Annotated in this window: 54 protein-coding genes, 2 pseudogenes and 1 other annotated feature (1 of these 57 only partly in view); of the genes and pseudogenes, 34 read left to right on the top strand and 22 right to left on the bottom strand. The window is 61.7% G+C overall.

The window, feature by feature from the left end; genetic code table 11:
• Positions 1 to 184 (top strand): OmpA family protein (locus AC13CE_RS13625; RefSeq protein ID WP_482971165.1); only part of this gene is annotated, 184 nt, incomplete at its 5' end.
• Positions 185 to 251: 67 nt separating this feature from the next.
• Here AC13CE_RS13625 and AC13CE_RS13630 read toward each other — a convergent pair.
• Positions 252 to 1346: an isoaspartyl peptidase/L-asparaginase family protein gene (locus AC13CE_RS13630; protein ID WP_482972689.1), complete on the bottom strand. Its 1095-nt coding sequence runs from the start codon at positions 1344 to 1346 to the stop codon at positions 252 to 254.
• A gap of 112 nt (positions 1347 to 1458) precedes the next feature.
• On the opposite strand from AC13CE_RS13630, the gene AC13CE_RS13635 reads away from it, so the two are divergent.
• The 8 genes from AC13CE_RS13635 (at position 1459) to AC13CE_RS13670 (ending at position 9040) form a co-directional block, all read left to right on the top strand.
• Positions 1459 to 2709 carry a mechanosensitive ion channel gene (locus AC13CE_RS13635; RefSeq protein ID WP_482972690.1) on the top strand — a complete coding sequence of 417 codons (1251 nt, stop codon included), beginning with the start codon at positions 1459 to 1461 and terminating at the stop codon, positions 2707 to 2709.
• Positions 2710 to 2822: 113 nt separating this feature from the next.
• A complete protein-coding gene (locus AC13CE_RS13640; protein ID WP_482972691.1) occupies positions 2823 to 3785 on the top strand; it encodes an SDR family NAD(P)-dependent oxidoreductase in 963 nt (320 codons plus the stop codon).
• A 107-nt stretch (positions 3786 to 3892) separates the two neighbouring features.
• A complete protein-coding gene (locus tag AC13CE_RS13645; RefSeq protein ID WP_482972692.1) occupies positions 3893 to 4285 on the top strand; it encodes a hypothetical protein in 393 nt (130 codons plus the stop codon).
• 39 nt (positions 4286 to 4324) lie between these two features.
• On the top strand, positions 4325 to 5671 hold the full coding sequence (locus AC13CE_RS13650) for a DUF885 domain-containing protein (protein ID WP_482972693.1): 1347 nt from the start codon (positions 4325 to 4327) through the stop codon (positions 5669 to 5671).
• An 85-nt stretch (positions 5672 to 5756) separates the two neighbouring features.
• The gene (gene ispG, locus AC13CE_RS13655) at positions 5757 to 6899 is read left to right on the top strand and encodes a flavodoxin-dependent (E)-4-hydroxy-3-methylbut-2-enyl-diphosphate synthase (protein ID WP_482972694.1); all 1143 of its coding nucleotides are present in this window, start codon (positions 5757 to 5759) and stop codon (positions 6897 to 6899) included.
• A gap of 33 nt (positions 6900 to 6932) precedes the next feature.
• Positions 6933 to 7841, top strand: coding sequence for a histone deacetylase family protein (locus AC13CE_RS13660; protein ID WP_482972695.1), 909 nt, complete (start codon positions 6933 to 6935; stop codon positions 7839 to 7841).
• Positions 7842 to 7848: 7 nt separating this feature from the next.
• Positions 7849 to 8556, top strand: a complete 708-nt coding sequence (locus AC13CE_RS13665) for a murein L,D-transpeptidase catalytic domain-containing protein (RefSeq protein WP_482972696.1) — start codon at positions 7849 to 7851, stop codon at positions 8554 to 8556.
• A 139-nt stretch (positions 8557 to 8695) separates the two neighbouring features.
• Positions 8696 to 9040: a hypothetical protein gene (locus AC13CE_RS13670; protein ID WP_482972697.1), complete on the top strand. Its 345-nt coding sequence runs from the start codon at positions 8696 to 8698 to the stop codon at positions 9038 to 9040.
• Here AC13CE_RS13670 and AC13CE_RS13675 read toward each other — a convergent pair.
• Complete coding sequence (locus tag AC13CE_RS13675) at positions 9033 to 10439, bottom strand: L,D-transpeptidase family protein (RefSeq protein WP_482972698.1); 1407 nt, start codon at positions 10437 to 10439, stop codon at positions 9033 to 9035. The two genes, AC13CE_RS13670 and AC13CE_RS13675, sit on opposite strands and share 8 nt — an antisense overlap.
• 147 nt (positions 10440 to 10586) lie before the next feature.
• On the opposite strand from AC13CE_RS13675, the gene AC13CE_RS13680 reads away from it, so the two are divergent.
• From AC13CE_RS13680 to AC13CE_RS13690, 3 genes are all read left to right on the top strand, one after another.
• Positions 10587 to 11474, top strand: a complete 888-nt coding sequence (locus tag AC13CE_RS13680) for a DMT family transporter (protein WP_473821351.1) — start codon at positions 10587 to 10589, stop codon at positions 11472 to 11474.
• A 396-nt stretch (positions 11475 to 11870) separates the two neighbouring features.
• Positions 11871 to 14546, top strand: coding sequence for an aconitate hydratase AcnA (acnA, locus tag AC13CE_RS13685; protein ID WP_482972699.1), 2676 nt, complete (start codon positions 11871 to 11873; stop codon positions 14544 to 14546).
• A gap of 18 nt (positions 14547 to 14564) precedes the next feature.
• A complete protein-coding gene (locus AC13CE_RS13690) occupies positions 14565 to 15290 on the top strand; it encodes a prolyl hydroxylase family protein (RefSeq protein ID WP_482972700.1) in 726 nt (241 codons plus the stop codon).
• Here AC13CE_RS13690 and ruvB read toward each other — a convergent pair.
• The 3 genes from ruvB to ruvA form a co-directional block, all read right to left on the bottom strand.
• Positions 15287 to 16327, bottom strand: a complete 1041-nt coding sequence (gene ruvB, locus AC13CE_RS13695; protein WP_482972701.1) for a Holliday junction branch migration DNA helicase RuvB — start codon at positions 16325 to 16327, stop codon at positions 15287 to 15289. The genes AC13CE_RS13690 and ruvB overlap by 4 nt on opposite strands.
• The gene (locus AC13CE_RS13700) at positions 16324 to 16560 is read right to left on the bottom strand and encodes a hypothetical protein (protein ID WP_482972702.1); all 237 of its coding nucleotides are present in this window, start codon (positions 16558 to 16560) and stop codon (positions 16324 to 16326) included. Before AC13CE_RS13700 ends, ruvB begins: the two co-directional genes overlap by 4 nt.
• A 183-nt stretch (positions 16561 to 16743) precedes the next feature.
• Entirely contained in the window at positions 16744 to 17346 is a 603-nt protein-coding gene (gene ruvA, locus AC13CE_RS13705; protein WP_473821564.1) for a Holliday junction branch migration protein RuvA, read from the bottom strand.
• Between the two features lie 95 nt (positions 17347 to 17441).
• Between ruvA and aroC the strand changes: the two genes are divergently transcribed.
• The 4 genes from aroC (at position 17442) to katG (ending at position 23537) form a co-directional block, all read left to right on the top strand.
• Entirely contained in the window at positions 17442 to 18509 is a 1068-nt protein-coding gene (gene aroC / locus AC13CE_RS13710) for a chorismate synthase (protein WP_482972703.1), read from the top strand.
• 279 nt (positions 18510 to 18788) lie between these two features.
• Positions 18789 to 19355 carry an alkyl hydroperoxide reductase subunit C gene (gene ahpC / locus AC13CE_RS13715; RefSeq protein ID WP_473821562.1) on the top strand — a complete coding sequence of 189 codons (567 nt, stop codon included), beginning with the start codon at positions 18789 to 18791 and terminating at the stop codon, positions 19353 to 19355.
• Between the two features lie 170 nt (positions 19356 to 19525).
• Positions 19526 to 21115 carry an alkyl hydroperoxide reductase subunit F gene (ahpF, locus tag AC13CE_RS13720; RefSeq protein ID WP_473821561.1) on the top strand — a complete coding sequence of 530 codons (1590 nt, stop codon included), beginning with the start codon at positions 19526 to 19528 and terminating at the stop codon, positions 21113 to 21115.
• A gap of 205 nt (positions 21116 to 21320) precedes the next feature.
• Positions 21321 to 23537: a catalase/peroxidase HPI gene (gene katG / locus AC13CE_RS13725; RefSeq protein ID WP_482972704.1), complete on the top strand. Its 2217-nt coding sequence runs from the start codon at positions 21321 to 21323 to the stop codon at positions 23535 to 23537.
• 74 nt (positions 23538 to 23611) lie between these two features.
• On the opposite strand, the gene AC13CE_RS13730 is transcribed toward katG, so the two are convergent.
• From AC13CE_RS13730 to AC13CE_RS13740, 3 genes are read right to left on the bottom strand one after another with little or no spacing between them, the layout of a single operon-like run.
• Positions 23612 to 24166 carry a Smr/MutS family protein gene (locus AC13CE_RS13730; protein ID WP_482972705.1) on the bottom strand — a complete coding sequence of 185 codons (555 nt, stop codon included), beginning with the start codon at positions 24164 to 24166 and terminating at the stop codon, positions 23612 to 23614.
• The gene (gene mltA, locus AC13CE_RS13735) at positions 24163 to 25347 is read right to left on the bottom strand and encodes a murein transglycosylase A (RefSeq protein WP_482972706.1); all 1185 of its coding nucleotides are present in this window, start codon (positions 25345 to 25347) and stop codon (positions 24163 to 24165) included. The genes AC13CE_RS13730 and mltA overlap by 4 nt, the downstream gene beginning before the upstream one ends.
• Before the next feature lie 28 nt (positions 25348 to 25375).
• Positions 25376 to 26035 carry a Tim44/TimA family putative adaptor protein gene (locus AC13CE_RS13740; protein ID WP_473822150.1) on the bottom strand — a complete coding sequence of 220 codons (660 nt, stop codon included), beginning with the start codon at positions 26033 to 26035 and terminating at the stop codon, positions 25376 to 25378.
• 253 nt (positions 26036 to 26288) lie between these two features.
• Here AC13CE_RS13740 and secB point away from each other — a divergent pair, with 253 nt between their 5' ends.
• The 3 genes from secB to trpS are packed head-to-tail and all read left to right on the top strand — an operon-like array spanning position 26289 to position 29488.
• The gene (secB, locus tag AC13CE_RS13745) at positions 26289 to 26819 is read left to right on the top strand and encodes a protein-export chaperone SecB (protein ID WP_221541217.1); all 531 of its coding nucleotides are present in this window, start codon (positions 26289 to 26291) and stop codon (positions 26817 to 26819) included.
• Positions 26820 to 26841: 22 nt separating this feature from the next.
• Entirely contained in the window at positions 26842 to 28425 is a 1584-nt protein-coding gene (gene murJ / locus AC13CE_RS13750) for a murein biosynthesis integral membrane protein MurJ (RefSeq protein WP_473822148.1), read from the top strand.
• A gap of 7 nt (positions 28426 to 28432) precedes the next feature.
• Positions 28433 to 29488 carry a tryptophan--tRNA ligase gene (gene trpS, locus AC13CE_RS13755; RefSeq protein ID WP_482972707.1) on the top strand — a complete coding sequence of 352 codons (1056 nt, stop codon included), beginning with the start codon at positions 28433 to 28435 and terminating at the stop codon, positions 29486 to 29488.
• On the opposite strand, the gene AC13CE_RS13760 is transcribed toward trpS, so the two are convergent.
• From AC13CE_RS13760 to AC13CE_RS13775, 4 genes and pseudogenes are all read right to left on the bottom strand, one after another.
• Entirely contained in the window at positions 29485 to 29832 is a 348-nt protein-coding gene (locus tag AC13CE_RS13760; protein WP_202391916.1) for a heavy metal-binding domain-containing protein, read from the bottom strand. The genes trpS and AC13CE_RS13760 overlap by 4 nt on opposite strands.
• Before the next feature lie 54 nt (positions 29833 to 29886).
• The gene (locus tag AC13CE_RS13765) at positions 29887 to 30759 is read right to left on the bottom strand and encodes an SDR family oxidoreductase (protein WP_482972708.1); all 873 of its coding nucleotides are present in this window, start codon (positions 30757 to 30759) and stop codon (positions 29887 to 29889) included.
• A gap of 70 nt (positions 30760 to 30829) precedes the next feature.
• A pseudogene (locus tag AC13CE_RS13770) lies at positions 30830 to 30946 on the bottom strand (DUF2312 domain-containing protein); the annotation flags it as partial.
• 214 nt (positions 30947 to 31160) lie between these two features.
• Positions 31161 to 31412: a helix-turn-helix domain-containing protein gene (locus tag AC13CE_RS13775; protein ID WP_482972709.1), complete on the bottom strand. Its 252-nt coding sequence runs from the start codon at positions 31410 to 31412 to the stop codon at positions 31161 to 31163.
• A gap of 72 nt (positions 31413 to 31484) precedes the next feature.
• Between AC13CE_RS13775 and AC13CE_RS13780 the strand changes: the two genes are divergently transcribed.
• The 6 genes from AC13CE_RS13780 (at position 31485) to AC13CE_RS13805 (ending at position 35391) form a co-directional block, all read left to right on the top strand.
• Positions 31485 to 31952 carry a hypothetical protein gene (locus tag AC13CE_RS13780; RefSeq protein ID WP_482972710.1) on the top strand — a complete coding sequence of 156 codons (468 nt, stop codon included), beginning with the start codon at positions 31485 to 31487 and terminating at the stop codon, positions 31950 to 31952.
• A gap of 5 nt (positions 31953 to 31957) precedes the next feature.
• Positions 31958 to 32374, top strand: coding sequence for an antitoxin Xre/MbcA/ParS toxin-binding domain-containing protein (locus AC13CE_RS13785; RefSeq protein ID WP_482972711.1), 417 nt, complete (start codon positions 31958 to 31960; stop codon positions 32372 to 32374).
• Between the two features lie 118 nt (positions 32375 to 32492).
• Positions 32493 to 32705: a hypothetical protein gene (locus tag AC13CE_RS13790; protein WP_482972712.1), complete on the top strand. Its 213-nt coding sequence runs from the start codon at positions 32493 to 32495 to the stop codon at positions 32703 to 32705.
• A 47-nt stretch (positions 32706 to 32752) separates the two neighbouring features.
• A protein-coding gene (locus AC13CE_RS13795; protein WP_482972713.1) for an IS3 family transposase occupies positions 32753 to 33981 on the top strand; the annotation gives its coding sequence in 2 pieces (ribosomal slippage) (positions 32753 to 33041 and positions 33041 to 33981; 1230 coding nt in all).
• Positions 33034 to 33148 (top strand) — a sequence feature (AL1L pseudoknot). Its footprint overlaps the gene before it by 115 nt.
• A gap of 58 nt (positions 33982 to 34039) precedes the next feature.
• Complete coding sequence (locus AC13CE_RS13800) at positions 34040 to 34561, top strand: hypothetical protein (RefSeq protein ID WP_482972714.1); 522 nt, start codon at positions 34040 to 34042, stop codon at positions 34559 to 34561.
• Positions 34562 to 34650: 89 nt separating this feature from the next.
• Entirely contained in the window at positions 34651 to 35391 is a 741-nt protein-coding gene (locus tag AC13CE_RS13805; protein WP_482972715.1) for a hypothetical protein, read from the top strand.
• Here the strand turns inward: AC13CE_RS13805 and AC13CE_RS13810 are convergent.
• The 3 genes and pseudogenes from AC13CE_RS13810 to AC13CE_RS13820 all read right to left on the bottom strand — a co-directional run bounded on the left by AC13CE_RS13810 (position 35388) and on the right by AC13CE_RS13820 (position 36265).
• A complete protein-coding gene (locus AC13CE_RS13810; RefSeq protein WP_473822534.1) occupies positions 35388 to 35645 on the bottom strand; it encodes a DUF2312 domain-containing protein in 258 nt (85 codons plus the stop codon). The two genes, AC13CE_RS13805 and AC13CE_RS13810, sit on opposite strands and share 4 nt — an antisense overlap.
• Positions 35646 to 35746: 101 nt before the next feature.
• Positions 35747 to 35872 (bottom strand): annotated as a pseudogene (locus AC13CE_RS13815) (GapR family DNA-binding domain-containing protein); the annotation flags it as partial.
• Between the two features lie 81 nt (positions 35873 to 35953).
• Complete coding sequence (locus AC13CE_RS13820; protein WP_473822535.1) at positions 35954 to 36265, bottom strand: DUF1244 domain-containing protein; 312 nt, start codon at positions 36263 to 36265, stop codon at positions 35954 to 35956.
• A 49-nt stretch (positions 36266 to 36314) separates the two neighbouring features.
• Here AC13CE_RS13820 and pyk point away from each other — a divergent pair, with 49 nt between their 5' ends.
• Entirely contained in the window at positions 36315 to 37769 is a 1455-nt protein-coding gene (pyk, locus tag AC13CE_RS13825; protein WP_482972716.1) for a pyruvate kinase, read from the top strand.
• Between the two features lie 160 nt (positions 37770 to 37929).
• Positions 37930 to 38343, top strand: coding sequence for a DoxX family protein (locus AC13CE_RS13830; RefSeq protein ID WP_482972717.1), 414 nt, complete (start codon positions 37930 to 37932; stop codon positions 38341 to 38343).
• On the opposite strand, the gene gltX is transcribed toward AC13CE_RS13830, so the two are convergent.
• The 5 genes from gltX to rpoB form a co-directional block, all read right to left on the bottom strand.
• Entirely contained in the window at positions 38340 to 39689 is a 1350-nt protein-coding gene (gltX, locus tag AC13CE_RS13835; RefSeq protein WP_482972718.1) for a glutamate--tRNA ligase, read from the bottom strand. The genes AC13CE_RS13830 and gltX overlap by 4 nt on opposite strands.
• 28 nt (positions 39690 to 39717) lie before the next feature.
• Entirely contained in the window at positions 39718 to 40170 is a 453-nt protein-coding gene (locus AC13CE_RS13840) for a hypothetical protein (RefSeq protein ID WP_473822351.1), read from the bottom strand.
• Positions 40167 to 42554, bottom strand: coding sequence for a putative bifunctional diguanylate cyclase/phosphodiesterase (locus tag AC13CE_RS13845; protein ID WP_482972719.1), 2388 nt, complete (start codon positions 42552 to 42554; stop codon positions 40167 to 40169). The genes AC13CE_RS13840 and AC13CE_RS13845 overlap by 4 nt, the downstream gene beginning before the upstream one ends.
• Positions 42555 to 42736: 182 nt before the next feature.
• A complete protein-coding gene (gene rpoC / locus AC13CE_RS13850) occupies positions 42737 to 47065 on the bottom strand; it encodes a DNA-directed RNA polymerase subunit beta' (protein WP_482972720.1) in 4329 nt (1442 codons plus the stop codon).
• 60 nt (positions 47066 to 47125) lie between these two features.
• Positions 47126 to 51307, bottom strand: a complete 4182-nt coding sequence (gene rpoB / locus AC13CE_RS13855; RefSeq protein ID WP_221541228.1) for a DNA-directed RNA polymerase subunit beta — start codon at positions 51305 to 51307, stop codon at positions 47126 to 47128.
• 397 nt (positions 51308 to 51704) lie between these two features.
• Between rpoB and AC13CE_RS13860 the strand changes: the two genes are divergently transcribed.
• From AC13CE_RS13860 to rplL, 7 genes are all read left to right on the top strand, one after another.
• On the top strand, positions 51705 to 51836 hold the full coding sequence (locus tag AC13CE_RS13860; RefSeq protein WP_482972721.1) for a hypothetical protein: 132 nt from the start codon (positions 51705 to 51707) through the stop codon (positions 51834 to 51836).
• A 23-nt stretch (positions 51837 to 51859) separates the two neighbouring features.
• A complete protein-coding gene (locus AC13CE_RS13865; RefSeq protein ID WP_482972722.1) occupies positions 51860 to 52405 on the top strand; it encodes a DUF2975 domain-containing protein in 546 nt (181 codons plus the stop codon).
• 38 nt (positions 52406 to 52443) lie between these two features.
• The gene (locus tag AC13CE_RS13870) at positions 52444 to 52647 is read left to right on the top strand and encodes a helix-turn-helix domain-containing protein (protein ID WP_482972723.1); all 204 of its coding nucleotides are present in this window, start codon (positions 52444 to 52446) and stop codon (positions 52645 to 52647) included.
• A 106-nt stretch (positions 52648 to 52753) separates the two neighbouring features.
• Entirely contained in the window at positions 52754 to 52987 is a 234-nt protein-coding gene (locus AC13CE_RS13875; RefSeq protein ID WP_221541231.1) for a hypothetical protein, read from the top strand.
• Between the two features lie 166 nt (positions 52988 to 53153).
• Positions 53154 to 53423, top strand: coding sequence for a hypothetical protein (locus tag AC13CE_RS13880; RefSeq protein WP_482972724.1), 270 nt, complete (start codon positions 53154 to 53156; stop codon positions 53421 to 53423).
• 322 nt (positions 53424 to 53745) lie between these two features.
• The gene (gene rplJ / locus AC13CE_RS13885; protein WP_221541233.1) at positions 53746 to 54261 is read left to right on the top strand and encodes a 50S ribosomal protein L10; all 516 of its coding nucleotides are present in this window, start codon (positions 53746 to 53748) and stop codon (positions 54259 to 54261) included.
• 81 nt (positions 54262 to 54342) lie between these two features.
• Positions 54343 to 54720, top strand: coding sequence for a 50S ribosomal protein L7/L12 (gene rplL / locus AC13CE_RS13890; protein WP_221541234.1), 378 nt, complete (start codon positions 54343 to 54345; stop codon positions 54718 to 54720).
• A gap of 125 nt (positions 54721 to 54845) precedes the next feature.
• Here the strand turns inward: rplL and AC13CE_RS13895 are convergent, their stop codons facing one another.
• Both AC13CE_RS13895 and AC13CE_RS13900 read right to left on the bottom strand, forming a co-directional pair.
• The gene (locus tag AC13CE_RS13895) at positions 54846 to 55103 is read right to left on the bottom strand and encodes a hypothetical protein (RefSeq protein WP_482972725.1); all 258 of its coding nucleotides are present in this window, start codon (positions 55101 to 55103) and stop codon (positions 54846 to 54848) included.
• Positions 55104 to 56257: 1154 nt separating this feature from the next.
• Positions 56258 to 56508, bottom strand: the final stretch of a protein-coding gene (locus AC13CE_RS13900; RefSeq protein ID WP_482972726.1) for an acyloxyacyl hydrolase. Its footprint extends 277 nt past the window's final position; only the last 251 of its 528 coding nucleotides appear in the window; its start codon lies off the right edge, out of view; the stop codon is at positions 56258 to 56260.

A 56508-nucleotide genomic window follows, 5' to 3' on the forward strand; every position in this document is an offset into this window, starting at 1 on the left:
GGGCCTCGCCGAACGTCGTAACGCTTCGGTCCGCGACTACCTCACCGCTCGCGGTGTCCCCGGTGGCCGCATCAGCAGCGAAGCCTTCGGTGAAACGCAGCTCCGCGTTCCGACCGCCGACGGCGTCCGCGAACTCCAGAATCGCCGGGTGGAAGTCACCTACGGTCCGGGTTCGGGCATGTAATCCACTCGAAAGAGTAGAAACACCGAGAAGGGGCCGGAGCAATCCGGCCCCTTTTTTGCTGTGAGGTTTATTCGTCGCCGTAGATCGCGACTTCGTTCACGCCCCCGCTGGTCGCGCGGCCACGATACATGCCGGATGTGTTGAAGCTGAAGAGTGCGTGTCCTTCGGGCGTGACGAGAATGATCCCACCATCGCCGCCGAGGCCTTTAACCTCCGCCATCACTTCGTCTGCAACGGATTGCGCGGCCATTTCGGGGATCTGCACGTTGGCATCCAAAGCAATTGATTCCGGATCGCTGGTCTTGGCGACATAGCTCTGGGCTGCTTGGCGCACTGCTTCGCGGTTGTGTCTCAAGGTCGTGCAAATCTCATGCGCCACACCCACGCGAATGAAATATTCACCCCAGCCGGTTGCCGAGACTGCGCAGCTGCGATCGTCGGCATAGGTGCCCGCGCCGATCACCGGCGCATCCCCGATGCGGTTCCAGCGCTTGCCGGTCATCCCTCCGGTCGAGGTGCCCGCAGCGAGGTTGCCGTTCCGGTCCAGCGCCACCGCGCCAACCGTACCGAACTTGGCATCGACATCGAGCGCAGAAAGCTCGCGCGCCTTCATCCGTTCGAGCGCTTCGCGGCGGAAATCGGTGCCGAACCAATCGGCCGGAACCAGTTCGAGATCGTGTTCGGCGGCAAAAGTCTCCGCCCCCTTGCCCGCCAGCATCACATGCGGGCTGTCGGTCATCACCTTGCGGGCGAGCGAAATGGGATGGCGGATATTGGTGACGCCCGCCACCGCGCCTGCATCGCGATCGCGCCCGTCCATGATCGAGGCGTCGAGTTCGTGCCCACCTTCCCAGGTGAACACCGCGCCGCGCCCGGCATTGAACCGGGGATCGTCCTCCAGCAGCAGGATCACCGCCTCGACTGCATCCAGAGCCTCGCCGCCCTCCGCCAGCACTTTCGCCCCAGCATCGAGCGCCGCCTGCAAGGAGGCGCGATAGGCGGCGTCTTCTTCTGCGCTCATGTTCTCACGCGCGATGGTTCCGGCCCCGCCATGAATGGCAAGCGACCATCCCCCTTCAGCTTCCTGCGCCGAAACGGCGGGGGCGATGCAGGTAAGCGCAAGGGCGAAACCGGCGGCGATCTGGGTCAAAAATCCTCTCATTCCGCCGGGATAGCACGCCTACTTATCCACTCAATAGCCGAGACCATTTTGGAATTCGCGCCAATGGTGATAGCTCTCGCCGGTACGGAAACCCATAGGGGAGAGAGGTTTCATGCGTATCAGTAATTATCGCTTCGACGAACACGTCGCGATGCAGGTGATCGAGAAGATCGGTCTCGCACTCGTCGTCCTACTCATCACATGGGCTGCGGCAAAAGCCGCGAAATGGGCCTTCGCCAAGCTCGTCGACAATATTTCCTTCTTCCAGCGCGGAACCGGTACCGGCACGTCGCTGGGCGAATCGCTGGGCAAGATCGTCAGCCTGCTGATCTGGCTTTTCGGCCTGCTGGTGATCCTGACCGTACTCGGTCTCGGCTCTGTCGCGGGTCCGGTGGACAGCCTGCTGGAGAATGTCGTCGAATACATTCCGCGCATCGTGGCTGCCGGGCTGATATTCTTCATCGGCATGATGGTGGCGCGGATCGTCCGTGACATCGTGCAGACCGTTCTGCAAACCGTCGATTTCGACAAATGGGCGAATCGCGGCGGTGTCGACAGCGTTACGGGCAACACCGCAATCAGCCGGACCATCGCCACCATCGTCTATGCGATCATCGTCATCTTCGTCGCGATCATGGCGCTCGATGTTCTGGATATCGAAAGCATCTCGGGCCCTGCATCGGATATGCTGCGGATGATCTTTGCTGCGATCCCGAACATCATCGGGGCGGCAATCCTGCTCGGCATCGGCTATCTGATCAGCCGCTTTGTGGTTCAGATACTCAAGGAAGTGCTGCCGGGCCTCGGCGTCGACCGGGCACTGGCGGAAAGCGGAATGATGGCCGAAGGCGCCCGCGCCTCCAGCATCATCGCACGCGTGGTACAGGTGGCAATCATCCTGTTCTTCGCCATTGCGGCCACCCGCCTGCTGGGCTTTCCGGAACTGACCCGCATTCTGGACCAGGTGCTCGAGCTTGGCGGCAGGGTCATCTTCGGTGCGGTGGTGATCGCTTTCGGCTTCTTCATCGCCAACCTGCTCGCCCGCCTGATCGACGATGATGGACAGAACACGACCGCAGCGACGATCGTGCGCTGGGCAACGATCATCCTGTTCGTCTTCATGGGCCTGCAGTTCACCGGCATCGGTGGAATGATCCCGGCCAATGCACTGACGATCCTGATTGCAGGCGTGGCCGTGGCGGGTGCTCTGGCCTTCGGTCTCGGCGGTCGCGACTGGGCGGCGCGCAAGCTCGAAGAGATGGATAGCGACCTTGGGGGAGGTTCTGCTTCTTCGGCGCCGAAGCCCAAGCGGAGCAAGGCATCCGCTCCGAAAAGCGACGATCCGCTGCCCCCCGGCGCGTGATTGCAAGGTGACGTAACCCCAGGGAGAGAGGGGTTGACTGGGACGCGGGATTAAGTTCTCGCGCCCCATTTGTTTGTGCTACGTCCCCGCCGGTATCCGGGAGTATCTGATCTATGAGTGAGTTCGGCTTTTCGAGCACCGCGGACGAAGTTCTGGCGGACAGGGATCTGGGCGGGCGCACCGCTCTTGTAACCGGCGGCTATTCCGGCCTCGGGCGTGAAACCGCGCGCGCCATGGCCGCGAAAGGCGCGCACATTATCCTGTCGGGCCGCGATCCGACCAAGCTTGGCGCCGCCGCCGATTCCATTGCCGAGGAAACCGGGGCATCGATCGATACTCTGGTATGCGACCTCGCTTCGCTGAAAAGCATCCGCGAAGCGGCCGAACGCGCATTGACGCGCTTCGAAAATATCGACCTCCTGATCAACAATGCCGGGGTCATGGCCTGCGACGAGGCGAAGACCGCCGACGGGTTCGAAATGCAGTTCGGCACCAACCATCTGGGCCATTTCCTGCTGACGAACCTGCTGATGCCATTGATCGAGAAGGGGGACCGGCCGCGCATCGTCAATTTGTCGAGCCGCGGCCACCATATCGCCCCGGTAGATTTCGACGATCCGAATTTCGAAAACCGCTCCTATGACAAATGGATCAGCTACGGGCAGTCGAAGACGGCCAATGTGCTGTTTGCCGTGGGGCTTGAACAGCAGCTCTCCGACAGGGGCATTCACGCCTATGCGCTGCATCCGGGCGGCATCCACACCAATCTCGGCCGGCATATGAGCGAAGAGGACATGCAAAGCCTGATCGAGCGTATCCGCAAGGCGGCGGAGGAGCGGGGCGAAAAGCCGCAGCCGTTCAAGACCATCCCGCAAGGCGCGGCCACGACCTGCTGGGTCGCCACAGCCGAAGAACTCGAAGGCACCGGCGGCCTCTATTGCGAGGATTGCCATGTCGCGAGCGAGGATAACGAGGATACATCGGGCGGCGTGCGCAGCTATGCCGTGGACCGTGCAAACGCCGAACGCCTGTGGGCATTGAGCGAGGAAATGGTGGGTCAGGAATTCGCCTATTGAGCGCAGCGCTCGTCCAGTTGCCGCGGCGCTTCGTCGGTTCGCGTATTGATATCCTGCGCGGCCTGCCGCAGGCCAGATTTCATAATCGAACGGAGGGGAGAATACCCATGAAGACTTTCGCAGCCGCCATCGCGCTCGCCACTGCCGCCTCATGGCCCGCGGTCCCCTTGTTCGCGCAGGAGGCCGAAGCTCCGGCCACGCCGGACTGGATCGAGACGAGCAACGCCTACACCCAGAAGCTGATCGACTTCGAGGCGGGCTTCTATCCCGAAGGCGCCAGCCAGGCGGGATACGAACAATATGACGGCCTGACCTTCGACCTCTCCGCCGACAGCACCGAGCGCTATGTGGCCGGCGCACGCGAATTGCGCGCCGAGTTCGCCGCGGCGATGGCGACCGAGACGAACCCCTTTGTTAAACAGGACCTTGCGATCCTGATCGACAGTCTCGACCGGTCGATTCTGTCCTCCGAGCTGAACGAGCGCATGATGCTCGAATAGGCGGAACTGCCGCAGAGCATCTTCTATTCGATCGGTGCGGTGCTGTCGGACCAGACGGCGGAGCACCGCCGCGCATCTGCCGTCCAGTTGCTGCGCCGCTACACCGGGGTTGCCGACGGGTTCGAACCCTATACCGAGCTTGCCAAGGCGCGGTTCGAGGAAAGACGGGGCGACGGCAAGATCGGCCCCTACCGCGTCGAAGTGCAGGAATCGATGGGCAAGATCCCGACCTTTGCCGCCGGTATCCGCGAACTGTTCGAGAAATACGACATCGACGGCGCGGACGAAGCGCTGGATGCGATGGACGCGCAGTTCGCCGATTATGGCGAATGGACGCAGGAGGTCGTGCTGCCCGCGGCGCGCGACGAGGCACGGCTGCCCGAAGAACTCTATGCGCTCAACCTGCGCAATGTCGGCATCGACATGGACCCGCGCGAGGCCATGAGCCGGGCCCGCCGCGGCTTCTATGAAATCCGCGCGCAGATGGAAGCGCTCGCCCCGCAGATCGCGGAGAAGAACGGCTGGGAAGAAACCGACATGGCCTCGGTCATGGCGCGCCTCAAGCAGCAGACCATCCCGAACGACGAGATCGAGGAATTCTACCGCGGCGTAAATCGCGAACTGGAAGCGAAGATCCGCGCAAACGACATCGTCTCGCTGCCCGATACCGAGCTGCAGATGCGTGTCGCATCGCAGGCCGAAAGCGCTGCCCAGCCTGCCCCGCACATGCGCCCGCCCCGCCTGATCGGGAACACGGGCGAACAGGGCACCTTCGTCCTGACCGTGGGCAATCCCACCGCCAGCGCGGACGACGTCTATGACGATTTCAACCACCCCGCGGCCAGCTGGACGTTGAGCGCGCACGAGGCCCGCCCGGGCCACGAGATGCAGTTCGCCGCGCTGGTCGAACAGGGCGTGTCGCTCGCGCGGATGCTCTACGCCTTCAACAGCGTGAACGTTGAAGGCTGGGCGCTGTACGCCGAGGCGGAAATGCTCCCGCACGAACCGATCGAAGGGCAGTTCATCGCCCAGCAGTTCCGCCTGCTGCGTGCCGCGCGCGCCTTCCTCGATCCGGCGCTCAACCTCGGGCTGATGACCCGCGAAGAGGCCGAGCGCGTGCTGCGCGAGGACGCCCTGTTCTCACCCGGCATGACCAAACAGGAGCTGGACCGTTACCAGTTCCGCATGCCCGGACAGGCGGGTTCGTATTACTACGGCTATCGCAAGCTGATCGACCTGCGCGTAGAAACCGAACTGGCGCTGGGCGAGGACTTCAACGAGAAGGCCTTCAACGACTTCCTGCTGAGCCAGGGGATCATCCCGCTCGAACTGATCGCCAAGGCCGTGCGCGAGGAATTCATTCCTTCGCAGCGCAGCGGCGGCTGACGCCTGCGACTGCGGCTACACTTCATGCCGCAAGTCGCACTGCCTGTCATTGCCCCTTCATCATTGGGCCTCTATATCGCAGGACATGTCCTCGATACGTCCCTGGCGCACCATAGAGCGCCGTCAGTCCCGCCAGATCATGGTCGGCAATGTCCCCGTGGGGGGCGATGCGCCGATCAGCGTGCAGACCATGACGAACACCCCGACCGAGGACGTGGGAGCGACGATCGACCAGATCCGCCGGTGCGAGGATGTGGGTGCGGACATCATTCGCGTATCCTGCCCGACAGAGGAATCGACGGCGCGCTTCGACGAGATTACGCGCGCCGCCAACGTCCCGATCGTTGCGGACATCCATTTCCACTACAAGCGGGCTCTAGAAGCGGCGGACAAGGGCGCGGCCTGCCTGCGGATCAACCCGGGCAATATCGGCTCGTCCGAGCGGGTCGCCGAAGTCGTGCGTGCGGCGAAAGCCAATGGCTGCGCGATCCGTATCGGGGTGAACGCAGGCAGCCTCGAGAAGGACCTGCTGGAAAAATACGGCGAGCCCTGCCCCGAGGCGCTGATCGAAAGCGCGCTCGATCATATCAAGCTGCTGCAGGATCACGACTTCCACGAATACAAGGTGGCGGTGAAGGCCAGCGACGTGTTTCTGGCCGTCGCCGCCTATCACGGACTCGCGGACGCGGTCGATTGCCCGCTGCATCTCGGCATTACCGAGGCAGGCGGACTGATCGGCGGCACGGTCAAGAGTTCGATCGGCATCGGCAGCCTGCTGTGGGCCGGCATCGGCGACACGATCCGCGTCAGCCTTTCGGCGGAGCCCGAACAGGAAGTGAAGGTCGGCTTCGAAATGCTGAAGGCGCTGGGCCTGCGCACGCGCGGGGTCCGCGTGGTGTCCTGTCCCAGCTGCTCGCGTCAGGGCTTCGACGTGATCCGCACGGTCGAAGCGCTCGAAAAACGGCTCGAACACATCAAGACACCGATGAGCCTTTCGGTCCTCGGCTGCGTGGTCAACGGCCCCGGCGAAGCGCGCGAAACCGACATCGGGCTGACCGGTGGCGGTTCGGGCAAGCACATGGTCTATCTCTCCGGCGTGAAGAACCACCATATCGAGAGTGAGGACATGCTCGACCATATCGTGAAGCTGGTCGAGGAAAAGGCTGCCGCCATCGAGGCGGGAGAGGCAATCGCATTCGATCCGCATGCGCGGGAAGCCGCGGAATAAGCCCTGCTCCACGTCGTCCACCACGCCGATTACATGGCCCCCGCCCCGACGCGCGGGACCTTCCGGTTCGACAAGTATATGGCGGTGATGGTGGCCCTTCGCGAAAGCGGCTATCCGATCACCGAGCACGCCCCGCCGCCCATGCCGCGCCGCTGGCTGGAGGCAGTGCATTGTCCTGACTATGTCGAGGCGGTCTTCACCGCCAGCGTCCCGCGCGAGAAGGAACGGCGGATCGGTTTTCCGGTAACGCCACATATCGCGCAGCGCGTGGCGCACACGAATGGCGGGACCTGGCTCGCCGCCCAACTCGCCATGCGGCATGGCTATGCGGCCAATTCCGCCGCCGGGAGCCACCACGCCCTCTATGATACCGGGGCCGGATACTGCGTGTTCAACGATCTTGCCGTCTGCGCCAATCGCCTGATTGATGAAGGAGACGCGCAGCGCGTGCTGATCGTCGATTGCGACGTGCATCAGGGCGACGGCACGGCCAGCCTGACTGCGGGGCGTGACGACATCTTCACCCTCTCGCTCCACGCCGAAAAGAACTTTCCCGTGCGCAAGGCGCGCTCCAGCCTCGACGTGCCGCTTCCCGATGGCGTGGACGACGATGGCTATCTCGAAACGCTGGACCGGAACCTGCCCGGCGTCCTTGACGAGTTTTCTCCCGATCTCGTGCTCTTCCAGGCAGGAGTGGACGTGCATGGGAGAGACAAGCTTGGACGATTGGCCCTGACCGACGCGGGGATTGCGCGGCGGGACGCCTTAGTCATTGGCGCGATCCGGCAGCGGGGGCTGCCCGTGGCCAGCGCCCTGGGCGGAGGATATGGCGAAGATCCACGTGAAGTGGCGGACCGGCACGCGCTTTCCATGCTTACCTGTGCGCGAACCAATACGGAATTCGCTTGTTCAGCTTCCGATAGTATTCACCTTGCTATATAGTGACAGCATGAACCGCCGCGATCTTCTCAAGGGCACGCTTGCCGCGGGAGCCGCCACCAGCCTGGCGGGCCGCGCTTTTGCCCAGCCCAACCCCACCGCCAGCCGTGACAGCCAGCTTTTCGCCCTCGCCCGCGAGCAAATTGCACGCGTGGGTGACGGGATCTGGAAGAAAGATATCGTCGGCATCGCCGATTTCGCGCTGCACTCTTCGCAGCAGCGCTTCCATTTCGTCGATCTGGTGAACGAACGGGTCGAAAGCTACCACGTCAGCCACGGTACGGGCTCCGACAGCGAGCATGATGGCTGGCTCAAGCGCTATTCCAATATCGAAGGTAGCGAGGCGACCAGCCGGGGCGCCTATATGACGCGCAGCTGGTATACGGGCCGCTACGGCACATCGATCCGCCTCGATGGTCTCGATCCGACGAATTCCAATGCCCTGCCGCGTGCCATCGTGATGCATGAAGCGGAATACGCACGGCCGGAGCATGTCCAGCAATGGGGCCGACTTGGCCGGTCCAACGGCTGTTTTGCACTAGGCCCGGAGCAGTTCGACAATGTCCTGTTGAAGCTGAGCGGCGGCCGTCTGTTGTTTGCCGACAGCATCGGCCTGGCCGCAGACGGCAGCCGTCTGACGCCGCCGATCACGCAAACCGAACTTCTGCGCAACGAGTATGGCGGGACCTTCGAACGGACCAATCCGGGCGTTTTCTGACTGTCCGATGCAGCGGGGAAACAGGCTTCGTGAAATCGGCGACCTCTTATGGTCGGCAACGTTACATGGGCTTTTGGTCGGCGCCTTGTGTATCTCTGGCATTTCGGCTCTGGGAAATTTGGAGAGCGGATCTCCAGCAATGCCCGATTACCCAGTCGGATTGGTAGGCGCCTTCATCGTGTCCGCAGCAGTGGCCGGACTTGTAGTGCTTCTAGCCACCGCCCTGTTCGGAACGCCTGCCGCAGTCATGGTGGACCGATATCGCTTGGGTCGCTGGCAATCACTTGCAATCATACTGGCCTTCGCCGCCCTGCCGATCCTGCTGCTTTTCTGGTCGGCTAATGGTTTGGACGGCTTCAAATGGTCCGGTCTCGCAACCTGGCTATTTATTTGCGGAAGCTTTGCCTTGCCGAGCGCGATATCCCTTTGGCGCGGTCTTATGAGGAAGCGCCACGAGGACGCTTCCTCACCAAACATCAACTGATCTGCATGTCGTCGATTATCTCGACGGCTTCCTCGCTGGTTTCGCGGGCCCGGTCGGACACGCGCGGCGCGTCGAGCGCCTTCAGCACCGGTGCGTCGCGGTCGTAGATGTCCTTGAAGGTCTTCATCTCGCCGTTCACATCGGTCGCCATGGTAAAATAGGTGATATAGACCGGCCACTGCTTCTTCATCGGATAGCGGGTGTATTTGCCGCTCGTGGTAATTTCCGACACTTCCTGCTGGATCGCCGGAATATCCTCGCGGCTGGTGGCATTGCCCAGCATCGACATGGTCATCGCCAGTTCGCGTGCACCCTGCACACGGATGCAGCCGTGGCTCAGCGCGCGATTGTCCTGGTTGAACAGGTGGCGGCTGGGCGTGTCGTGCAGGAAGATCGCGTGCTCGTTAGGCATGTCGAGCTTCATCAGGCCGAGCGAGTTCTGCGGGCCGGGCTGCTGGACCACGGTGACCCAGCCATTGGCGCCCTTGGTCGCCTTGTACCCGGCACTGCGGGCCCAAGCCGGGTTGTTGAGGACCTTTGCCCCCAGACCTTCGCCCTTCACGATCGACTGGGGGACGGTCCATGTCGGATTGTAGATCACGGCCTCGACCATTTCGGCCAACTGCGGAGTCGCGGTGCGTCCCGGCTTGCCGACGACGGTGCGGTAGCTCTTGATGATCTTGCCGTTGACCGTCAGGCGCAGCATGTATTCCGGCACGTTGGTGACGAGATACTGCTTGCCCAGATCCTGCGGCAGCCAGCGCCAGCGGTCCATGTTCGCGCGGATCAGCTTGATGCGCGCAGGATCGGTCGTGGTGGCGAGTTCTTCGCGCAGCGCCGCATAATCGGGATGGACGGGATTGAGCGAAGCAAGCGTCCCGGTGATGTCGCCGCTGGCCAGCGCATCTTCGAGCAGCTTCCAGGTCGGCATGCGGTCGGCGTCCGGATCGACGACGAACCACTGGCGGCGTGAATCCATCGGCGTGCGCCCATCGCGCAGGTCTTCGACCATCCAGACGAAAATCTCGCTGGCCAGCCGGTTGAGTTGCTCGCCCTCGCCTGCGGCAATGGCTGCCTTCAACTCGGACGCGCGATAGTCCGACGGGTTGAGTCCTTCCGACTTCATGCCGGGAATGAAGGCCAATAGATCTTCGGCCTGGGCAATCGTCCATACTCCCTCGAGCGAGGGGATTTCCTGCACCACCTCGCCGCTCTGCATGCGGATATCGCCGAACGCTTCATCAACCGTCCGGCCCGTTCTCGGTTGGGCGGAAGGTGCCGTCTCTTGCGCCTCGGGCTGCGGCAGGATGCTTTCGGGCGCGGCGTCCTGCGCGCCTGCCGAAGTGGCAAGGATGGCCGCGGTGACCGCGGTGCCTGTGATAATCTTCAAACTTTTCATATTGGCCCACCAGAAATGCCGGGAACGGGAAAAGGTCCCGCTTAATCGGCGCTATCCACTATAAACTTTCCAACACAATCGGCGATCCCGGCTTACCCACTGCTGAACCGGGTGACGCATGCGCCGGAGCGCCCTATGGCAGGAAGAATGAGCGCCAGCGACCCTTCGATCAAGCCGATCCTGGCTGCCCTGGCAGGCATCGCGCTCTATTCCGCCATGGACGCGGTGATGAAGAGCGCCAGCATCGCGATCGGAGCCTATAGCGCCTATCTCCTGCGCTGCGCGATCGGGTTTGTCATCATCGCCCCCATCTGGTGGTGGCGGGGAGGCAAGCTGCCGGTCCGGGCAGTGTGGCGGGTTCATCTTGTCCGCGGAGTGGTGGTCGCCTTCATGGGCTGGACCTTCTTCGCCTCGCTCGTCCATCTCCCCCTGGCAGAAGCGATCGCAATCAGCTTCGTCGCGCCGCTGATCGCACTCTATCTTTCCGCCATCCTGCTCGGCGAACAGATCGAACGGCGCGCAGTGGTGGCCGCCCTGCTGGGCCTTGCCGGCGTTATCGTGATCGTCGGTGACCGCCTCGGACGCCAGACCATGACCGACGACGCGGCCAAAGGGCTGGCATTGATCGGCATTTCGGCGATTCTCTACGCCTGGAACCTAGTTCTCCAGCGGCAGCAGGCGCTGGTCGCCGGACCGGCAGAGGTCAGCACGTTCCAGAACGGCATCGTCACCTTGGTCCTGCTTGCAGGTGCGCCTTTCCTCCTCGAATGGCCCGAAACCCGCGCATGGCTGGAAATCGGCGCCGGCGCGCTACTGGCGGTAGGAGCCGCACTGTTCTTCGCCTGGGCCTATGCCCGCGCGCAGGCGCAGCAACTCGTTACGATAGAATATACCGGCTTCCTCTGGGCATCGCTCTTCGGCTGGCTCTATTTCGGGGAGGGCGTCAGCGGCACGACCATCATCGGCGCGCTGTTGATTGTCGCAGGGTGCTGGATTGCGACCCGCAGGCGGCGACCCGAGCAGACCGCGCTCTAGCGCTGGGCGCTGGCTATCGCGGGGCAGGCGCAGTTTCGCGGGCTGGAGCTTCTCAGCCCGCGAAGGTGAAGGCTGCGGTAAACATACCGGCCACACCGAGGGCAGCAGCGACAACAGCGAGACGAAGGGGTCGGTGCGACTTGTCCGTCGCGTCCAGCGGGCCACTCATGGTTCTTCTCCTCATCGGGCCGCGCGCTATCGCCATTATCGACCGTGCGCGCCATTTGCCCCAATTTTGCCTTAATAAGCGCTGAAGAGCCGCCCGGGTTCCCGCCGAAGCGTTCCGGAAGGCGGCGACCCTTGATTTTTTGCCCGCCACAGCGCACAGGCGCGGCACATTTGGCCGCCCTGCCCATTGGTGGTGTGACGGCTCCAGAAAGAAAGGATTTCTCCCGCATGACCCAGGTCGGCCAGGACACGCTCGGAACACGCTCCACCCTCACAGTCAACGGCAAGGAATATGCCTATTATTCCTTCGACAAGGCGGCCGAGAAAATCGGCGACGTTTCGAGACTTCCCTTCAGCCTGAAGGTCCTGCTGGAAAACATGCTGCGTTTCGAGGATGGCGGGTTCACCGTTTCCACCGACGATGCGCAAGCGATCGCCGACTGGCAGAAAAACCCCAAGACCGGCAAGGAAATCCAGTATCGCCCCGCGCGCGTGCTGCTGCAGGATTTCACCGGCGTGCCCTGCGTGGTCGACCTTGCCGCCATGCGCGATGCGATCAGCAAGCTCGGCGGGGATACCGCCAAGATCAACCCGCAGGTGCCGGTGAACCTGGTGATCGACCACTCGGTCATGGTCGACGAATTCGGCCACCCCAAGGCCTTCGAAAAGAACGTCGAGCTTGAATATGCCCGCAATGCCGAGCGCTACGACTTCCTCAAATGGGGTTCGAAGAGTTTCCGCAACTTCTCCGCTGTGCCTCCGGGCACCGGCATCTGCCACCAGGTGAACCTCGAATACATCGGCAAGGGTGTGTGGAGCAGCGAAGACGATAAAGGCCAGCTGATCGCCTATCCCGACACCTGCGTCGGCACCGACAGCCACACCACCATGATCAACGGCCTCGGCGTGCTGGGCTGGGGCGTCGGCGGGATCGAAGCCGAAGCCGCCATGCTTGGCCAACCGATCTCGATGCTGATCCCCGAAGTGGTCGGCTTCAAGCTGACCGGCGCTATGGCCGAAGGCGTCACCGCAACCGATCTCGTGCTGACCTGCGTGCAGATGCTGCGCGAAGTGGGCGTGGTGGGCCGCTTCGTCGAATTCTACGGCGAAGGCGTTGCCAATCTCACGCTTGCCGACCGTGCGACGATCGCCAACATGGCCCCCGAATACGGCGCGACCTGCGGCTTTTTCGGCATCGACGACAAGACGCTGGATTACATGCGCCTGACGGGCCGCGACGAGGAAACCATCGCGCTGGTCGAAGCCTATTCGAAAGAGCAGGGCATGTGGTTCACGCCGGAGAACCAACCGGTATTCACCAAGACGCTCGAACTCGACCTGTCGAAGGTCGTCCCCAGCCTCGCCGGACCCAAGCGCCCTCAGGACCGCGTCGCGCTGCCGCAGGTGGACGAGCTGTTCAACACCGATCTCAAATCGGTCTACAAAAAGGACGCGCCGGTCCGCGTCGCGGTCGAAGGCAAGGACCATGACGTCGGTGACGGCGACGTGGTGATTGCCGCAATCACCAGCTGCACAAACACCTCCAACCCGGACGTGCTGATCGCAGCGGGCCTCGTCGCCAAGAAGGCGCACGAGAAAGGCCTCAAGCCCAAGCCTTGGGTGAAGACCAGCCTTGCGCCCGGTTCGCAGGTCGTCACCGACTATCTCGTGAAATCGGGCCTGCAGGACGATCTCGATGCCATGGGCTTTGACCTCGTCGGCTATGGCTGCACCACCTGCATCGGCAATTCGGGCCCGCTTGCCCCGCCCATCAGCAAGGCGATCAACGGCAACGATATCGTCGCCGCCAGCGTACTTTCGGGCAACCGCAATTTCGAAGGCCGCGTATCGCCCGATGTGCGCGCCAACTTCCTCGCCTCGCCGCCGCTGGTGGTCGCCTATTCGATCCTCGGCACGGTGACGAAGGATATCACCGAAACGCCGCTGGGCCAGGACCAGGACGGCAAGGACGTGATGCTGGCCGATGTCTGGCCGACGAACGGCGAGATCGCACAGCACCGCGCTGCCAATATCGACCGCGAAATGTTCACCAGCCGCTATGCCGACGTCTACAAGGGCGACGAGCACTGGCAGGCAATCAAGGTCGAAGCCAGCGATACCTATCGCTGGAGCCCGACCAGCACCTATGTCGCCAGCCCGCCTTTCTTCGAAGGCATGAGCATGGAGCCCGCGCCGGTGACCGATATCACCGATGCGAAGCCGCTGGCCATCCTCGGCGATTCGACCACCACCGATCACATCAGCCCGGCCGGTTCGATCAAGGAAGACAGCCCGGCGGGTGAATATCTCAAGAGCCACCAGGTCTCGAAGGCGGACTTCAACTCCTACGGATCGCGCCGCGGCAACCACGAAGTGATGATGCGCGGCACCTTCGCCAATATCCGCATCAAGAACGAAATGGTCCCCGGCGTCGAAGGCGGCGAAACGCTCTACAAGGGCGAGCAGATGCCGATCTACGACGCAGCGATGAAGCACAAGGAAGACGGCACGCCGCTGGTCGTGATCGCGGGCAAGGAATACGGCACCGGCTCCAGCCGCGACTGGGCTGCCAAGGGCACGATCCTGCTCGGCGTGCGCGCAGTAATCGTCGAAAGCTTCGAGCGTATCCACCGCTCGAACCTGATCGGAATGGGCGTGCTGCCGCTGCAGTTCAAGGACGGCGAAACGCGCAAGAGCCTCGGCCTCGGCGCGAACGACACGTTCACGATTAAGGGCCTTGCGGACCTGACACCGGGCCAGGATGTAGAAGTCGAAGTCACGCATGAAGACGGCTCGAAGGCTACCTTCACTGCGCTCTGTCGCATCGATACGGCGAACGAGATGGAATATTACCGCAACGGCGGCATCCTCCACTACGTGCTGCGCAAGCTCGCGGCAGCGTAAGCTGGAAGGGCGGCGGCAATGCTGGACTGGCTGCGCCGCCGCCTCGCCTCTGGCAATTTCGACGAGAAGGCCGATCCCGCGCGCCTTTCCGCCATTGGCCGGGAGGTTGCGGAGCGGCTGCGCGCAACCGAAGGCGTAAGCGAGCGGGGCAGCAAGAAGGCCGAACTGTTCCTGATGCCGGGCTTCCTCGCTCCGGCGGAATGTGAGCGGTTGATCGAACTCATTGAAAGCAATCTGCTGCCCTCCCCACTGTTCTCCGACCCGACCGGAACCGGCGCGCGCACCAGCCAGACCCATTACTTCTCCGCCGAGGAGCCTGAAGTCGCGGCGTTGGGCGCGAAGCTCGACGACCTGCTCGGCCTCGAACGGCGGCAGGCCGAAACCGTGCAGGGCCAGCGTTACGATATCGGCCAGGAATATCGCCACCACCGGGACTTCTTCCGGGTCGAGCGCGAACACTGGCAGCTTGAACGCCGCCGCGGCGGGCAGCGAACATGGTCGGCCATGGTCTATCTCAACACAGTAGAGGCTGGCGGTGAGACCGATTTTCCCGAATTGGGCCTGAGCGTCGCGCCCGAGCCGGGCATGCTCATCGCCTGGAACAATGTCGACCGCCACGGTGACCCCAATCCGGCGACCCTGCACGCAGGGATGCCGGTCGAGGCCGGGCGAAAATATGTCGTGACCCAGTGGTACCGGATGGAAGACTGGTGCCGCAGTCCGGGCCCGGCCGAAAACGCCTAGGCGTCGTCTTCGAACAGACCGCCCTGCGGGGCCTGCGAAGCCTGCGGGGGACGCATTCCCAAATGGCTCCAGCCGCCATCGTTGAGCATCCGCCCACGCGCGGTGCGCGCAATCAGGCCGAGCTGGATGAGATAGGGCTCGATCACTTCCTCGACCGTGTCGCGCGGCTCGCTGAGGCCCGCCGCAAGCGTTTCCACGCCGACCGGCCCGCCTTTGTAGGTGGTGGCGATCATGGTGAGGTAGCGGCGGTCCATTGCGTCGAGGCCGAGGCTATCGACCTCCAGCCGGGTCAGCGCCTCGTCCGCAACCCTGGTGGTAACCAAAGGTTCGTCCAGCACGGATGCGAAATCGCGTACGCGGCGCATCAGGCGCCCTGCAACGCGCGGAGTGCCGCGCGACCGGCGGGCAATCTCGCGCGCGCCGCCCTCGTCGATCCCCATGCCGAGCAGCCCCGCCCCGCGGGTGACGACCTTGAGCAGTTCGTTCTCGGTGTAGAAGTTGAGGCGCACCGGAATGCCGAAACGGTCGCGCAAGGGCGTGGTCAGCAGCCCCTGCCGCGTGGTCGCACCGACCAGCGTGAAGGGTGGCAGGTCGATCCTGACGCTGCGCGCCGAGGGACCCTCGCCGATGATGATATCGAGCGCACGGTCTTCCATTGCCGGATAGAGCACTTCCTCGACCACCGGATTGAGCCGGTGGATCTCGTCGATGAAGAGTACATCGTTCGGCTCGAGATTGGTGAGAAGCGCGGCAAGGTCACCCGCCTTGGCGATCACCGGCCCGCTGGTAGCGCGAAAGCCCACGCCCAGTTCCTTCGAGACGATCTGCGCCAGCGTGGTCTTGCCGAGACCGGGAGGACCGAAGAACAAGACATGGTCCATCGCCTCGCCGCGGTTCTTCGCCGCCTCGATGAACACACGCAAATTCTCGCGCGCCGCCTTCTGCCCGACGAACTCGGCAAGGCTCTTGGGCCGCAGAGCCGCGTCCGGATCTTCCGGCTGCCGATCAGGCGAATGGAGGGGGACGGGTTCAATCATCTATCGCCTTGGTTACTCCTGGCTTCGATCACACACGAATTGGCGGACGACAATGCGCCTCCAGCACGTGAAGGAACAGGTCCAACCACCCACGCCCCGCCTCGCGCTTTGCATTCTTCGGCAGAGTCGATGACATTGGCAAACCGGATCACAAGTCCAGCAATGGCCAACACAACAAACAAGGCCAAGCCTCCCCAGAACTTGATGACCGGGTTCAACTTAACATCACCCATGATGCCGCGAACAAATATCATGCCGTGGCACTCAAAACGTGTTCATCGTATAGCCGCGCTGCTGAGGTCCGGCATGAGCGGTTATTACAGAGTGGTCCATTGCGACGTCCTCAGACGGATGGTCGATCGGCGAATTGGATGCTGAAACGAGTTCAGTATAACGGGAAGGATAGGTAGCCCGGCTCATCCTGCAGCCTTCTTCAGTGCGACCCGTATCAGCTCGCCTTCGCTCGCGCCCTCGCCCAACTCGCCCTGCGCCGCCGCCACTGCGCGCGCGGCTACGGCGGGCTTGAAGCCGAGGTTCTCGAGCGCGCTCACGGCGTCGGCACTGGCACCGCCCGCCGGAAGCGCCGCAGCCGCCATTCCCGGGCCCGATGCGGGCAGTGCTCCGGCCTTGTCCTTCAATTCGTTGACGATCCGCCCGGCCAGCTTCGGCCCCACTCCCTGCGCGCGCGCAACGGTGGCGGCATCGCCCCGGGCGCAGGCCTGCTGCAGCTCGCCGGTCGACAGCGCCGAAAGGATCGCCAGCGCGACCTTGCTGCCTACGCCCTGTACCTGCGTGAGCAGACGGAACCAGTCACGCTCCGCCGCCTCGGCGAAGCCGAGCAGCCGCATGTCGTTTTCCGAAACCTGCAGGTCGGTATAGACGGTGCAGGCTTCCCCCTGCTCGCCCAGAGCGGCGAGGGTCTTCGACGAACAATGGACGAGATAGCCAACACCCGAGACATCGATCACCGCCCAGTCGGCGCCGGTTTCGTCGAGCAGGCCCTTCAGCTTCGCTATCATGGGGTTTCCTTGGGCATGCTTTGTTCTTGCCCCTCAAGAAGGTTTTGGTCCAGCACGAATGGACACGCGCCCACAGTTGCGACAGACAGAAGCTCATGAGCTGGAACACATTCGGACGCGTGCTGCGCTTCACCACCTGGGGAGAAAGCCACGGAGCCGCGATAGGCGCGGTGGTCGATGGGTGCCCGCCGGGGATCGAGCTGGCGGAAACCGACATTCAACCCTTCCTCGATGCGCGCAAGCCGGGACAGAACAAGTTCACCACCCAGCGCAAGGAGCCGGACGAGGTTCGCATCCTGTCGGGCGTGTTCGAGGGGAAGACCACGGGCACTCCCATCAGCCTGCTGATCGAAAACACCGATCAGCGGTCCAAGGACTATTCCGAGATCGCCAATACCTATCGCCCCGGTCATGCCGACTATGCCTATGACGCGAAATATGGGCTTAGGGACTATCGCGGTGGCGGACGCAGCAGCGCGCGCGAGACGGCGATGCGGGTGGCGACGGGCGCGGTGGCGCGGAAGGTCATCCCTGGCGTAAGCATCCTCGCCTATGTCGCCGAAATTGGCGGCGACCGGATCGATCCAGCCAATTTCGACCGCGACGAAATCGCGCGCAATCCCTTCTGGTGTCCCGATGCAGCGGCGACGAAACGGTGGGAAGCACTGGTCGACGATGCGCGAAAGGCCGGATCATCGCTCGGCGCAGTGGTCGAATGCGTAGCGGAAGGCGTTCCCGCAGGCTGGGGCGCGCCGATCTATGCGAAACTCGATAGCGATCTGGCGGCGGGCATGATGAGTATCAACGCGGTCAAGGGCGTCGAGATCGGCGATGGCTTCGACGCCGCACGCCTGACCGGCGAGCAGAATGCCGATGGCATGTCACCCGGTGAGAATGGTCCGGAATTCGCCGCCAATCACGCAGGAGGTATCGCTGGCGGCATCTCGACCGGCCAGCCGGTGGTCTGCCGCGTGGCCTTCAAGCCGACCAGTTCGATCCTGACCCCGGTGGCCAGTATCGACCGGCAGGGCGAGGCGACCGAAGTCCGCACCAAGGGCCGCCACGACCCCTGCGTCGGCATCCGCGGCACGCCGGTAGTCGAGGCCATGATGGCACTGGTGCTGGCGGATCACAGACTGCTTCATCGGGCGCAATGTAGCTAGGGTCCGCGACAAGCAGAGCGCGCGCCCAAGTCTCATGCGGGAGGATTTGCCGCGCGATGGTGTGAGGTAGCTGGCAGTGTTTGGACTCTTCCTTCCTCCCAAATGCCCCTCTACCTTGCACCAGACGCAACGAAACCCTCTTTCTGTTGCGCTTTTCGAAAGTTCCATTGAGTTAATCGATTATTCCGATGCTAACAATCGCAACATATCGCTTTTGTGCATCGCGACATCGCCTATCTGACACCCATCAGTTTCAACCCGAACAACGGAGAAAAACCTATGGGTATCATCGGAAGCCAGATCAAACCGTTCAGCGCCACCGCCTTCAAGGCCGGTGAAGATTTCTATGAAGTCACCGACGAAGACGTGAAAGGCAAGTGGGCCGTATTCTTCTTCTACCCGGCCGACTTCACCTTCGTCTGCCCGACCGAACTCGAAGATCTGGGCGAGCAGTACAACATGCTCCAGAAGATGGACGTCGAGGTCTATGCTGTGTCGACCGACACGCATTTCAGCCACAAGGCATGGCACGACACCAGCGAGAAGATCGGCAAGCTGAGCTTCCCGTTCCTCGGCGACCAGAACCACGTCCTCGCGCGCAATTTCGACGTGCTGCGTGAAGGCGCAGGCCTTGCCGACCGTGCAACCTTCGTGGTCGATCCGGACGGCGTGATCCAGATCATGGAACAGACTTGTGAAGGCGTAGGCCGCAATGCCAACGAACTCGCCCGCAAGATCAAGGCTGCCCAGTATGTCCGCGCCAATCCCGGCCAGGTCTGCCCGGCCGCATGGGAAGAAGGCAGCGACACGCTGGCACCTTCGCTCGACCTCGTCGGCAAGATCTAAACCGACAGGAAATATTAAGGCGGGCGTTCCTAGTTTTCGCCCGCCTCAAGAGCCCGAGACAATAATCTCGGGTCGCTGGAAGACCCGGGGCAATCCTCCCCCCCAGCCCCGGGTCTTTTCCATCCCTTTGAATTTCGATCACGCCCGCAACCTACGCCCGGAGTCCGTCCATGCTCGATGCGAACCTTACCCAGCAGCTGAAGACCTATCTCGCCAATCTGCGCGAGCCGGTGGAACTGGTCGCCTCGCTTGGCGACGATGAGAAATCGCGCCAGACGCGCGAACTGCTCGAAGAGATCGCCGCGCTGCACGAAGACGTCAGCGCCAGCTTCGACGGCACCGATGACCGCAAGCCCAGCTTCGTCATCCGCCGCGCCAGCGATGCGGAGAAGTGGGTGCGGTTCGCGGGGCTCCCCATGGGGCACGAGTTCACCTCGCTGGTGCTTGCCCTGCTGTGGGCTGGCGGCCATCCGCCCAAGGTCGACGCCGACCTGCTCGAGCAGGTGCGCGGGCTGGAGGGCGATTTCAATTTCGAGATGTATTTCTCGCTGAGCTGCCACAACTGCCCCGACGTGGTGCAGGCACTGACGCTGATGGCGCTGGAAAACCCGCGCGTCACGGCGACGCTGATCGAAGGCGGCACCTATCAGGACGAAGTCGATGCACGTGACGTGATGGCCGTGCCCGCGACCTTCCTCAACGGTGAACCCTTTTACAATGGCAAGATGGAACTGGCCGAAATCCTCGCCAAGGTGGATACCGGCGCGGACGCAAAGGCGGCGGAGAAGCTCGCCGCCAAGGACCCGTTCGAAGTGCTGGTTGTCGGCGGAGGTCCTGCGGGTGCCGCCTCGGCGATCTATACCGCGCGCAAGGGTTTCCGTACCGGTATTGCGGCCGAACGCTTCGGCGGACAGCTGCATGACACGCTGGGCATCGAGAACCTGCCCGGTACCGCCTATACCGAGGGTCCCAAGCTGGCGGGTGATCTCGAACGCCATATCGGCGAATACGATATCGACCTGATGAACCTCTCCAGGGCGGTAAAGCTGGTCCCGGCTAAGGAAGAAGGCGGGCTGCACACGGTGGAGCTTGGCAATGGCGCATCGCTCAAGACGCGCAGCCTGATCCTTGCGACCGGCGCGCGCTGGCGCAACCTGGGCGTTCCGGGCGAAGCGGAGTATCGCAACAAGGGCGTGGCCTATTGCCCGCACTGCGACGGTCCGCTGTTCAAGGGCAAGCGCATCGCGGTGATCGGCGGCGGCAATTCGGGCGTAGAGGCAGCGATCGATCTTGCCAAGATCGTCGGCCATGTCACGCTGATCGAATATGACGAAAAGCTGCGCGCAGACGAGGTACTGCAGAAGAAGCTCCGCAGCATGGACAATGTCGAAATCGTCACCAGCGGCCAGACCACTGAGATTACTGGCAATGGCGGCAAGGTCGACGGGCTGATGCTGAAGGACCGCAAGAGCGGCGACACGCGCCGGATCGAGCTGGAAGGCGTGTTCGTGCAGATCGGCCTGGTGCCGAACACCGAATGGCTCAAGGATAGCGGTCTCGAACTTACCAACTTCGGCGAAATCGCGACCGACGAGGAAGGCCGCACAAACCTGCCCGGCATCTTCGGTGCAGGCGACGTAACCGACGTGCCCTACAAGCAGATCGTGGTCGCCATGGGCGAAGGTTCGAAGGCCGGGCTCTCTGCCTTCGATTACCTGATCCGGACCGAGCCTGCCGAAGAGATAGCCCAAGCCGCCTGACCGTTCATAAACGCAACACGAAAGCGTCGTCATTCCAGCAGGATGGCGGCGTTTTTCGTATGCGCGCCACAGCTCGCCGCACAATCGCTTCCGCCTATCTATTTGAACCGTTTAATCGATTGGACGAATAAGCCGACCGGGTTCAACGTGCTGCCCAACCTCGGACGGGAGACCGAGTCTTTAATTTCTAGAGGAGAGAGTTTTCATGGACGCCAAGACCGGAGACATCAGCGGCTGCCCCTTCCACGGTGACGGAGGTACCCGCTCGCTGCTCGGCCGCACCAACCGCGATTGGTGGCCCGACCAGCTCGATCTCGAAATCCTCACCGAAGGCGGCCGTGCCGCCGATCCGATGGGCGAAGATTTCGATTATTGCGAAGCCTTCAATGCGCTTGATTACACCGCGCTGAAGAAAGACCTTACCGACCTGATGACCGACAGCCAGCCCTGGTGGCCGGCAGACTATGGGCATTACGGCCCCTTCTTCATCCGCATGGCATGGCATGCGGCCGGCACCTATCGCACCGGCGACGGACGCGGCGGCGCTTCCAGCGGCCAGCAGCGCTTCGCCCCGCTCAACAGCTGGCCCGACAATGGCAATCTCGACAAGGCACGCCGCCTGCTGTGGCCGATCAAGCAGAAATACGGCAAGCAAATCAGCTGGGCCGACCTCTTCATCCTCACCGGCAATGTCGCAATCGAATCGATGGGCGGGCCGGTGTTCGGCTTCGGTGGCGGCCGCAAGGACGTGTTCGATCCGGAAACCGTCTATTGGGGCACCGAAGAGAAATGGGTTAATGAGGGCGTCGAAACCCGTATCCTTCCCGATGAAGGCAAGGCGCTCGAAAATCCGCTCGCCGCGATCCAGATGGGTCTCATCTACGTCAATCCCGAAGGGCCGGGCGGCAATCCGCACGATGCCGAGGGCATGGCGCGCGACATGCGCGAAACCTTCGCCCGCATGGCGATGAACGACGAAGAAACCGTCGCCCTGACCGCCGGTGGCCACGCTTTCGGCAAGTGCCACGGCGCGGCACCTTCGGATACGTTCGGTAGCGCTCCGGAAGGCGAGAACCTGCATCGCATGGGCTTCGGCTGGCTGACCGATCCTGAAGAGATCGAAAAGGGCCATATCACCACCAGCGGTATCGAAGGTTCGTGGACCCCGAATCCCACACAGTGGGGCAATGACTATTTCCGTCTGTTGTTCAAATACGACTACGAGCTGACCAAATCGCCTGCCGGTGCCTACCAGTGGACCCCTGTCAATCCGGAGGAAGCCGATCTGGCACCCGATGCGCGGGACCCGAACAAGAAGGTCCCGACCATCATGACCACGGCGGACATGGCGCTGAAGCGCGATCCCGAATATCGCAAGATTTCGGAACGCTTCCTCAACGACCAGGCCGCGCTCGACGATGCATTCGCCCGCGCATGGTTCAAGCTGACCCACCGCGACATGGGGCCCAAGGTCCGCTATCTCGGCCCCGAAGTTCCCGCCGAAGACCTGATCTGGCAGGATCCGATCCCGGCCGGAACGCAGGTATCCGACAGCGACCTGTCCTCGTTCAAATCTAAGGTACTGAGCAGTGGCCTTTCGATTGCCGAACTGGTCAAGGCGGCCTGGGCTTCGGCCTCGACCTACCGCAATTCGGATCACCGCGGCGGTGCCAACGGGGCGCATATCCGCTTCGACGAGATCCGCAACTGGACGGTCAACGATCCCGAAGAGCTCGGCAAGGTGCTGAACAAGCTCGACGAAATCCGCGGAAGCATTTCCATGGCCGATGCCATCGTCATCGCCGGTTCGGCAGCAGTCGAAAAGGCGGCGAAGGATGCCGGTTTCGATATCTCCGTCCCGGTCACCACCGGCCGCGGCGATGCGAAGCGGGAAGATTTCGATGCCGAAAGCTGGGAGCCGCTGGAGCCCTTTGCCGACGGTTTCCGCAATTACCTGAAGACCAAGGCTTCGGTGAAGACCGAGGATCTGCTGATCGACAGGGCTCACCTACTCGGCCTCTCGATCCCCGAGATGACCGTGCTGGTCGGCGGCTTGCGCGCGCTGGGCGCGGTGAGCAAGCATGCCAAGCACGGCAACAAGATCGGTGTGCTCACCGAAACGCCCGGCAAGCTCGACAACAGCTTCTTCCTCAACCTGCTCCACATGGGCACGGTATGGGAAGTGGTCGACGAAAGCGGCGACGAGGAATTCGTCGGTCGGTGCCGCATCCATGGCAGCGAAAAATGGCGCGCAACCCGCACCGATCTGGTCTTCGGTTCCAATTCCCGCCTGCGGGCCGTGGCCGAAGTCTATGCCGAAAACGGCAATGAAGAGAAGTTCGTGCGCGATTTCGTCAAGGCCTGGACCAAGGTCATGGATGCCGACCGCTTCGATCTCGAATACGCGAAATATCACCGGTAGGGCCGCCGAGGACCCTTCGGGAGCGAGGAGCCCCCGGCAGCACAATGCCGGGGGCTTTTTGTTGTCCCGTATGCTTACCGTTCTCGCCTGAGAACGATGTAGAGCGCGCCCTCTCCGCCGTGGCGGAGGTGGGCGCGCCTTACTGCTGCGATGGCGGAATGGTGGCTGGAGGCTGCCAGCCAGTCCAGCACCTTGGCGCGAATGGCGCCGCGTTTGATGCCGCGGTCGGCCGGATCGACGGGGCGCGGCTTGCCCGTGACGAGCAGGATGGTGCGTGCACCCATGGCGCGGGCCTGCGCGACGCCGCTCATCAGACGATCATAGGCCGCGTCGAGACCGTGGCCGTGCAGGTCGAGAGTGAAATCGGGCTGTATGGTGCCGGTTTTCAGCCGCTTGTCCCAATGCGAATCCAGATTGTTCTGCGGGCGCCGGACCTGCTGGACGACTGGCCTTGGAGCCGGAGTCGGCCTTGGAGGCTTGGCTACGGGCGCCTTCGCCTGCGGTTTGGGCGGCGAAACCACGGGCGCAGGCTGCTTGCGAATGACCTGCGGGTGCAAGGGCTTCACCGTCGCCGTCACCTTCTCCCAGGCGGCCGCTTCCTCTGCGCTCAGCCCCCGAGGCGCCGTCATGGCTTCAAGCGCGCAAGCGTCCCCTTGGGAAGCAGCAGGTAAGACCTGCCGCGGCTGCTCATGCCGCCGGCGATTTCACGGGCGTCCGCGCCATTGCCCCAGAAAGTGTCGAAGCGGTTCGCGCCCTTGATCGCTCCGCCGGTATCCTGCGCAATCCACAGGCCGTCGGCCACGTCATGCTCCATGTCCAGCCAGACCGGGGCGCCATAGGGCACGAATTTCGGATCAACCGCCACGCTATCGCCGCGCTTCACCGGGATTTCGAGCGAGCCGAGCGGACCTTCGGTGTCGAGTTCGCGGAAGAATATCCAGCTCTTGTTGAGCCGCATGATCTCCGCACCCTTTTCCGGATTGTCGCGGATATAGGCGATGATCCCCTGCATCGAGGTGGGATAGGGCGTGCCGTCGCCGATCAGGCCCTGTTCGCGCATCACGCGCCCGATGCCGACATATTCGCGGCCGTTCTGTCCCGCATAACCGATGCGCATCAAATTGCCGTCGGGCAAACGCAGCAAACCGCTGCCCTGGATTTGGAGAAAGAAGAATTCGACCGGATCGGCTGCCCAGGCGATCACCGGCACTTTGCCGCCGAGCACGCCCGTCTCGATCTCGGCGCGTTCGTAATAGGGTACGAAATCGCCGTTCTCGTCATAGCGGCCGAGCGGCGGGCGGCCGGTTCGCTCGCTTTCGGGCATGTCTTCCGGCCAGGCACGCACGAGATCGTCGGGCATGGCATAGACCGGTATTTGGTATCCCGGCGCCTGTACGCGGCTGCCGAGTATCTCCGGCTCGAAATAGCCAGTGGCAAAGGCTTCCCCGTCACCGACAATGACAGTTTCGAACTGGCTTCTGAAGAATTCCACCGGATCGCCCGACCAGTTTTCCGCCGCGCCGCAAGGGCCTTGCCAATCGACCCGCCGCGTCAAACCGCTGGCGTCATCGCGAAACAGGATCTTGCTGCACGAGGCGCGGAAGGCCGCGAGAGCGGGCGCAGCATCCCAACCGGCAAACGGCATGGTCTCGATGGCGGGGCCCGGAGAAAGAGTGGCCGCCAAAGCGGTATCTGCAGGTATCGCCGGGGGTGGCTCCACTGCGCCCGTGTCCATCGGGGGACGGGCGTCGGGAATGGCAGCGCATCCCGCAAGGCTGAAGGCTGCTACCAGCCCGGCGAGACGATGCATGGATACTCTCCGAATTATGGGACGGCGATCAGCCCTGGTCGGTCTCGTCGAGCACCCAGTTCGGATCGCTCGCATCGACATTGCGGCGGAAGGTCCAGATATCGCGGCTTTCCACCGCATCGTCCAGCGAACCGGCGATGACGTTGCCATCCTTGTCGCGCGTCAGCGAGGCAATGTCGGATACGAACAGGACCGAGATACGCGCCGTGCGCCGATCGAGATCCGCCGAATGGACCGTCGCATCCTCGATGCGGATGAGACGGTTTTCCAGCGTCTCGCCCGCTTCGGTGCGGGCATCGATGGCGGCTGCAAAACCGGCATAGACATCGTCGTCCGTCAGTTCGCGCAGGGTTTCCTTGTCGCCTTCCCAGAAGGCTTCGAGGATCATGCCGTAGGCTGCCTTCGCCCCGTCGAGGAAGGCGAGCAGGTCGAACCGCGGATCGGCACTGGCGATGGCGCGAATGGCGCTTTCATTGGCGGAAGAGGCATTGTCCACGCTCCGCAGCCGGACAGGCTCGCGCGTGCCCGCAGACTGATGACCGGTCACAGGCGGAACCTGGGAATCGGGTGCATCGAAGCGGTGCCGTGCCGGTTCTTCTTCATGCTCGGAACGCTGCCCGAGCACGGAATAGAGACGCAGCCCGAGAAAGGCGGCGATGGCGGCGAGGATGACGATCTCGTAGATCACAAATACTAGTCCAATTGCAGGTTCTGTTTTGCCTACGTGCCGGAGGGCCAGGCAGTTCCACACTTACCTGCCCTAGATAGGAATTACAAACGGGCAATGCTCCGCCGCACCATGCTTGCGCCGGGTTGCCGGAGGCTCCGTCAGCCGCATTGCCCCGCGCGCGAGGGGGTGCTAGGCGCGCGCCGAACCAGCCGGGCGGCCCGCACGGGCGCCGGCCAATCCGATTCGACATACGCAAAGAAGTGATTTTCCCATGGCCGATGAAAACGACGTACTGACCGATCTCAACATGGACCCTGCAGCCGGTGCCAACGGTGCGGACAACCGTCCGGCGGTGGGCCTGATCAATCAGTACATCAAAGACCTCTCGGTCGAGAATCCCAACGCACCGCAGAGCTTCCAGTGGAACGACCAGCCGCGTGTGGACGTGCAGGTGAACATCGGCGCAAACAAGGTGAGCGACGAGGTCCACGAGGTCGAGCTGAAGATGACGGCCCGCGCCGATGGCGAAAAGGGTAATCTCTACATCGTCGAACTGGCCTATTGCGGGCTCGTGGGCATTCGTAATGTGCCCGACGAGCACGCCCATGCCTTCCTCTTCGCCGAGGCTCCGCGCCTGCTCTTCCCTTTCGCCCGCGCAGTGATTTCCGATGCCGTGCGCGATGCCGGCTTCCCGCCGCTGCTGCTCGATCCGATGGATTTCGGTGCCCTCTACCAGCAGCAGTTGCAAGCCCGCGCGGCGCAGCAGGGCGAAGGCGCACCTGCGCCGGCCGGCGACAACTGACGCATCAGAGACCTAATAGGCCATGAGCCTGCTCAAACATGTCGGGACGATCGGCTCGCTGACGATGGTGAGCCGCGTCGCTGGCATGGCGCGCGAGATGATCTTCAGCCGCGTGCTCGGCGCCAATGCGGTGACCGATGCGTGGTTTCAGGCCTTCATCATTCCCAACGTCTTCCGCCGCCTCTTCGCGGAAGGCGCATTCTCGGCCGCCTTCGTGCCGATGTTCTCAAAGCGCCTGCATGGCACCACAGACCCCGAAACCGGGCTGGAGAGTGCGCGCAGCTTTTCGGACGACGTGCTGAGCGTATTCCTCCCCGTGCTTATCCTGCTGTGTGCGGTGATGATGGTTGCCATGCCGGGCGTGATCTGGATTTTGTCCGAAAAACCGATCGATCCGGAAAATTTTGATCTGGCCGTGGCCTTCGCGCGGGTCATGTTTCCCTATATCGTGCTGGTCAGCCTGGTTACACTGTTCACCGGAATGCTCAATTCGGTGAGCCGTTTCGCCCCGGGTGCAAGCTTTCCGATCATTCTCAACCTCGTACTGATTGCGGCGTTGCTGGGCGGCGAATATGCAGCCGATACTCTTGGCTGGAACGTGGAGCAGGTTGGTTATGCAGTGGCCTGGGCCGTGCCCGGCGCGGGCGTGCTGCAACTCGCTTGGCTCTATTACTGGACCCGGGTGGAAGGCTTCCGGCCCAAATTGCTCTGGCCGCGCATCACGCCCGAGGTAAAGCGGCTGAGCATAATCGCCCTGCCGGCGGCAATCGGCGGCGGCGCGTATCAGATCAATACGCTCGTCCAGCTCTATTTCCTCAACCAGCTGGCCGACGGTTCGGTGAGTTACATGAACTATGCCGACCGTCTGAACCAGCTGCCGCTGGGAATCATCGGGATCGCGCTGTCGACCGCCATCCTTCCGACGCTGTCGAAATTCGTGGGCAGCAAGAACAAGGAAGGCGCAGATCGCATCCAGTCCGATGCGATCGAGCTGTCCATGCTGCTCACCATACCGGCGGCAGTGGCGCTGGCGGTGTGCGCCGTACCGTTCGTGACCATGATCTTCCAGGGCGGCCGCTTCGATCTGGCCGATGCAGCCGCGACGGGCCAGGTGCTCGCCGCGCTGGTGCTGGGCCTGCCCGCCTATGTGCTGGTCAAGGTGCTGGTCCCCAATTTCTACGCCCGTTCGGACACCAAGACCCCGGTATATGCCGCCTTCATTTCGCTGTTTGTCTTCGTCGGGCTGAACTTCGCCATCCTGACCGATTACGGCGTGGTCGGCGTCGCCTTTGCCAGCGTGATCGGCGCGTGGATCAACGTCGCCTATCTCTATGTGATCCTCGTCAAGCGCGGCTATTATTCCATTCCGCTGGCACTTGTCGGCAGGATCGCCCGCCAGCTTGTTGCCGCCGCGGCCATGGGCGGTGCCTTGTGGTTCGCGCGCGATTTGCTAACCGGCTGGTTCTCTGCCGGACTGTTCGAGCGACTGGGCGCCCTGCTCGTCCTCGTCGGCTGTTCGGCAGTGGTCTATTTCGGCGTCGCCTTTGCGGTCGGCGCCATCGACAGGCAGCGGCTTGCCGCCCTTACCAAGAAGAAAGCTCCGTAAGATCATCATGCGTGTAGTCTCCGGCATCCAGCCCACGGGCAATCTCCACCTCGGCAATTACCTGGGCGCGATCCGCAACTGGGTGCGCATGCAGGACGAGATGGAGGATGCGAACCGCGCTCAAGCAGCCTCAGGCGGTAGCGCAGAGAAGAACCAATGCCTCTTCTTCCTGGCCGACCTTCATGCGATCTCCATGCCGCACGTTCCGGCCGACCTGCACAAGGGCACGCTCGAGATGGCGGCGGCGCTGGTCGCCTGCGGGATCGATCCGGCGAAGAGCGTGCTGTTCAACCAGGCACAGGTTCCGCAACATGCCGAGCTGCAATGGCTGCTCGGCGGCACGGCCCGGATGGGCTGGCTCAACCGCATGACTCAGTGGAAGGACAAGGCGGGCAAGAACCGCGAAGGCCAGTCGGTCGCCCTGTTCACCTATCCGGTGCTGCAGGCTGCCGACGTGCTGCTCTACCAGGCGACGCATGTGCCGGTGGGCGAAGACCAGAAGCAGCACCTGGAGCTGGCGCGCGACATTGCGCAGAAGTTCAACAATGACTTCGCATCAGAGGATGCGCCCGTCTTCACCCTGCCCGATCCGATCGTTCCGCCGCAGGCCGCACGGATCATGAGCCTGCGTGACGGCATGGCAAAGATGAGCAAGTCCGATCCGTCCGAGATGAGCCGGATCAATCTGGCGGACGACCCCGATACCGTCATGAAAAAGGTCAAGAAAGCCAAGACCGATCCCGAGGCGCTGCCCAGCGAGGAAGCAGGGCTGGCCGGACGTCCGGAAGCGCTGAACCTGGTGACGATCTATGCCGCGTTGACCGATCGCAGCGTGAGCGACGTGCTGGGTGAATATGGCGGAGAAGGCTTCGGCAAGTTCAAGCCCGCGCTGGGCGAGGTGCTGGTCGAAAGCCTCCGCCCGATCTCGGCGCGCTTCATCGAATTGCTCGAGGATCGCGAGGCGCTGGATGCCATACTCGCGCGCGGCGCTTCCCGCGCACGCGAGATTGCGGTGCCGACGCTCGACGCAACTTACAAGGCGCTGGGCCTCGTGCGGGGTTAAACCCTAACTGCAGTTCCGCTGGCGGAAACCATCAGCATCGAGCCGGTGTCACCGATCACCTCGTAGTCGAGATCGACGCCGACCACTGCATTGCCGCCGCGCGTCGCCGCTTCGGCCTGCAATTCCTCGATCGCCTGTTCGCGCGCGTCGCGCAATATGCGCTCGTAACTGCCCGAACGCCCGCCCACGATGTCGCGGATATTCGCGAAGAGGTCGCGGAACAGGTTCGCGCCGACGATCACCTCGCCGGTTACGATGCCCAGATATTCCTGGATGGGCTTGCCTTCGATCGTCGGCGTGGTGGTGACGGTTATGCCGCGTGCATCTTTCCAGGGTCCGGCCATACGCTCTCTCCTACACTAGACTGTATTGCCTAGATAGAACGGCTGCCGTCCGGGTCAACCGTTGACGATGATACCGCCGTTCGGATGCAGCACCTGGCCCGACATATAGGAACTGTCCTCGCAGGCGAGGAAAAGGAAGGCGGGCGCGACCTCGTTCGGCTCGCCGGGTCGGCCCATGGGGGTATCCTGTCCGAAGTCGTCCATCTCTTCCGGCGGCTGGCCGCCCATCGGATTGAGCGGCGTCCAGATCGGACCGGGAGCGACCGCGTTCACGCGAATTCCGTCCCCGACGAGATTCTCCGACAGCGAACGCGTGAAAGCAGTGATAGCGCCCTTCGTCGCACTGTAGTCGAGCAATCCACCCGAGCCCTTGTACATGGTCACGCTCGTGCAATTCACGATCGCCGCACCCTTCTTGAGATGCGGGCGCGCAGCCTGTGTCAGGTAGAACATCGAGAAGATGTTGGTCTGGAAGGTACGCTGGAGCTGCTCGACGGTGATATCGGTAATGTCATCGTCTGGATGCTGCTCGCCCGCATTGTTGACGAGCACGTCGAGCCGGCCCCATTTGTCAATCACCCGGTCGACCAATAGCTTGCAGCTGTCGGGACAGCCGAGATCGCTTTCGTGGAGCAGTGCCTCGCTGCCCTCTTTCTCGACCGCCTCGGCGGTGATTTTCGCGTCTTCGCTTTCCTCGAGATAGGCGATCGCGACCTTGGCGCCCTCACGCGCAAAAAGAACGGCGGTCGCGCGGCCGATGCCGCTGTCGCCGCCCGTCACGATCGCGACCTTGCCTTTCAGCCGCCCCGACCCCGGATAGCGCGGCTGCCATTTCGGCTTGCGATCCAGGTCCGTTTCCGACCCCGGCATCCGGGGTTCTTCCGAGGTTTCTTCGACGAATGCAGTGTCGACGGTTTCGGTGGACATGGGTGAATTCCTTTCACCCGATCAACCACCTGTGGCGACTACGTGTTCCTTCGCCCGTCGCAACAGCGGCTCAACCCATGCCGAGTGCGGCCTTGTAGGTGTCGAGGATGGTTTCCTGTTCGCTGCGCTCGTCGGGCTTCATTTTACGCAACTTGATGATCTGGCGCATGATCTTGGTGTCGTAGCCAAATCGACCCCTACCAAAGTGTGATCTATGCCGAGCTGAACTACAGAATTTGAAGGCAGGGACAGCGAGGAGCTTTTCGATCGAGCGCATCGCTGGCCCTGCCCTGGCACAACCTCACAATACAGTCGACGGACCCGTCGCGTAGCGATGGGCCATCTCCTACGCGCGCCCGATTATAACCGAACAGCGAGTTCTCATCCGCCCCCTCTTTCCATCAAACGTCCGCAAAAAGCTGGTCTGGACTTGTTTCCAGTGCCTGAGCGAGCATGAATATGGTCTTCGCCGATAAGTTGACTAGGCCGCGCTCAATTCGGCCGTAGTATGCTCGATCTATCCCAAACTCTTGAGCAAACGCTTCCTGCGTGAATCCTCGTTCTTCCCGAACTCGTCGGATATTCGAGCCTACTTTTTTGAGTTTTTCCTCAAACACTGAAGCCTGATGATTGGTGGACGACGTTACGTCCACGGCCTTTCATGTCCCCGGCTTTACATATCCCACAAACCTGCTAAATACACGGGGTCCGCAATCAGGTTCGCTATGCTGAAAAACCAAGACGCTGCATCGCCTCCCGAAGGAGACCAGGACCTGCGGGAATGGCTAATATATTACCTGCAACGATATGATGGCGGTCAGGAGGCTTACGATAATATCCTCGGTCGACCTCGCTACATGGCTGATCCAAACGAAATCACTCAGCATGAGCACCATCGAATTGTGTTGTTCAGACGTCTGGTGATGAACTTGGAAGAAATGCTCGGTGGCGAAGAGCCTGCGCGTTCTTGGCTATTCTATGACGAGGAGCTTGAACGCAAAACCGGTTATGTTCCCTTTGACTTCCTATACGGCGGCTTTCCCGACACACTTGAACTCCTCTCCGGCCTCTCGGAGATTGCGATGGAGCGGCGCCGATTGCCTGCGTCGAACACCTCAGGCGAATTTTGGAATAGCCTTTTCGTGCAATCGCCATGTCCCCGATGTGGTCTTCTAGCCGATAGTAACGAGTAGTTCTTTTGGGAACTGCTGATCGTGCCTCGACGCTCCCTGCCAACGCAAATTTGACATTAAGAAACAGCGCTTGCCTTCATGCTTTCGCCAATATCGCAGCGCATTGGGACATGAGCGGTAGCGAGCAACGCTTGCTCCTCGGAGTCGACAACGAAGAGATACTGCAGGATTGGATCGATCGCGCACGAGCCGGCGATGAGGTTTCGCTACCTGAAGACGTTTTGGAAGGTATCGGCTGTGTCCTCTCGATTTATGCATCGCTGGTGATCCTACTTAACCATCAGAGATCGAAAGATTGGGTGCGTGCGCCTAATCGAGCTCCGCTATTTGGAGGCAAGTGTGCGATGTCCCTGATGACCAGCGGAAATCGCAAGGACCTCGAAGATGTCGCTCGGTACTTGCTTAGCGAGCGCTACCGATGAGAGGACCCGTCGCGAGCTTACTACTTAACACCATCGCGATGTGGTGTGAGCGTGCGCAATGAGAACCTCGGGACCCACTCTTGCGCCAGCAGCATCTGAACGACGGTACGATGCCGTCTTGCACGACTGGATCGTTCTTCCTTTGCCTGACTACCCCGGCACGCATCTTCTGTTCGGAATTGTGACCAACGATCGCAAGAACCGTTTCGACGATGGAAGGTGCATTCATACATCCGCTATCGTCACTTTGCTTGAACAGGTCGTCGAAGGTGCCGTCGTTGACACTCTGAATACCCGGTACCTCCTCGGAGAGGAAGGCGAACGCAACTGAAGCGTCCCGGGTTTTCCGGAGGCTCCTATTTGTGAGAAGGAGCTACGATGAGCGCTACAAGGAACAAGTTTTCGCCTGAGTTTCGCGATCGCGCGGTGCGGATGGTGGAGGAGCACCGGGGGGATTACCCGTCGGAGTGGGCGGCGATGTCCTCGATTGCCGGGAAGGTCGGCTGCACGACCGAGACCTTGCGCCGCTGGTGCCGTGAGGAGGCTGGCCGACGAGCGGGACCAGCGGCGCAGGCCGCCAGCGACCGGGACCGGGTCAAGGCGCTGGAACGCGAAGTGAAGGAGTTGCGCCGGGCCAACGAGATCCTGCGCAAGGCGTCCGCATATTTTGCCCAGGCGGAGCTCGACCGCCACGGCAAATGGTGATGTCGTTTATCGACGCTCACCGCGAGGAACTGGGTATCGAGCCGATCTGCCGCGAACTGGCGGTCGCCCCATCCTCCTACCACGAGCATGCCGTCCGTCTTGCCGATCCCGGCAGGCGTCCGGCCCGTGTGCGACGCGATGACGAACTCAAGGAAGACATCAAGCGTGTCCACGAGAACAGCTTTGGCCTCTACGGCTCACGCAAGGTCTGGCACCAGCTGCGCCGCGAGGGCATCGCGGTAGCCAAGTGTACCGTGGAACGGCTGATGCGGACCATGGGGCTGGCAGGCGTGCGGCGCGGCAAGACAACGGTCACCACCGTCAGCAATCCGAAGACGCCATGCCCGCTCGACAAGGTCAATCGCGAGTTCCGCGTCAGTCGGCCCAATGCTCTGTGGGTGGTCGACTTTACCTACGTGCATACCTGGGCGGGGTTCGTCTACGTCGCCTTCGTGATCGATGCCTACGCCCGCAGGATCGTGGGCTGGAAGGTTAGCACCAGCGCCACAGCGAACTTCGTGCTGGATGCCCTCGAGCAGGCGATCCATGCGCGCAGGCCCGGGCCCGATGACGGCCTGATCCATCACAGTGACAGGGGCGTGCAATATCTGGCCATGAACTACACCCAGCGCCTGGCTGAGGCCAACCTCGTTCCGTCGGTGGGCAGTGTTGGCGACAGCTACGACAACGCCTTGGCCGAGACGATCAACGGGCTCTACAAGGCCGAGGTCATCTGGCGACAGCGATCATGGCCGAGCGTATCGGCTGTGGAAATGGCAACCCTGCGCTGGGTCGACTGGTTCAACAATCACCGGCTGTTCGGCCCTATCGGGCATATCCCGCCCGCCGAGGCCGAAGCCAATTACTATGCAGCCAGAGAGAACCTCGATATGGTCGCATGACTCAAATGAAACCGCCTCCGGAAAACCCGGGACGCTTCAGGCTCATTTGCGTTCGAGCGTGCGACAAGAGCAGGAACTCCGCGATCACCTATATGAAGAGTGGGCGCTTGAGATACGAACCATTCACGAAAGCCAACGCAAACTCGAAGTTTCGGCTGGATTGCAGGCGGATCTGAATGCGGAAATGCCGGAGAAAAGTCTCGTAACCCCTAGGGCGGAAGCGCGCCTACGCGAGGTTCACGAATTTGAGTTAGCGCAACGGCTCTCACAAGATGCCGACATGGTTCATTCGGCCTTAGAGCTTCCACCGGATGTCATTCTCTTCAGAGACCAAGTACTTCATCGCATTGCTCAGGCTAATGATGTTGGCGCCTTTTTCTTCAAGCTAAAACCTGAAACCTCCAAGAAGGCTCTCGATCTCTTTGGCGAGCTACTCGTAACACATTGCCGCTTTGAGGAACTTGACGCCTTGATCGAAGGCACAATGCTGATCGAGGAAATTCCAGAGCTACGGGACGCTCTCAGCGCGAACGATATTCCGTCATCTGGGCAATTGCCGCCCCCGAAAAACTTGGATTGATGCCGAACATCAGTGACTCAAGAGAGGACGCCTTGGCATTCCTATATTCGCGGGTCGACGCGGCACACCATTCCCAAATCCGCGAGACATTGCTCGACGCGATCTCTGAAGTGGAAAGGTACGAAGATCCGAGGCCCATTGCCACTTTGGAACGCACTGTAAAAGCGTGTGAAGCGATTCTGAGCGGAGAAGCCGCGAAGCTGTCCCGGAAGCTCAGAATGTCCGAAGGGAAGTTCAGGGAAGGTCGGTCTTCTTTAAACTCGAAGGCGGTCGACGCCTATATCAAGCTGCGATACCAAAACGACATTATCAATGGGATTACGAACTCCGAATGGACGGGTCCAAGAGCAGAAACTCTGCGTCGAGGCGGTCCCGCAAGTCGTTACCTTTCTGCAATGCGGGACGCGCAGAAGAGCGCGGGGAGTCGGCGCAGGTCAAACCGTCAAAGACAGATCGAAGAAATCGTTTCTCAGCTAAAGCATGAGGAAGATCGGCAGCTAATAAGACAGGAAATTGCCAGCGGCTCTCTGGCTAAGCGCAGATTTTCAATACTGAAAAATTCCGTTGCCAAAGCTAACCCCACCGTCGACCTTGACAACCTAGAATCATGCGATGCGAAGCCCCGCCAAGAAAGCAGCGCATCGAACAGCGCTCAATTAGTTCCGGCAATGATCTCTCTTAAAAACAGGCTGCAAGACAACGATCAACTTCGGCACTTCGGTCTTGAAACTGACGGGAAGCGGCTCAAGACCACTTCCGGTCAGCATGTCATTCCGATGGAGGAGTACGAAACCCTGATCGAGATATTAGATCAGGCAATAAACCGCTAAATCATACCCAGTGCTGCCATATAGGTTTCCAGGATTGCTTCCTCCTCCTGGTATTCTTCCTTCTTTTTCTTCCTGATTTTCAGAATCGTCCGGATTGCCTTTGTATCAAAGCCGCGTGCCTTTGCTTCCGCCATCACATCTCGGATGTCGTCCGCGATACCCTTTTTTTCTTCTTCAAGCCGCTCGGCCCGCTCGATGAGGAGACGCAGTTCGTCGCCCGTGTTTGTGCCTTGTCCGCCTATCGCATCAGCCATTCAAGAATTCTCCTTAATACCTCGCGTCACACCAATAGATCACATGCGACGCGGCTAACTGAATAAAATCATTAGTGAATCACGCGAAATGGGGTCGCTTAATAGCCGACCGCCTTGGCCTCGGCATATACATCGCGAATATCGTCTGCGATGCCCTTCTTTTCTTCCTCGAGGCGTTCGATACGCTCGATCAGCAGGCGCAGGCGGTCGTCGGTGGCTTCGGCCATTTTCGTGGGAACTCCAGTGAAATGAGAATCGGTTGGCGGTGCGATAGCCATCGCTCCGCGCGGGGTGAAGGTGGCGACTCGCTAGTCCACGCGATTTTTCGCAATGCTCGCTTCCATACGGGCAATCTGCTCGTCTGTCGCGGGCGTCTGGCGCGTTTCCTTCCATTCCGCCTGCGGCATGCCGTGGATGAGTTCACGCGCCGCCAGCCTGTCGCCTTCGAAACCGGCATCGCGTATCCAGTCGGCGAGGCAGTTGCGGCAGAAACCGGCGAGCCCCATCAGGTCGATGTTCTGCGCATCATGGCGATGGCGCAGGTGCCGCACCAACCGCCGGAAAGCCTGTGCCGCTACGGCATCGTCGAGCTGATCGAGCGGATCTGTATTCGTATCCATCTGTTACTTGTCCTTGAGTTGCCATGTGGCTCTGCCATAGGCGGTGCTTATGCAAAAGCTCGATCCCCGGGGCCGCAAGGTCAAGATCCTCGCCACAGTCGGCCCCGCCAGCCGTTCTCCCGAAATGCTCGCCCGCCTGTTCAAGGCCGGGGTGGACGCCTTCCGCGTCAATATGAGCCATGGCGAACATGCCGATCACGAGCAGACGATCAAGGCGATCCGCAGACTCGAAAAGGAATTCCACCGCCCGATCGCGATCCTCGCCGATTTGCAGGGCCCCAAGCTGCGCGTGGGCAAGTTCAAGGACGGTCAGACAGTCATCCGCCACTCAGGCCATTTCACGCTCGACCGCAATCCCGAGCCCGGCGATGAAACACGCGTCGAGCTGCCGCATCCCGAGCTGTTCGGCCTGCTCGACAAAGGGCAGCGCCTGTTGATCAACGACGGCAAGATTCGCCTGAAGGTGATCCGCGCCGACGAGAACGAAATCCTCTGTTCGGCAGAGGTCGGCGGCGTGATATCCGACCGCAAGGGCGTCAATGTGCCCGATGCCGAAATCCCGATCCCCGCCATGACCGACAAGGACCGCAAGGACCTCGCCTTCGCCATGAGCCAGGGGGTCGACTGGGTCGGGCTCAGCTTCGTGCAGCGCCCCGAAGACCTTGCCGAGGCGCGGCGGCTGATGGGCGGCAAGGGTTCGCTCTGCGCCAAGATCGAAAAGCCGATGGCGGTGCGCCGTCTCGACGAGATCATCGAGATGAGCGACGGCATCATGGTCGCGCGCGGAGATCTGGGCGTCGAACTGGAGCCGCAGGAAGTCCCGCCGCTGCAGAAGCAGATTGTCAACAAGGCGCGCACAGCGGGCAAGCCGGTGATTGTGGCCACACAGATGCTGGAAAGCATGATCGAAAGCCCAGCCCCGACGCGCGCGGAAGTCTCCGATGTCGCCAATGCGGTTTACGACGGCGCCGACGCGGTGATGCTGTCGGCGGAAACCGCCGCAGGGGACTGGCCCGAGGAAGCGGTCACCATCATGCACCGTATCGCAAAGCAGGTAGAAGGCGACGAGGCCTATCTCGCCCGCGTGCGCTTTCTCGACACGCCGCCCGACCGGACGACGGCCGATGCGCTGGCGCATGCCTGCATGACCGTGGCCGATACCGTGACCATAGAAGCGATCACGGTCTTCACCGGCAGCGGATCAACCGCGCGCCGCGTCGCGCGTGAGCGCCCGAGCGTGCCCATGCTGGTCCTCACCCCCAGCATGACTACCGCCCGCCGTCTCGGCCTGCTGTGGGGCGCGCATGCCGTGGCGACCAAGGACATCGGCAGCTTCGAAGAGATGATCGCCAAGGGCAAGCGCATGGCGCTGCGCCACGGTTTCGGAAGCGCCGGATCCAAACTCATTGCTCTGGCAGGCGTGCCATTCGGCACCCCTGGCTCCACCAACCTGCTTCATGTCGTCACTATCAGCGGCGACGAACTGGACGGGCGTGAGGAATGATTCAGAAGCATGCGTCCCGGCTTTGCAAGGCACGCTTCTGAATCAATGTCCTGCCTCGTCAGATACTTGCCGACCGTTCGCGGATTTCTCGCTGTGCGAGCTTCGGGTTTCCGGTTAATCGGCCTATTCTCGGCTCGCACTACAGACAGGAGAGAGAACCATGTTCGACCTGGCCAGCATCGCGCGACGGGCACCCTATGCTCTGGCATTGCTCAGAATCGTTTCAGGCCTGATCTTCATGGCCCACGGCACGCAGAAGTTCCTGGGCTTTCCGGATGGGGAGAGGGCCGGAGCAGGCCTCGCGTTCGACAGCCTCGGGGCATACGCAGGGGCTATTGAACTCGTCACCGGCGCGCTGATTGCTCTCGGCCTGTTCACTCGTCCCGCCGCTTTCCTCGCTTCGGGGACCATGGCGGTTGCTTATTGGTACGCGCACGCACCGCAGAACTTCTTCCCCGTCAACAATGGCGGGGATGCGGCGATCCTCTATTGCTTCGTCTTCCTCTACCTTGTCTTTGCGGGTCCGGGGGCGTGGAGCATCGATCGGCCGCAGGCGAATATATCGGCAGACTAGGCTTTCGCGGCCCGCTCCAGCCGGGCGCGCGCTTCGCCTTCACCGATGAGCGGGAGCAGCTCCTTCATTTCCGGGCCGTGGTCCATCCCGGTCAGCGCCTGTCGCAAGGGCAGAAACAGCGGTTTGCCCTTCCGGCCTGTTTCCTGCTTGAGCACACCGGTGAGATCTTCCCAAGGGGTGTCACTCCATACCAGCAGCCTTGCCGCTTCCGCGAGGAATTGGCGGTCTTCGGCAGTGAATTCGGGCTGTTCGATCGGCCCGGTGACGAGCCGCCACCATTCCGCCGCCTCGTTCACATGCGAAAGATTGGGGCGAATGGCATGCCAGCCGGCATCGTCCATGCCATCGGGAAGCCGGCTCGCGACATCCGCATAATCGAGCTGGTGCACGATGGCCGCGTTGAGACGCTGCAATTCGTCTTCGTCGAATTTGGCGGGCGCTCGGCCGAAGGTGGCGAGGTCGAATGTCTCCACGAGATGCCCGCGCTCGGCAATCGGTTCGACCGGTTGCGATGTGCCGAGCCTTGCCAATAAGGCGATGAGCGATTCCGGTTCTATGTCGCGCTCGCGAAAAGCATCGCAGCCGAGTGAACCCAGCCTCTTGGACAGCTTGCCCTCCTTGCCGACCAGCAGCGCCTCATGCGCAAACCGGGGAATTTGCTGCGCCTGGTATTGCGCAGCAATAAGTGCGGTAAACATCTGAATTTGAACCGCTGTGTTCGAAACGTGATCCTCCCCGCGAAGGACATCGGTGACCCCCATGTCGAGATCGTCGACCGCGCTCGGTAGCATGTAGAGCCAGCTGCCATCGGCGCGGCGGATAACCGGGTCGGACAGCTGCGCCGCGTCGAACTTCTGCGGCCCGCGCACGCCATCGTCCCAGTGAATCGGTTCTTCGTGGTCGAGGCGGAAACGCCAGTGCGGCGCAATACCCTCGGTCTCTTTCGACGCGCGCTGTTCGTCGGTGAGGGCCAGCGACGCGCGGTCATAGATCGGCGGCAGGCCGCGCCCTAGCTGGATCTTGCGCTTGAGTTCGAGTTCCTGTGCGGTTTCATAGGCCGGATAGACGCGTCCGGCTTCCTTCAGCGCCGCAAAGGCCGCTTCGTATTTCTCCAGCCGCTGCGACTGGCGTTCCTCCTCATCGGGCTCAAGACCCAGCCATGCGAGATCGGCGCGGATCGCATCGACATATTCCTCGCGGCTGCGCGAAGCGTCGGTATCGTCGATGCGTAGCAGGAATCGCCCACCGCTCTTCTTCGCGAGCAGCCAGTTGTGCAGCGCGGTGCGGATGTTGCCGACATGCAGACGCCCGGTCGGGGACGGGGCGAAACGGGTGATCGTGGTCATGGAGCGCGCCGATAGCGCAAGCCGGAGACTATTGCGAGAAGAGGAGTACGCTCCGGTCGTTTCCGGAAATCAGCACACCGTTTTCCGGTGTGCGCTCGATCGTATCGGCCGCCTCAAGGGCGGACCAGATTTCCGGCAGCTCTTCCGGATATCCGATCTCGCATACGACTTCGCCGTCATTGCTGCGGGCAGGCGCGACAAATCTGCTGCCGGAAATGCTGTATTCGCGATATTGGCGCGCACATTCGGGCTCCCACCAGATACGCTGTGCATCGGCCGATAGCGCGATTCCGTAGCTCGCCTCGAAAGGGGCACCGTCGATGCCTGCGACCCGCCAGTATCCGGCCAGATCGACGGCCTGCGGGACTTCCCCTGCACCAGGTGCGGAGGATGACTGCGCATCGCCAGGCTGCGCTGGTGATTGCGGGCTGCATGCACCCAGCAGGATGATGAGCGCAGTTGGCAATAATAATAGTCTCATGCGGCGTCGCTCCCACGGCGGGCCACGACCGCAGCCCTTCCCTTGCGATAAGTAACGAATTCCGGGCCGAGTTCCGGATCGGGCGCACCTTTCTGGGCATCGCATTCCCCGCCATGCTGTCCGATTTCTTCCGGCGGAACCGGATGCGAGATAAAGAACCCCTGCGCCTCCTGCACCCCGAGCTTGCGCAACAGATCCATTTGCGCCCGCTCCTCGATGCCCTCGGCGGTAGTGTCCATGCCCAGCGCGTCTGCGAGCCGCGTGATCGTCGACACGATCGCCTGGCTACCGAGATCATTCGCCACATCGGTAATGAAACCTCTGTCGATCTTGATCCGGTCGAACGGAAAGCGCCGCAGATAGCCGAGCGAGGAATAGCCGGTTCCGAAATCGTCGAGGGCGATGCGAACGCCGAGTTCGCGCAGGCGCAGCAGCGTGTTCCGGCCTGCATCTCCCTGATCCATGAGCACGTGCTCGGTAATCTCGAGTTCGATCCGCTCGGGTGCAATATTGGTCGCATGGATCGCCTGGGCGACCGTGGCGACCAGATTGGGATTCTTCACCTGTGTTGGGGAGAGGTTGATCGCGATGCGGAAGTCACCCGGCATGGCCGTGGCATCGGCAAGGGCCTGCCGGATCACCCATTCGCCCAATTGCAGGACCATGCCCGTTTCTTCCGCCACATGCAGGAAATCGTTCGGCAGGATAAGGCCGCGATGCGGGTGGTACCAGCGCAGCAGGGCTTCGAAGCCGGTAGTCCTGCCCGTGTCGAGATCGACGATGGACTGGTAATGCATGCGCATCTGCCCGCCTGCGATCGCATCGCGAAGATCGCTCTCGATTTCCCGGCGCTGGCGCGCGATCCGATCGAGCGAAAGCTCGAACAGGGCGAAATTGTCACGCCCCTTTTCCTTTGCGGCATATAGGGCAAGGTCGGCGCGGCGCATGAGCTCTTCCGCGTCGCAATCGCCGTCTATGGATCGTGCGACTCCCACGCTGGTCGATACGCGGTAACTGTGGCCATCGATTTCATAAGGCGCACGGACCACGGACAGGAAGCGATGGGCGCGTTCGATCAGCAGCCCGTCCCCTGCCCGCGTTTCGATAAGGACGGCAAATTCGTCTCCGCCCAACCGCGCAACCAGATCCTCGCTGCGCACCTCCTGCTCGAGGCGGGTACCCACCTCGCGGAGCAACCGGTCGCCAATGAGGTGTCCCCTCGTATCGTTCACCGCCTTGAAATCGTCGAGATCGAGATAGAACAGGGCGATGCTCGAGCCTGAAGAACTCTGCTCTCCCGTCAGGCTTCGCAGCCGCTCGTTGAAAAGGTAGCGATTGGCGAGGCCAGTCAGATTGTCGTAATGCGCCATGAAGGCGACCCGCTCTTCTATGAGACGATCCGCCGTTACGTCGCGCGCCACGCCGCTCATGCTGCCGTCTTCCCGGGGTCGGGCGGATAGCCGCCAGTAGTGCAATTCCCCGTCCACCCGCAGCCGCACCAGAAGATCGCGGAACGGGCTGCGTTCGCTCACGCGAGTGGCAAGGGCGGTGCGTTCCTCCCCCGGGGTAAAAAGATCGATGAAGGGTAGCCCTTCGATCTGGCCGCTATCCCTGCCGAGGGCCTTGGCCAGGCGTTCGCTCACGTCGCGGAGATTGCCGCGGGGGCCGATCGTCCACAACCAGTCGGAAGACTGTTCTTCGTAATCGTTGAGCAGCATGCGCACGACGGAGGTGCTTTCGCGGCGCTCTATTTCGGCTTTTCCGGCCGCGACGAAATACCTTTCCTGCCGCCGGGTGGCTGCAAGCAAGGCGATGGCGAAACTCGCGATCAGAAGAATGGTTGGCCAGGCGCTCCAGGACGCGACCAGGAATGCGGAGGCGGCCAGAGAGCCCGACATGGTCAGGGTATGAAAAATCGACGCTTGCGGGGCCGTGCGGTGGACGAGAAGCGTACCGCACAGGACAGCAGTGCCGACGATCCCGAGTACGGCAGTTTCGAGGCCCACTGCGTAAAGCGCCAAATAAGGAAAGATGACGAACCAGATCGTCGTACCGACCGCCTGCAGGATCAGTATTCGGCGCCATTGCCGGCGCATTCCCTCGAACGGAGCATCGTCGAGGTCGAGGCTGCGATACAGCACCACAAAAACGCACAATTGCAGCACCTGTAATGTCGCCCAAATGGCGATCACCAGTTGCGGCGCGTTGTTCCAGAACGTCCACAGCAGAATAAAGATCGAAACCAGAGCCGGGAGCAGAGAGAACGTGGCGCCGGAGCTGAAGTTTTTAAGCCGCCGGTATAGCAGCAGGTGTTGCAGGCGGTCGGCGTTCTGCACACGACCCCTGTCGCCCTGGTATTCGGTCACGTATTCGTATCGCGACACGACATTCCCCCGGTAGTAAGCGTCGCACAGCCCCATCCCGACTGCGGAACGATGGTGCAGCCTTGCATACCTTGGGTCAAGCGCAAGTAGGGCCGGTGAAGCCCCGCGCAGCCTGAGGCACGAACAAAAAGCCCCGCCGGATCGCTCCGGCGGGGCCAAATGATCAGAGTGAAAAGGCCGGTTTATTCGCCGTCCTTCGCCCCCTCGTTGAGATACTCGCCAGCATCTGCATCGGTGCCGTTGGCTTCGCCTTCCATGACCGCCAGCGGATCGTCGCCGATCGCCGCTTCAGGACCCTGTGCCAGCTCGGCTTCATGCTCTTCCTCGGCAGTATTGGCCGCGATGATCGCTTCCTGGGCCTTCTTCCACTGTGCGCGCAGCGCAGCATCGCGGCTGGAGGCGGTCACGCGCATGCGGTTCATGCCCGCACCGGTACCGGCAGGGATGAGGCGGCCCACGATGACGTTTTCCTTGAGACCGACCAGCGTGTCCTTCTTGCCCTCGACCGAAGCCTGGGTGAGCACACGGGTCGTTTCCTGGAACGAGGCGGCCGAGATGAACGAACGCGTCTGGAGCGAGGCCTTGGTAATGCCGAGCAGGATCGGAGTGCCCTTGGCAGGCTCCTTGTTCCGGCCGAGCTTCGCATTGGTCTCGTTGAGTTCTTCCAGATCGATCTGCTCGCCCGGCAGCAGCACGGTATCGCCGCCATCGGTAATCTCGACCTTCTGCAGCATCTGGCGAACGATCACCTCGATGTGCTTGTCGTTGATCTTCACGCCCTGCAGTCGGTAGACTTCCTGGATTTCGTCGACCAGATATTCGGCCAGCGCCTCGATCCCGAGGACATCGAGGATGTCGTGCGGGTTCGGCGAGCCCGAGATCAGCGTGTCGCCCTTCTTGACGAAGTCGCCTTCCTGGACGTCGATGATCTTGGTCTTGGGGATCAGGTATTCTACCGGATCACCTTCCTCCGGAACGATCGCGATCTTGCGCTTCGCCTTGTATTCGCGAACGAATTCGATCTTGCCCGAAATCTTGGCGATGATCGCATTGTCCTTGGGCACGCGGGCCTCGAACAGTTCGGCGACGCGCGGCAGACCACCGGTGATGTCGCGGGTCTTGGCGGCTTCACGCGAGGCACGGGCGAGGATGTCGCCGGCCTGCACTTCCTGCCCGTCCTCGACCGAAAGCGCAGTACCGGGCGCCAGCATGTAGCGCGCGGCTTCGCTATCGTCTCCGGCATCGTTGAACAGCGTCAGGCGCGGACGAAGATCGTCCTTCTTGGCGCGTCCGCCGGTGCGGATTTCGGTGACCACGCGCTGGGCGATACCGGTGGCATCGTCGACGCGCTCTTCCATCGAGGTCCCGTCGATGAGGTCCTGGAAACGGACCACACCGCTGGTTTCGGTGATGATCGGCAGCGAGAACGGATCCCATTCCGCCAGACGATCGCCTTCCTTCACCTTCGCGCCATCCTTGTGCATCAGCACGGTACCGTAAGGCACCTTGTGGATTTCGCGCTCGCGGCCTTCCTTGTCGATCACTGCCAGTTCGCCGTTGCGGGCGAGCGACAGGATGCGGCCCTTCTTGTCGGTGATGGTCGGCATGTCGCGATATTCGACCTTGCCGTCCGACACGGCTTCGAGATGCGAGGTCTCGTTGAGCTGTGCGGCACCGCCGATGTGGAAGGTACGCATGGTCAGCTGGGTGCCGGGTTCACCGATCGACTGGGCGGCGATCACACCGACAGCCTCGCCGATGTTCACCGGCGTACCGCGAGCGAGGTCACGGCCGTAGCAGGTGGCACAAACGCCCTGCTTGGCTTCGCAGACCAGCGGCGAACGGATCTTGGCGACCTGCGTTTCGGCCTCTTCGATCGCCTTGACCATCGGTTCGTCGACCAGCGTGCCGGCCTTGACGATCACTTCGCCGGTAGCGGCGTTGACGATGTCTTCCGCCGTGGTGCGCCCGAGAATACGCTCGCCGAGCGAGGCGATCACGCTACCGCCCTGCACGATGGCGCGCATTTCCAGCGCATTTTCGGTCTTGCAGTCCTCTTCGACGATGACGCAGTCCTGCGACACGTCGACCAGGCGGCGGGTCAGGTAACCCGAGTTCGCCGTCTTCAACGCCGTATCCGCGAGACCCTTGCGGGCGCCGTGGGTGGAGTTGAAGTATTCGAGGACGTTTAGGCCTTCCTTGAAGTTCGAGATGATCGGGTTCTCGATGATCTCGCCCGAAGGCTTGGCCATCAGGCCGCGCATACCGGCGAGCTGCTTCATCTGCGCGGGACTACCACGCGCACCGGAGTGGCTCATCATGTAGATCGAGTTGATCTGCGCTTCCTTGCCGTCCTTGTCGATCGGCTGCGAGCGGATCTCTTCCATCATGGCGTCGGCCACACGGTCGCCGCACTGGCTCCACGCGTCGATCACCTTGTTGTACTTTTCCTGCTGGGTGATCAGGCCGTCCTGGTACTGCTGCTCGTAATCGGCAACCAGGGCCTTGGTGGCTTCAACCATTCCCGCCTTGGAGTCGGGGATGATCATGTCGTCCTTGCCGAAGCTGATACCGGCCTTGAACGCGTGGCGGAAGCCCAGCACCATGATGGCGTCGGCAAACAGCACCGTGTCCTTCTGGCCGGTGTGACGATAGACCTCGTCGATCACGTCGGCGATGTCCTTCTTCGTCAACAGGCGGTTGACGATGTCGAAGGGAACCTTGTGGTTCTTCGGCATGCACTCGCCGATCAGCATACGGCCCGGCGTGGTGACGAAGCGCTTCATCTCGACCTTGCCGTTCTCGTTGGCCTGCGGGACGCGGGCCATGATCTTCGAGTGCAGCGTGACGGTCTCGGTTTCCAGCGCCTGATGCACTTCGGCCATGTCGCTGAACAGCGGCAGCTTCTCGTGCTTCTCCCCATTTTCGCCTTCGACGAACTCGGGCGTCTTCTCCTGCCGTTCCATCGACAGGTAGTAGAGGCCCAGCACCATGTCCTGCGAAGGCACGATGATCGGCTTGCCGTTGGCGGGCGAGAGGATGTTGTTGGTGCTCATCATGAGCACGCGCGCTTCCAGCTGCGCCTCGAGGCTCAGCGGAACGTGCACGGCCATCTGGTCACCGTCGAAGTCGGCGTTGAACGCGGCGCAGACCAGTGGGTGAAGCTGGATCGCCTTACCTTCGATCAGGACCGGTTCGAACGCCTGGATGCCGAGGCGGTGAAGCGTCGGTGCACGGTTCAGGAGAACCGGGTGCTCGCGGATCACCTCGTCGAGGATATCCCAGACTTCCTTGCGCTCCTTCTCGACCCACTTCTTCGCCTGCTTGAGCGTCATGCTCAGGCCCTTGGCGTCGAGGCGGGCGTAGATGAACGGCTTGAACAGTTCGAGCGCCATCTTCTTGGGCAGACCGCACTGGTGCAGCTTGAGTTCGGGTCCGGTCACGATGACCGAACGGCCCGAATAGTCGACACGCTTGCCGAGCAGGTTCTGACGGAAGCGGCCCTGCTTGCCCTTGAGCATGTCGCTGAGCGACTTGAGCGGACGCTTGTTGGCGCCGGTGATGACGCGACCGCGGCGGCCGTTGTCGAACAGCGCGTCGACGGCTTCCTGCAACATGCGCTTTTCGTTACGGACGATAATGTCCGGCGCGCGCAGTTCCATCAGACGCTTCAGGCGGTTATTACGATTGATGACGCGGCGATAAAGGTCGTTCAAGTCGGACGTCGCGAAGCGGCCACCGTCCAGCGGCACCAGCGGGCGCAGTTCGGGCGGAATGACCGGCACGACTTCGAGGATCATCCATTCGGGACGGTTGCCCGATTCGATGAAGCTTTCGACGACCTTGAGGCGCTTGATGATCTTGGCGGGCTTGAGCTTGGACTTGGTGGTCGCCAGCTCTTCCAGCAGATCCGCCTTTTCCTGCTCGAGATCGAGATCCATAAGCATGTGCTTGACGGCTTCCGCACCGATCGAGGCGGAGAAGGCGTCTTCGCCATATTCGTCCTGCGCTTCGAGGAGTTCATCCTCGGTCAGCAGCTGGTTCTTTTCGAGCGCGGTGAGGCCCGGCTCGGTGACGATATAGCTTTCGAAGTAAAGCACACGCTCGAGCTGCTTGAGCTGCATGTCGAGCAGCAGGCCGATGCGCGAAGGCAGCGACTTCAGGAACCAGATGTGCGCAACCGGCGCGGCCAGTTCGATGTGGCCCATGCGCTCGCGGCGCACCTTGGTCACGGTGACTTCGACGCCGCACTTTTCGCAGACGACGCCCTTGTACTTCATGCGCTTGTACTTGCCGCACAGGCATTCGTAATCCTTCACCGGACCGAAGATGCGCGCGCAGAACAGGCCGTCACGCTCAGGCTTGAACGTGCGGTAGTTGATCGTCTCGGGCTTCTTGATCTCGCCGAAGGACCACGAGCGGATACGCTCGGGGCTGGCGATGCCGATCTGGATCTCATCGAAGGTTTCGGGCTTCGCGAGCTGGTTGGTGAATTTGGTCAGTTCGTTCATGACTTAATTCCCTATCGGGGTAATTCTAAAGGGCGGGAAGCGGAGGGGTGGTTGGCCCCCTTACTCCGCCGCGATCGCGAGGCCGTCGTCGTCCTCGTCGTCGGACAGCGACTTGAGTTCGACATTGAGGCCCAGGCTGCGCATTTCCTTGACGAGCACGTTGAAGCTCTCCGGAATGCCCGCCTCGAAGGTGTCGTCACCCTTGACGATGGCTTCGTAGACCTTGGTACGGCCGATCACGTCGTCCGACTTCACGGTGAGGATTTCCTGCAGCGTGTAGGCTGCACCGTAGGCCTGGAGCGCCCAGACCTCCATCTCACCGAAGCGCTGGCCGCCGAACTGCGCCTTACCGCCCAGCGGCTGCTGGGTGACGAGGCTGTAGGGGCCGATCGAACGGGCGTGGATCTTGTCGTCCACGAGGTGGTGCAGCTTGAGCATATAGATGATGCCCACCGTCACCTTGCGGTCGAAGGCTTCGCCGGTGCGTCCGTCGAACAGGATCGACTGGCCGTCTGCGTCGAGACCGGCCTTTTCCAGTTCCACGGTAACGTCGCCTTCGCGGGCACCGTCGAACACCGGAGTACCCATCGGGACGCCTGCACGCAGGTTTCCGGCGAGTTCCACGATTTCCTCGGTCGAACGCGACTTCAGGTCTTCGGCATAACGATCGCCATAGACGGCTTGCAGACGTTCCATGACTGCCTCTGGAGGCTTGGCCTTGGAATAGTCTTCGGCGGCGTTCGGATTGGCCCTGTGCCACTCGTCGAGCGCATCGGAGATCTGGTGGCCCAGGTTACGGGCCGCCATGCCGAGATGCGTTTCAAAGATCTGTCCCACGTTCATGCGCGAAGGCACGCCCAGCGGGTTCAGCACGATGTCGACCGGGGTGCCGTCTTCGAGGAACGGCATGTCCTCGATCGGCAGGATGCGCGAAATCACACCCTTGTTCCCGTGACGGCCGGCCATCTTGTCGCCCGGCTGCAGCTTGCGCTTCACCGCGACGAAGACCTTGACCATCTTGAGCACGCCCGGAGCGAGTTCATCGCCACGCTCGAGCTTTTCCTTACGGTCTTCGAACTTGTCGTCGATGACCTTGACGCTCTCGTCGTACTGCGACTTGACCGCTTCGATCTGCTGCTGGCGGCTATCGTCCGCAACGGCGAACTTGAACCATTCGTGACGATCGATGCCTTCGAGCAGTTCTTCCGTGATCTCGACACCCTTCTTCACGCCCTTGGGCGCTGCCGAAGCCGTCTGGCCGACAAGCATGTCGCGCAGGCGGTTGTAGGTCGCACGGTTGAGGATCGCGCGTTCGTCGGCGGCGTCCTTGCGGAGGCGTTCGATTTCCTCGTTCTGGATGGCGCGGGTACGGTCGTCGATCTCGATACCGTGACGGTTGAACACGCGCACCTCGACAACGGTACCGGCAACGCCCGGCGGCAGGCGGAGCGAGGTGTCGCGCACGTCGCTGGCCTTTTCGCCGAAGATGGCGCGTAGGAGCTTTTCTTCCGGCGTCATCGGGCTTTCGCCCTTCGGCGTGATCTTGCCTGCCAGGATGTCACCCGGGTGCACTTCGGCACCGATGTAGACGATGCCCGCCTCGTCGAGGTTGCGCAGCGCTTCCTCGCCGACGTTCGGGATGTCGCGGGTGATGTCTTCCGGCCCGAGCTTGGTGTCACGTGCCATGACTTCGAATTCCTCGATGTGGATCGAGGTGAAGACGTCGTCCTTCACGATACGCTCGGAGATGAGGATACTATCCTCGTAGTTGTAGCCGTTCCAGGGCATGAAGGCGACGAGGCTGTTGCGGCCCAGCGCCAGTTCGCCGAGATCGGTCGAAGGACCGTCGGCGATGATGTCCCCGGCCTCGACCGTTTCGCCCACCTTCACCAGCGGACGCTGGTTGATGCAGGTGTCCTGGTTCGAGCGCTGGAACTTCTGAAGCGTGTAGATGTCGACGCCCGACTGGCCGGGTTCGACATCGCCGATCGCACGGATCACGATACGTGTCGCGTCGACCTGGTCGACCACGCCGCCGCGCTTGGCGGTGATCGCAGCGCCCGAATCGCGCGCCACGGTTTCTTCCATGCCGGTGCCGACCCAGGGCGCTTCGGCCTTGACCAGCGGAACGGCCTGGCGCTGCATGTTCGAACCCATCAGCGCGCGGTTGGCGTCATCGTTTTCCAGGAACGGAATGAGCGATGCGGCAACCGAAACGAGCTGTTTGGGGCTGACGTCCATCAACGTGATCGTGTCGCGCGGGGCCATAAGGTTGTCGCCGTTCTGGCGCGCCGAGACCAGCTCTTCCACGAAGCCGCCATTTTCATCGAGCTCGGCCGAAGCCTGCGCGACAGTGTGCTTCTGCTCTTCCATGGCCGAGAGGTAGATGACCTCGTCGGTGACCTTGTTGTCCTTCACCTTGCGATACGGCGTTTCGATGAAGCCGTACTTGTTGACGCGTGCGAAGGTGGAAAGCGAGTTGATCAGACCGATGTTCGGGCCTTCGGGCGTTTCGATCGGGCAGATGCGGCCATAGTGCGTCGGGTGAACGTCGCGGACTTCGAAACCCGCGCGCTCGCGGGTAAGACCGCCCGGGCCAAGCGCCGAAACGCGGCGCTTGTGGGTGACTTCCGACAGCGGGTTGGTCTGGTCCATGAACTGCGAAAGCTGGCTGGATCCGAAGAATTCGCGCACCGCAGCGACCGCGGGCTTCGCATTGATCAGGTCGTTCGGCATCACGGTCGATACGTCGACCGAGCTCATGCGCTCCTTAACCGCGCGCTCCATGCGGAGCAGGCCGACGCGATACTGATTTTCCAGCAGTTCGCCGACCGAACGCACGCGGCGGTTGCCGAGGTTGTCGATGTCGTCGACTTCGCCCTTGCCGTCCTTCAGGTCGACCAGTTCCTTAACCACGGCAAGGATGTCTTCCTTGCGCAGCGTGGTCACGGTGTCTTCCGCGTCGAGATCGAGACGCATGTTGAGCTTGACGCGGCCAACGGCGGAAAGGTCGTAGCGCTCCGGATCGAAGAACAGGCCTTCGAACAGCGCTTCGGCGGTTTCCTTGGTCGGCGGCTCGCCGGGACGCATGACCTTGTAGATCGCTTCCAGACCCTCGTCACGGTTCTCGGCCTTGTCGACCTTCATCGTGTTGCGGATCCACGGACCGGTGGTGATGTGATCGATGTCGAGCAGCTCGAGGCTGTCGACGCCTGCATTGTCGAGCACTTCGAGATTCTCAGCCGAGACCTCGTCGCCCGCTTCGATGTAGATGCGGCCGGTGCTTTCGTCGATCAGATCGGCGCTGGCATAGCGGCCGAACACTTCCTCGGTCGGCAGCAGCAGGGTTTCCAGACCGTCCTTGGCTGCCTTGTTGGCGGCGCGGGGCGAAATCTTCTGACCGGCGGCGAAGACTTCTTCGCCGGTCTTGGCGTCCACCAGCGGGAAGGCCGGCTTCTGGCCGCGCCAGTTTTCGGCGACGAAGGGAATTTCCCAGCCATCCTTGGCGCGCTTCCACGTAACCTTGTCGTAGAAGTGATCGAGGATATCCTCGCTATCGAGGCCGAGCGCATAGAGTAGCGCGGTGACCGGCAGCTTGCGCTTGCGGTCGATACGTACGTTGACCACGTCCTTCGCGTCGAATTCGAAATCGAGCCACGAACCGCGATACGGAATGATGCGGGCAGCGAAAAGAAGCTTGCCCGAGCTGTGGGTCTTGCCGCGATCGTGATCGAACAGCACACCCGGCGAACGGTGCATCTGCGAGACGATGACGCGCTCGGTACCGTTGATGATGAAGGTGCCGTTGTCCGTCATCAGCGGCATGTCGCCCATATAGACGTCCTGCTCCTTGATATCGAGCACGGAGCGGGTCTCGGTTTCCTGGTCGACTTCGAAGACGATCAGGCGCAGCGTGACCTTCATCGGGGCCGCATAGGTGATGCCGCGCTGGCGGCATTCGGTGGTGTCGTATTTCGGCGCTTCGAGTTCGTAATGGACGAAATCGAGTTCGGCGGTACCGGCGAAGTCGCGCAGCGGGAAGACCGAGCGCAGCGTCTTCTCGAGGCCCGAGACATGGCCCCTGGCCTTGTCAGAGCGCAGGAACTGTTCGTAGCTCTCGCGCTGGACTTCGATCAGGTTGGGCATGTCGACGACTTCGTGGATGTCGCCGAAGATCTTGCGGATACGCCGCTTTGCAGTGCCCGACGCGGTGCTGCGGGGTGCCTTCGCCTTGGTAGCCATAAGGGGTAGTTACCTCTTGATATGTGCCTGTGCTCCCGCGCGGACAGGAGCTGTAATTTCATGTCTCATGCGCGTGAGAGCCGTATCGCGAGACGCAAAAAGGCCGCAGCGAATGCACACCAATAGCGGCGGCAGCTGCAGCTCATGAAAAGCGTCGCGATATGGAAACGCCGCTTCCATCCTGTGTCCGATCCCCGCGCATGAATCGGACTCGCTCGAAGCGTGCGGTCGAGGGGGCATGTAGGAAGCTGCCCCGCCTTTGTCAAACACCAGATCGGCGGATTTACGGAAATCTCGATTTTCGATAATCTACATATTGTTTTTCGATATTACCGATTGACAATATTTCTAGCTCGTCTTATTGTTTGTCGATATTGACCATCAAGCAGTTCGATAAATGACCCGCTCTACCCGTTCGTCGCTGGCCGCCCTCGCCGCCATGCTCCTGAGCTTCGCCAGCCTCCACGCCGTCGCAACGGCGCCCGGCCAGGCAGCAAGCCTGACGGTCGCAATGCCGCGCCTCGCCTGATCCGTATCTGTCGGAGAATTCCCATGACCCATCACCCGAACGATCCCCTCCTGCTGGCAGGCAAGTTCATATGCCTCTTCATGCAAGGTCTGATGATATTCGGGGGCATCATACTCGCGTTCCTGATCCCGGCACTGCTCTTCTTTCAGGACGAGGTTTCCGCCGAATTCGCCGCCGAGGTGCAGGGCGCGATCGTCGATTTCCCGCTCGCCGCCCTGATGGGCCTGTTCCTGATCGGTCTTGCGATCGTGGCCGCGCTGTTCTTTTTCTTCGGCAAGCTGCGCCGCATCATCTCGACCGTGGGCGAAGGCGACCCCTTCCAGCCCGCCAATGCCGAGCGGCTGCAACACATGGGCTGGCTGATGCTCGCCACGCAGTTGCTCGTGATCCCCGCAGCCGCACTGGGGATCTATTTCGCCCGTTTCGCCGACGAGGTCGAAAACGCCAATGTCGAATTTAACGGCGATATCGATTTCACCGGCATCCTGCTGGTGATCATCCTCTTCATTCTCGCCCGCGTGTTCCGCCACGGGGCCGCGATGCGCGACGACCTCGAGGGGACCGTGTGATGGCCCCCAGGACATCCGGGCGGGAAGGAACCCATATCATGGTCAGGCTCGACGATCTGCTCCATGCCCGCCGCATGACGCTCACCGAACTGGCGGAGCGGGTCGGCCTCACCCTCGCCAACCTTTCGATCCTCAAAACCGGCAAGGCCAAGGCGATCCGCTTCTCCACACTGGAAGCAATCTGCCGCGAACTGGAGTGCCAGCCGGGCGACCTGCTCTCCTATACCGAGGGCGGAAACTGAGAAAAATGCGCCGGGCGCGTGTCCGGTGCATTTTCCCTATTTCCGACTCGCGCAAATATGGCTATTTTGTGACCGCGCCGATCATGGCGCATAGGAATAGAACCCCATGAAGAAGATCGCTCTTGTCGCCGCCCTTCCCGTTGCGCTGACCCTCGCCGCCTGCGGCGAAACCGCAACCGAAGAAGCTCCGGTCGAAGAAACCACCGTGGTCGAACCGGCTCCGGTGGAACCGATGGCTGAAGAAACCCTGGCCACCGAAGAAGCCGTGACCGAAGAAACCGCGACCGATCCGATGGCTGAAGAAGCTCCGGTCGCCGAAGAAGCTCCGGCAGCCGAATAATTTCCGCAAGGCTGCGTAAGCGGCGCACGGAATTGACGGGAGGCCCGGTCTTCGGACCGGGCCTTTTTCGTATGCGCATTCCTGCTCGGAAAGCCCACGACCAATACTGCCGGAACGGTGATTGCCAGCCCCCGTTGGTGGGTAAGACAACGAGGAGAAGCCCGCCATGAAACTCAGACTGACTGCCACCATACCGCTAGCCCTTGCCGCCGGTCTCGCCGCCTGCGGCGAACCCATCGACGGTAGCGACACGGCCGATCTCGGCAGCGATGTGACCGAAGCCGATCGCGGCCCGGAATACGAACCCGGCGAAGACGGCCTGCTGCAATCCGATATGGAACCTGCCCCCGAACCGATCGAACCGGCCGCGGAGCCGATCGCGGGCGAAGAACCGATGGCCGACGATCCAGTCGATCCCGCCTATCCTGCCGAATAAAGGCAGCGCCCATCAAGCTTCGACTTGACCGGAGCACCGAAATCGCTAAAGGCCCGCCACGCAATGGCGGGTCTTTCGATTTTCGCCTTTGCATCCGTCCGAGACAGTTGGTGACCGGGATTTGCCGGTCTTAATTTCCAGCCTAGACGGGGACAGAGATTTCCGGCTGGCCTTGTGCCCGCCGTTTCGCGCCAAGTGGCGCACTCCTTCCCCATCAACGGACCCGCCCGTGTCGACCTTCGGCCCCGCCGTTTGACGCCATGGACAAACGTAGCCGATCGTCCGGGATTCGTCCCGGCCGGTCATAGTGAAGGAGTATGGCATGGATCGTTCGCAGAAAACCGACGCGGTCGCCCAGCTCAACGAAGTCTTCAACCAGGCTGGCGTGGTCGTCGTGACCCGCAACCTGGGCCTTACGGTCGCCCAGTCGACCGAATTGCGTACGAAGATGCGTGAAGCCGGTGCGTCCTTTCAGGTTGCGAAGAACCGTCTCGCCAAGCTCGCCCTGAAGGACACGGACTATGAGGGAATCGACGAATTCCTGACCGGTCCGACCGCCCTCGGTTATTCCGAGGATCCGGTCGCCGCAGCCAAGGCTGTGGTCGAGTTCGCCAAGACCACCGACAAGATCGAAATCGTCGGCGGATCGATGGGCGCGCAGAAGCTCGACGAAGCAGGTGTGAGGTCGCTGGCCTCGATGCCCAGCCTCGACGAACTTCGTGGCACGATCGTGGGCCTCCTCAACGCGCCGGCAACCAAGGTTGTCCGCACGATCAAGGAACCCACCTCGATGCTCGCACGCGTCTTCGGTGCCTATGGCGCCAAGGAAGCCGCATAAGAGCTGGTTCTCGCATAGAACACATATTCATCGGGGCATTTTCCAATACCCGCCCCGGCCTTTTATTTGGAGTGAAACATCATGGCCGATATCGCCAAGCTTGTTGAAGAACTGTCGAAGCTGACTGTCATGGAAGCCGCCGAGCTTGCCAAGGCACTTGAAGAAGAGTGGGGCGTAAGCGCCGCCGCTGCTGTTGCCGTTGCCGGCCCCGCCGGTGGCGGTGCTGGTGAAGCCGCAGCCGAAGAGAAGGACGAATTCGACGTCATTCTCACCGGCGATGGTGGCAAGAAGATCCAGGTCATCAAGGAAGTCCGCGCCATCACCGGCCTGGGCCTCACCGAAGCCAAGGCCCTCGTCGAAGGTGCGCCCAAGGCTCTCAAGGAAGGCGTCAACAAGGCTGAAGCCGAAGAAATCAAGGGCAAGATCGAAGCAGCCGGCGGTACCGTCGAACTCAAGTAAGCATCAGGCCCGCAAGGGCGCTTACGCTTCGATCTCGTTTCGCGAGATCACCGAGGGGCGGTGCCGCAAGGCGCCGCCCTTTTTGGTATCGAGTGCGATACTCCGAGAGCGCGCTGGCACCAAGCTCAGAGATAGCTCGCGACAAATATCGTCATGAACAAAAAAGCAAGAACCATGGCCAACGCAATTATTGCGAACGCCCCTCGCCTGGCCATTCGCGGCCACTGATCGAATGACCAACTGAGCAGCAGTGCACCGCCGATGACCGTCAGGCTCACCATGCTCAGGAAAACCAGTTGGCGAAGTTCAGTTACCACGCCGTCTTCTCGAAAAAAATTCGAATAGGTCACTGACGCCGTCAGCGGTCCGACGAGTGCCAGCACCAGAGCCAATATCCTCATTATTCGAAACTGAAGTTTTCTCGATTGAACGTGAGACATTATTGCCACCGTACAGCAAGGCTTTCCGACGCGAGCCTTAATTGTTCTTCGGACTTTCCAACCGGTTAAAATACTGAAAATTAACTGAGAGATTTTTCGAGCGATACTGGCGTGAGAGCTGACGAGGTAGCTTTTCCTGAAAGCATGCGTCATCAAAAGCACGCACCTTAGTGGCGACCAGCATAGGATTGCTGTCAGGCCGGAAGTACATGAACGCCGCAGTGCCGACAGATAAATGTTTCGAATAGAGCCGCACCAGCTACCTCCGAGGCAGAGAGAGAGTAACTGCCGCACGCTTCTGTAGGCATGCCCTCCCGAAAAACCTATTTCTCCGCTAAATTCTTGACTTTGTCACCTATTTGGTTAGGTGTGGCAGCGGATCGGGAGGGCGCGAAGCTGGTGCACCCCCTTCCTCGCCCGGAGGGTCCGCGACGGCGGTGCCCGCATGGGCGGCGCGGCCGGTGCGAAAGGCGCGGGCGTCCAGGTCGGGAGCGAATGACCTCTTCCAGGCCCCAGGACACCTTCTCTCCTTCGCCCGGATGCGGCTGGCAGCACGATACAGGTCGCGGGACCTTCTTCGCCCGCGCGGGATAGCGGCAAGGGCTCATGCTTTTCAGGCGAACCCTCCCCGTCGCACCCGCTGCCCAGGTCGCATATGAGTCTAAGCCGGGTTCAGGTTCGGTGTTCATGCACTAACGCCCTTCGGGCTGCCCCAAGTGCGTGTTGTTTGCACTACCGCCCTTCGGGCTGCTTGAGTGCGTGTTTGTTTGCACTAACGCCCTTTGGGCTACTTGAGTGCGCAAAGGTCCGGCGGGGCCGCCACCCGAACCGCGCCGATCAGGTATCCGCCCGCGGGGTCTTTCGCAGAGCAATCTGCCAAAGGTCCCCGTTATTCTCGCTCTCGGGAGCTACGCCTCGCCTCGCGCAAGGTTCGCCCGGCCGCGTGATCTGTTTTTAACTGCGCTACTTGAGCGCAGGTGCTTCCCACGGCGCTACAGTCCGGGCTCGCCGCCGGATGTTTTCGCGTATCTGCTCGTCATTCTGACTTTCACTGGGATAACGACTGGTTCGAATCCGGAACCGCCCGCTGTTACCTGTCACATCCGGTAGTTTACCCGCAGCCCCATCATGTCGATGCCGGGGTTCTGCTCGCTGTTGAACAGGCGCGCATTGCTGATGTGGACCCAGCTTGCCTCTACCGACCAGCGCTCGTCGAGGTCCACGCCGACCGCCAGTTCCGGCTCGAACAACACGCGGCTGCCCAGATCGGTGCGTATACCGGTTTCCGGATCGACACGGAGCGAGGGTGCATTGTGGATCACCAGCCCGACGCCGGGCCGCACATACA

The organism is Qipengyuania sp. B-5, assembly GCF_056857815.1.

Excerpts from the sequence above, each read along its gene's own strand:
- rplL (WP_221541234.1), top strand. The coding sequence starts at position 54,343 with ATGGCCGATATCGCCAAGCTTGTTGAAGAACTGTCGAAGCTGACTGTC.
- pyk (WP_482972716.1), top strand. The coding sequence starts at position 36,315 with ATGCAAAAGCTCGATCCCCGGGGCCGCAAGGTCAAGATCCTCGCCACA.
- AC13CE_RS13690 (WP_482972700.1), top strand. The coding sequence starts at position 14,565 with ATGCTGGACTGGCTGCGCCGCCGCCTCGCCTCTGGCAATTTCGACGAG.
- katG (WP_482972704.1), top strand. The coding sequence starts at position 21,321 with ATGGACGCCAAGACCGGAGACATCAGCGGCTGCCCCTTCCACGGTGAC.
- AC13CE_RS13680 (WP_473821351.1), top strand. The coding sequence starts at position 10,587 with ATGAGCGCCAGCGACCCTTCGATCAAGCCGATCCTGGCTGCCCTGGCA.
- AC13CE_RS13675 (WP_482972698.1), bottom strand. The coding sequence starts at position 10,439 with ATGAAAAGTTTGAAGATTATCACAGGCACCGCGGTCACCGCGGCCATC.
- AC13CE_RS13760 (WP_202391916.1), bottom strand. The coding sequence starts at position 29,832 with ATGGCCGGACCCTGGAAAGATGCACGCGGCATAACCGTCACCACCACG.
- AC13CE_RS13880 (WP_482972724.1), top strand. The coding sequence starts at position 53,154 with ATGAAACTCAGACTGACTGCCACCATACCGCTAGCCCTTGCCGCCGGT.
- AC13CE_RS13840 (WP_473822351.1), bottom strand. The coding sequence starts at position 40,170 with ATGAGACTATTATTATTGCCAACTGCGCTCATCATCCTGCTGGGTGCA.
- rpoC (WP_482972720.1), bottom strand. The coding sequence starts at position 47,065 with ATGAACGAACTGACCAAATTCACCAACCAGCTCGCGAAGCCCGAAACC.
- AC13CE_RS13765 (WP_482972708.1), bottom strand. The coding sequence starts at position 30,759 with ATGTCCACCGAAACCGTCGACACTGCATTCGTCGAAGAAACCTCGGAA.
- AC13CE_RS13820 (WP_473822535.1), bottom strand. The coding sequence starts at position 36,265 with ATGGATACGAATACAGATCCGCTCGATCAGCTCGACGATGCCGTAGCG.
- AC13CE_RS13860 (WP_482972721.1), top strand. The coding sequence starts at position 51,705 with ATGACCCGCTCTACCCGTTCGTCGCTGGCCGCCCTCGCCGCCATGCTC.
- ahpF (WP_473821561.1), top strand. The coding sequence starts at position 19,526 with ATGCTCGATGCGAACCTTACCCAGCAGCTGAAGACCTATCTCGCCAAT.
- AC13CE_RS13865 (WP_482972722.1), top strand. The coding sequence starts at position 51,860 with ATGACCCATCACCCGAACGATCCCCTCCTGCTGGCAGGCAAGTTCATA.
- gltX (WP_482972718.1), bottom strand. The coding sequence starts at position 39,689 with ATGACCACGATCACCCGTTTCGCCCCGTCCCCGACCGGGCGTCTGCAT.
- AC13CE_RS13665 (WP_482972696.1), top strand. The coding sequence starts at position 7,849 with ATGAACCGCCGCGATCTTCTCAAGGGCACGCTTGCCGCGGGAGCCGCC.
- AC13CE_RS13875 (WP_221541231.1), top strand. The coding sequence starts at position 52,754 with ATGAAGAAGATCGCTCTTGTCGCCGCCCTTCCCGTTGCGCTGACCCTC.
- ahpC (WP_473821562.1), top strand. The coding sequence starts at position 18,789 with ATGGGTATCATCGGAAGCCAGATCAAACCGTTCAGCGCCACCGCCTTC.
- secB (WP_221541217.1), top strand. The coding sequence starts at position 26,289 with ATGGCCGATGAAAACGACGTACTGACCGATCTCAACATGGACCCTGCA.
- rplJ (WP_221541233.1), top strand. The coding sequence starts at position 53,746 with ATGGATCGTTCGCAGAAAACCGACGCGGTCGCCCAGCTCAACGAAGTC.
- aroC (WP_482972703.1), top strand. The coding sequence starts at position 17,442 with ATGAGCTGGAACACATTCGGACGCGTGCTGCGCTTCACCACCTGGGGA.
- AC13CE_RS13670 (WP_482972697.1), top strand. The coding sequence starts at position 8,696 with ATGCCCGATTACCCAGTCGGATTGGTAGGCGCCTTCATCGTGTCCGCA.
- AC13CE_RS13635 (WP_482972690.1), top strand. The coding sequence starts at position 1,459 with ATGCGTATCAGTAATTATCGCTTCGACGAACACGTCGCGATGCAGGTG.
- AC13CE_RS13780 (WP_482972710.1), top strand. The coding sequence starts at position 31,485 with ATGCTGAAAAACCAAGACGCTGCATCGCCTCCCGAAGGAGACCAGGAC.
- AC13CE_RS13700 (WP_482972702.1), bottom strand. The coding sequence starts at position 16,560 with ATGGGTGATGTTAAGTTGAACCCGGTCATCAAGTTCTGGGGAGGCTTG.
- ispG (WP_482972694.1), top strand. The coding sequence starts at position 5,757 with ATGTCCTCGATACGTCCCTGGCGCACCATAGAGCGCCGTCAGTCCCGC.
- ruvA (WP_473821564.1), bottom strand. The coding sequence starts at position 17,346 with ATGATAGCGAAGCTGAAGGGCCTGCTCGACGAAACCGGCGCCGACTGG.
- AC13CE_RS13630 (WP_482972689.1), bottom strand. The coding sequence starts at position 1,346 with ATGAGAGGATTTTTGACCCAGATCGCCGCCGGTTTCGCCCTTGCGCTT.
- AC13CE_RS13870 (WP_482972723.1), top strand. The coding sequence starts at position 52,444 with ATGGTCAGGCTCGACGATCTGCTCCATGCCCGCCGCATGACGCTCACC.
- AC13CE_RS13830 (WP_482972717.1), top strand. The coding sequence starts at position 37,930 with ATGTTCGACCTGGCCAGCATCGCGCGACGGGCACCCTATGCTCTGGCA.
- mltA (WP_482972706.1), bottom strand. The coding sequence starts at position 25,347 with ATGCATCGTCTCGCCGGGCTGGTAGCAGCCTTCAGCCTTGCGGGATGC.
- AC13CE_RS13730 (WP_482972705.1), bottom strand. The coding sequence starts at position 24,166 with ATGACGGCGCCTCGGGGGCTGAGCGCAGAGGAAGCGGCCGCCTGGGAG.
- AC13CE_RS13660 (WP_482972695.1), top strand. The coding sequence starts at position 6,933 with ATGGCCCCCGCCCCGACGCGCGGGACCTTCCGGTTCGACAAGTATATG.
- murJ (WP_473822148.1), top strand. The coding sequence starts at position 26,842 with ATGAGCCTGCTCAAACATGTCGGGACGATCGGCTCGCTGACGATGGTG.
- AC13CE_RS13810 (WP_473822534.1), bottom strand. The coding sequence starts at position 35,645 with ATGGCTGATGCGATAGGCGGACAAGGCACAAACACGGGCGACGAACTG.
- trpS (WP_482972707.1), top strand. The coding sequence starts at position 28,433 with ATGCGTGTAGTCTCCGGCATCCAGCCCACGGGCAATCTCCACCTCGGC.
- acnA (WP_482972699.1), top strand. The coding sequence starts at position 11,871 with ATGACCCAGGTCGGCCAGGACACGCTCGGAACACGCTCCACCCTCACA.
- rpoB (WP_221541228.1), bottom strand. The coding sequence starts at position 51,307 with ATGGCTACCAAGGCGAAGGCACCCCGCAGCACCGCGTCGGGCACTGCA.
- ruvB (WP_482972701.1), bottom strand. The coding sequence starts at position 16,327 with ATGATTGAACCCGTCCCCCTCCATTCGCCTGATCGGCAGCCGGAAGAT.
- AC13CE_RS13645 (WP_482972692.1), top strand. The coding sequence starts at position 3,893 with ATGAAGACTTTCGCAGCCGCCATCGCGCTCGCCACTGCCGCCTCATGG.
- AC13CE_RS13640 (WP_482972691.1), top strand. The coding sequence starts at position 2,823 with ATGAGTGAGTTCGGCTTTTCGAGCACCGCGGACGAAGTTCTGGCGGAC.